This window comes from Nostoc sp., assembly GCF_036917155.1.
GTDB lineage: Bacteria > Cyanobacteriota > Cyanobacteriia > Cyanobacteriales > Nostocaceae > Nostoc.
In genome coordinates this window covers 1-54,256 of record NZ_JBALDZ010000229.1, presented here as the reverse complement: position 1 = coordinate 54,256, position 54,256 = coordinate 1, and the positions used below count along the sequence as shown (strand labels likewise).

The following is a 54,256-nucleotide window of genomic DNA, read 5'->3' as shown; positions in this document are numbered from 1 at the left end:
AGTTAGGAGTTAGGAGTTAGGAGTTAGGAGTTAGGAGTTAGGAGTTAGGAGTTAGGAGTTAGCAGTTAGCAGTTAGCAGTTAGCAGTTAGCAGTTAGCAGTTAGCAGTTAGCAGTTAGCAGTTAGCAGTTAGCAGTTAGCAGTTAGCAGTTAGGAGTTAGCAGTTAGCAGTTAGCAGTTAGCAGTTAGCAGTTAGCAGTTAGCAGTTAGCAGTTAGCAGTTAGCAGTTAGCAGTTAGCAGTTAGCAGTTAGAAGTTTTGAATGAATAAGTTTTTTCAACTCATCACTCCTAACTCCTAACTCTTAACTCTTAACTCCTTACTAAATTTGCAGTTGCTAAGGCTTCTACTAAGCCACGCACGGCGGCAATCATTGCCACTTCGCTATTGAGTTGGTTGATAGCGGAACCAACACCAACACCAGCAGCACCAGCCGCGATCGCTAATGGTGCGGTAACGCTAGAAATACCTGAAGCACACAATACTGGTACTGATACTACGCGGGAAATCTCAAAAGCTGCTGCCAAGGTGGGAGCAGCTTTTTCAATTAATCCTAGAGTTCCGGGGTGAACTGGGTTACTGCTAGTACCGCCTTCGGTTTGGATAATATCTGCTCCAGCTTTCACCAGTTCTTCTGCTAACTGTACTTGTTGATCTAGTTCTAGGATGTGGGGAACGGTGACAGATAGGGTAATTTCTGGGAGGAGAGCGCGAGTTTGCTTAGTCAACGCTAGCACTTCTAGAGCCTCAAAGCGGCGTCCTTGAGCATAGAAAGAATCAAAATTCCCAATTTCAATTAAATCAGCACCAGCTGCCACTGCTTGCACAAATTTATCTGGCTCTACTGCTGATACACAAACTGGTAAATTTGTCAAACTTTTAGTTAGCTGGACTAAAGCTGGATCGGCAGCAATATCGACAAAAGTAGCACCGCCAAATTCAGCAGCTTTGACAGTAGCAGCAACGCTAGCAGCGTCGAAATTATTTAAGCCGCTAATCACTTTCAGAACGCGGTGGTTAGTAAATGCACGTTGGAGTGTGGAATGCATCGTCATAGTTTAGTTTTTGAAGCTAAGAAAATTAGGTATATTCTACCGTCCCTCAGTTGATTAGAGGCTAGATCGCTACGGCAGTTGTCAAATATTGATAGTTTTATCGTAAATTAAGGGGTTTAAGATCCTTACCTTTACACGTAGTTCCGAGGCGGAGTGGTTTCGACTCAGATCATTTACCCTGTGGGAATCAAGGTACAGTCGGGTTGAAATCTGCGTCTGTTTGCATAGCGTACCGTAGGCAAAATATCTTTAATTATCAAACTCTGGAGGCCAAAAATCTGCAATTGGTACTTCCCATCCTGGGAGTAGTTCGGGAACTGTTAAAATATCCCCATCACGAAGTATTATTGCCTCTTGTCCAAAATTGTAAACTTCAACAATTCGCTCATCTGGATTGAGCAAAATTCCTACCTTAGTTCCCAAACTCAGAAATTCTTGAATTTTGGCTCTTAGATCCTCTAAATTATCGCTAGGGGACTTCACTTCTACAGTCAAATCGGGAGCCAATTGAGCAAAAGACTTCGGACTGCGACGCAAGCGTTTGGCTAAAACAAATGAGGCGTCTGGCGCGCGCAAGTCTGAATTAGGCAACCTGAAACCGGCACTAGAAGCTGCTGTTCGTCCGAGTTTGCGCGGTCTAACCCAGTTATGTAACTGGGCAATCATGGCGGCTGCAACTTCATCTGATTCGTATCCTGATGGACTCATAACAATAATATTACCCTTGACTAGTTCCATCCGAAAGTCGGGATGCTGTTGCTGCATTTGTTCCAAGTCTTCAAGTGTTAAGGACATAAAACCTCTGATTATCACATGCCTTGTATCTATATTAATTATGGAGACAAATGGTTGTTTGCTTGTGAAACCTAATTTGTGTTTTTTCTGGAATGGCATTGATATTTACTATATATATTGATATACAAATATATAGTATCTTAGATACCGAAAACTTTGTCTCAACCCAAAAAGTCAATGGGAGTACAGCAAGTCTTGCTACATCTCAGTGATGAAACCAAGTCAATATTAGAGTATCTTTGTCAGCAATCAGGCAAGCTTTACAACAGTGGAGTTTATTTTGCACGTCAAACATTTTTCAAAACAAATAAGCTGCTAACTGGTAAATTTGACTTAGCATTTGAACCGTCAATTGCCAAGTCAATGCTCTACACGAGCAAGTCGAGCTTTTTAGATGGAGACTCCCTACCCAAGTATGGTGAAAAACCAGAGGCGTGGAAAGCATCTGGAAAGCGGATTAAAAGAGGGCTGTATCAGTCAGCAAATGGTTCAATTGTAAATGCAGATTTGAACGGCAGCGCGAATATTTTACGAAAAGTAGCCAGCAATCTAAGCATCGACTTAGGCTTACTGGGTAGGCGGGTCTTGACGACCGCAGCGAGAGTTAGACTTTGGACACTACCTAAGTTTACTTTGTCCGCAGAATCTCAGTCCCTTCAGGGCTGAGAGTGTCAAGAATTCTAACTTCTGATATTGTTCTTTAACTTTAGTATGATTGTTCGCCCGTTCTATCAACAAGACAATAAGTATACGTACATCTCCACCAAAAGGAAACAAAAATGTTTCTTTGATTGGTGCTGTTGATATCTTTGAAAGTAGCAAACTGGGAAAATGTATTGTATAAACAAATAATCCTAACTAGTGAGATAGATGAATTAAGAGTAAAAATTAAATATTCTTAACAAAAACTTTAACAATTATCTGGAAAATAGTAAATCTCTCGAAATTAAATATTCCCACAGTTAATCTGTTATTTCTCAGAATTGGCTTGCTAGCACTCAAATTTAATTTAGCACAAAATATATGGGACAAGGTTTTTTGCAAATAGGCTTAACGCTGTGTATTGTCATAACAATCACTCCGCTATTTGGAAGATACATAGCACGTGTCTTCTTGGGAGAAAGAACACTACTTGATTTTTTAATGAACCCCATAGAGCGAAGTATGTTCGTACTAGCGGGTGTTCGGAGAAAAGATGATATGACGGCTTGGCAGTATATCCGGGCTATACTGTGCAGCAACATTATGATGGGCATTGCAGTATATTTGCTGATATATTTTCAGAGACTCCTACCCTGGAATCCTAACGGCTTTGGTGCGCCCACTTGGGATGTATTACTGCACACAACCATTTCATTTGTAACAAATACCGACCAGCAACACTATATTGGTGAGACAACCTTAAGCTATTTTAGCCAGGTAGCAGCTTTAGGCTTTTTGATGTTCACCTCCGCAGCCACCGGTTTAGCTGTGGGAATTGCCTTTATTCGCGGGTTGACGGGTAGACGACTGGGTAACTTTTACGTCGATCTGGTTCGTGGAATTACGCGAATATTGCTGCCGATTTCGATTATTGGCGCGATCGCTTTGCTTGTAACAGGTGTGCCACAAACATTAGCGAAGACTCTGGATATGAGAACCTTAGAAGGTGGGACGCAATATCTTGCCAGAGGCCCGGTAGCATCCTTTGAAATGATCAAACTTTTGGGCGAGAACGGCGGCGGCTTTTTTAGCGTAAACTCAGCACATCCTTTTGAAAATCCCAATGGGGCTTCTAATTTGATAGAAATGATCGCCATGATTTCTATCCCAGCAGCCTTGATTTACACCTACGGTATATTTGCCAACAACATCAAACAAGCTTGGCTACTTTTTTGGATGGTGTTTGTGATTTTTGTAGTTCTGGTGGGAGTGACAGCTGTGGGAGAACTACAAGGTAATCCCCTGGTTAATAATGCCTTTGGATTAGAACAGCCCAATTTAGAGGGTAAAGAAGTTCGATTTGGCTGGGCACAAACGGCATTTTGGGCAGTGATGACTACTGCTACTATGTCTGGTGCGGTGAATGGGATGCACGATTCTTTGATGCCCCAAGGGATATTTTCGACTCTCTTCAACTTATTTATCCGAGTTATCTGGGGTGGCCAGGGAACTGGAACAGCTTACTTATTTATTTACTTAATTCTCACAGTGTTTCTAACTGGACTCCTGGCAGGACGCACCCCAGAGTTTTTAGGACGCAAAATCGAAAAGCGAGAAATCGTCCTTGCTGGCGTAGTGCTGTTGATTCACCCAATTGTAGTTTTAATTCCCAGTGCGATCGCCTTAGCTTATCCCATCTCCCTATCTGGAATTAGCAACCCTGGCTATCATGGTATTTCTCAAGTAGTTTATGAATACGCCTCAGCAGCAGCAAACAATGGCTCCGGCTTAGAGGGGTTGAGGGATAATACCCTGTGGTGGAACTTGAGTACTTTAGTTAGCTTAATAGGAGGACGCTACATTCCGATGATTGCCATCCTGCTGTTGGCTGACGGCATGTCTCGCAAAAAACCGGTCCCCGAAACCCCTGGTACCCTGAGAACTGATTCTCTGGTATTTACTAGTATCACGGCTGGAGTGACACTGGTTTTGGGAGTATTGACTTTCTTTCCCGTTCTGGCTTTAGGCCCCATAGCTGAGGGTTTAAAGCTAGCATCTGGCAGTTAGAAAATTTATGAGTTATGAGTGATGAGTTTGGAATTAAGAGAATACTAAAAAATAAATAAATTATCCAGTTTCGTAGGATGCGTTACTAACGCACCCTACAGGTTGGATATTTTATTAGAAGTTCCTAATCACTCCTAACTTCTAACCCCTAACTCCTGTACAGAGGCAATTAATCGCGTCTCTACTTCTCACTCCTAACTTTATTTGTGAATCAAGTGGCAACTAACTTCAGAGCTAGACGCCCAAATTCTCGTTCTGGCGATCGCCGCCAAGGACGCAAAAAGGCCAGGGCAAGTAATAAATGGCTGTACTTAAGGGCAATTAGAGATGCTTTTGTCAAGCTCAACCCTAAGTATGCAATCAAAAATCCAGTGATGTTTGTGGTTTGGGTAGGGACAATCATCATCCTATTGCTAACCATTGATCCCAACCTATTTGGCCCAGCCCTCCAAAAGAACTCGCAACTTTTTAACGGCTTATTGTCGGGGATTTTATTCTTTACAGTTTGGTTTGCCAATTTTGCCGAAGCATTGGCAGAAGGGCGGGGTAAAGCCCAAGCTGATGCCTTGCGGTTAACGAAATCAGAGACGATCGCTAAAAAACTTGCTCCTGATGGCATACTTAGTGAAGTTTCATCCACTAGCCTCAAACAGGGCGATACCATCTACGTCGTTGCTGGCGATATCATCCCCGCCGATGGCGAAGTAATCATGGGTGTCGCCTCAGTAGATGAATCGGCAATTACAGGAGAATCTGCACCAGTATTAAAAGAATCAGGTTCCGATATTGCCAGTTCCATCACTGGTGGCACGCGGATTATCTCAGATGAACTAATTATTCGCATCACATCCGATCCAGGCAAAGGCTTTATTGACCGGATGATTGCCTTGGTAGAAGGGGTAGAACGCAGCAAAACACCCAATGAAATTGCTCTGACAGTATTGCTGGCAGTTCTCAGCCTAGTATTTTTGTTAGTCGTGGTAACTCTGCCTGCACTTGCTTACTATGTCAACAGTCCAGTCAGCATACCAATTTTAATTGCCCTATTAGTAGCATTAATTCCTACAACCATTGGCGGCTTACTAAGTACCATTGGCATTGCTGGTATGGATCGAGTTGCCCGATTTAACGTCATTGCGACTTCAGGACGAGCAGTCGAAGCCTGTGGTGATGTCAACACTTTAGTTCTTGATAAGACAGGTACAATTACCCTTGGCAACCGTTTGGCGGAAGAGTTTATTCCCATTAACGGTCATTCAATGTCAGAAATTGCTAATGTTGCCTGGGCGGCTAGTGTCTTTGACGATACACCAGAAGGCAAATCCATTGTCCGACTCGCAGAAAAGTTGGTAGCACGGTTTGATTTTGACCCCAACCAGGCAGAAGGAGTTAGTTTTTCCGCCAAAACACGGATGAGTGGCACTAACTTACCTGGTGGGTATGAGGCCAGAAAGGGAGCAGTAGAAGCCATTAAAGGATTTGTGCGTTCCCGCAACGGACGCGATACACCAGAATTAAATGCTGCCTACGAACGAGTTTCTCGCCTGGGAGGTACACCCCTAGCAGTCAGCCTAGATAACGAAATTTACGGGATTATTTATCTCAAAGATATAGTTAAACCTGGTATCCGCGATCGCTTTGAGCAACTGCGACGGATGGGAGTGTATACCATCATGCTAACTGGAGACAACCGAATTACAACTTCGGTCATTGCCAAAGAAGCAGGCGTGGATGACTTCATTGCCGAAGCCACACCAGAAGACAAAATCAATGTCATTAAAAAGGAACAAGCCGCAGGCAAACTGGTTGCCATGACGGGAGATGGAACTAATGATGCTCCAGCATTAGCCCAAGCTAACATCGGCGTTGCGATGAATACAGGGACGCAAGCTGCCAAAGAAGCCGCCAACATGGTCGATTTGGACTCCGATCCCACAAAGCTGATCGATATCATTAGCATTGGTAAACAATTGTTGATTACTCGTGGGGCATTAATGACATTTTCTATCGCTAATGATATTGCTAAATACTTTGCAATTATTCCAGTGATATTTATTGCTGTTAACCTACAAAGCCTAAATATTATGAATTTGACTAGTCCGAAATCTGCTGTACTATCAGCACTGATTTATAATGCTTTGATTATTCCCGCTTTGATTCCCTTAGCATTGAAGGGTGTACGATTTAGACCACTGACAGCTAATCAGCTACTCCAACGCAATATCTTAATTTACGGCTTAGGTGGGGTGATTGCGCCATTTCTTGCTATTAAGTTGATCGATATACTGATTACAGTTGTAGGTTTGGCTTAGAGGATGTTTGAAAAGTCTAATTTATTACTCACCGGGCGACTGGAAGTCGCGGCTACACAAACCAAACCCACCTCCGTGGGTTTAAAACCCTTGATTTTATCTTAGTCCACCTCCGTGGACTAGGTTTTGTGTAGTAGCGAATTCTATTTGCCTAATACTTTTCAAACATCCTCTTAGGGAAACGAACGCATCTTGACTAAAGTAAAATAATAAACATTTTTATTTTGACCTGTTGAGAAAAGAAAAAAGAAGAATATGAATAAACATCGTTTTAATTCCGCACCGCTTCGGCAATATCCTTTGTTTGCTTGCAATCACCAAAACAACACCTACCACTCGCTATTTTTATCCTGCTGTGCTTGAATGTGGTAGTTACTCTAGTTGTTTATGCTGTTGCTATCAGCACCCTGGAACCTCCTGCTGGGTGGGCAAAAGAATAAAAAATAAAAAATAAAAAATAAAATTCTAGGAGCAATTAGAAAACTTATTATGGCTATTATTCGAGAAACCATCAGAGCAATTTTTATAACTCTAATGCTTTGGTTGTTGACTGCAATCATCTATCCGCTGGTAATCCTTGTAGTGGGTCAAGTTTTTTTGCACTATCAAGCTAATGGCAGCATCATGCTGAATCTAAATAATGAACCAATTGGTTCAGCTTTGATAGGTCAGGTGTTCACATCTGAGCGATACTTCCATCCTCGTCCCAGTACTGTTAGATATAGCCAAGGAAAAAAAGCCAAGCCAACTGGCATATCTGGAGCCAGTAATCTTGCTGCTAGCAATCCAGAACTACTGAAGCGGATTCGAGAAGACGCAAATCAATTGCGAGACGAAAATCTTCAACCGATTGCTGATATAATTTATACATCTGGCTCTGGTTTAGATCCGCATATTTCCTTCAAAGCAGCACGGCAGCAATTGGCGCGGGTTGCTGGTGCGCGGAAAGTAAAAGAAGATGAGATCCTACGTTTAATTAACAAGTATACTGATGGCAGATTTTTATGGATTTTTGGCGAACCGGGAGTCAATGTTCTGCGATTGAATTATGCTCTTGACTTGCAAGATATTAATCGTCAGCAAAATCAGTAAGTGGGCATTGGGGATTGGGGATTGGGGATTGGGTAAAGCGCCGTTTTCCGATGAAATAGGATTGCTATAGAAACCAAGAATGAAATGTCAGATAATAATACTGGTTCGGCTGGCACTGTACCTTTAAATTCTGCAAGTTACTCGCTTTATCCGGCACGACGACGGGGTAAGCATAAGATATTTATTGGTATGGCTCCTGGAGTAGGCAAAACCTACCGGATGCTGGAAGAGGGACATGCACTCAAACATGAAGGAATTGATGTCGTTGTTGGGCTTTTAGAAACCCACGGACGTAAGGACACAGTTGAGAAGGCAGAGGGACTGGAGATTTTACCCCGTAAGCAATATCCGCGGGGTGAGTTGACACTAACGGATATGGATACAGATGCTATTTTAAAGCGATCGCCCCAATTAGTCTTAATCGATGAACTTGCCCATACCAATGTCCCTGGTTCCCCACGCGAAAAACGCTACGAAGATGTCGAAATAGTTTTGGCAGCAGGTATTGATGTCTACTCCACAATGAATGTACAACATTTGGAAAGTCTCAATGACTTAGTAGCCAGGATTACAGGTGTAGTAGTCCGTGAGCGAGTTCCTGACAGGATTCTGGATGAAGCAGATGAAATAGTGGTAATAGATGTCACGCCGGAAACGCTGCAAGAACGGTTATTAGAAGGCAAGATTTACGCACCAGAAAAAATCCAACAATCCCTCGATAACTTTTTCCAACGCCGTAACCTGATTGCTTTGCGGGAGTTAGCTTTGCGGGAAGTTGCAGACAATGTGGAAGGAAATGCGATCGCCACTACTCCCAACGGGCAATCTTGTAATATTCATGAGCGGGTTTTGGTGTGCGTATCCACCTATCCCAACTCAGTGCAACTATTACGCCGGGGTGCGAGGCTGGCTAACTATATGAACGCCCCTCTTTATACTTTATTCGTTGCCAATCCAGAGCGCTTTCTCACCAAAGAAGAAAGCTTACACATCCACACCTGTGAGAAACTCTGTAAAGAATTTGAAGGTACTTTTCTTCGTATTACCAACAGTAACGTAGCTAATGCGATCGCTGAAGTTGCCGAGAAACATCGGATCACCCAGATTGTGATTGGTGAGAGTCAGCGATCACGCTGGCAAATGCTTCTCAAAGGATCTTTGACGCAAAAATTGGTACGCTTACTCAAAAACATCGATTTGCATATCATTGCTAGTGAAAAAATGGTTTCACCCAAATAAGGAACGTGGATTAAATTAAGATGCAAAACTTCATCCTGTCTCTAGCTTCCCTCTCCTTTAAGTGGCTGCGTTCGGCAACTGATACTCAACGATGTTTACCCAGATTTCTCACCACATCTCAATAATTAAATAAGTAATGAGTAATGAGTAATGAGTAATGAATCTTACTTATTAGACATCTCCAGAAATTAAATATGCGTTATCCAGAGTCCTTGTAGAGACGTAGCACTGCTACGTCTCTACATTCATTTTCACCAGATGTCTATTACTTATTACTTATTACTTCGCCCGTGAGGGGAGCAGGGGAGAGTTCAATCTGCCAAGTTCAATCCCTTCTCTCCTTGTGAGAAATGCGGGTTTACTGTTTGCCTATCCCGTCGTAGACATCGCACCTACTTTACAGGGCAAAACTCAACTTCAACAAAATCCCTATCCTCCTCAAAGTCTTGCTTGGGCTACCTGGATTATGCAAGGGCTTGGTGGTTGCTCTGGTTACAAAGAAGTATGGCAGCGATCGCATGGCAAAATTGTCGTTACAGCATGGGCTTACTATAAAGTTCCCTCGCCTTCAGAGTCAGCATTTGAATTTTGTGTAAAAAATTTCTAGCAAAGATGTTAGTTTCTGTTGAACAAGTGGGTATCCTCAGAACGGGAGGCTTGCTAATACCTAAGTGTTTACCGCAGCAAGTATGTGAGGCATGGCTGGTTCAGATGAAGAATACCTAATTTCCCGCAAAAAGCAGATTCAGCGGCGACAAAAGATTGTCACGATAGTGTCGATGTTCTCGTTTTTTGGTTCTACGGCGTTTGCAGTCATTCCAGCAATCCAACATGCTAATCAAACTCAGCCAATAACCGCGTCTATTTCTCCTGAGTCAGTATTACAGCAACAGGTGCGGGGCTATGAGTTGGTTTTACAGCGGGAACCAGAAAACCAACTTGCTTTAGAGAAACTATCTGTGCTGCGGTTGCAATTGAAGGATGTTAAGGGTGCGATGGAACCTTTGGAAAAGCTGGTGAAGTTGCACCCTGATCGGCAAGATTACAAAGTTGTGTTGGAACAGATGAGAAAGCAAAAAAACTAAGAGCAATAAAAAGTTTTGATTGCAATTCAATGGGACTTACGCAAAACTACACCCGTTAGGGGCAATTCAGGAATTGCCCCTAACGGAAAATTAGGGTTTGGGCTATTGTTTGCGTAAGTCCTGTTAAATTTATAACTTAAACATTGATTTAAATATAAACGGAGTAGAAGAATGTATAAACATCAACCTGGTAAACTGAGTAAAGGCGCTGTTCTTGATGTAGGTTTAAAGTGCGCTCATTCATGCAAATTTTGCTACTACAGTTATTTAGACAAAACTGATGATCAATTCAGGGGGATGAGAAAAGCTAAATTTAGAAGCTTTGAAGAATGTAAAGAAATATTAAAACTACTCAAAACAAATGGTTTTATTAATTTTGATGTGACTGGAGGTGAACCAACTCTTCATCCCCACATTATTGAATTGATGAGATATGCTCATCAGGAGTTAGGGTTACATGGCAGGATAATAACATTGGGACAATTTTTAATGAAAAAAATGCCCAATTGTCAGCACGAAAAGCTTATTGATGATTTACTAGAAGCAGGATTAGAAAATTTTTTATTTTCTTTGCACGCTGTGAATGAAGAACTTTTTCAGCAGATAACTGGAGAAAGTTTTGATAAATTGCAAAGAGCGATGCATTATTTAGATAATCAAGGGTTTCAATATACATCTAATACTGTGGTTTTTGAGTGGAATTATAAACACCTACCACAAGTAGCTTATGAAATATTAAATCATGAGATCTATTTGCATAATTTTATTATCATGAATGCTTATTATGAATGGAATAGTAATGGCAAGGCTTTTGGTGTACAAGCTAAATATTCAGATATTTATCCTTATTTAAAAGAAGCTGTTGAAATTCTTGAATCAAACAATCGTGCAGTTAATATTAGATATGCTCCACTTTGTGCATTTAAAGGATTAGAAAAGAATTTAGTAGGGATGGTTGGCGTTAGGTACGATCCTTATGAATGGATGAACCTAGCAGGTCATATGGGCGGTACGCCAGATTTATGTGCACATAGAATTCCCATTAAAGAGGGAGAAATAGAAAATCATCTCATGTACAGAGAGATAGAATTAATACATGAAAATGGTGTTAAGATAACAGGTACTAGAGGCAGTAATCTAAAGCACTTTAGTGAAGTATGTACAAAATGTAGTGCTAAAGATGTTTGTGATGGAATAGATCCAAATTATTTGAAACTATATGGAGAGCAAGAATTCATTCCATATATAGAAAATGCTGGCAAAGGACCTCTTCAAAATGCGAGATTTAGCTATACGGCTCCCTTCATTGTCAAGACTAGTCAGCAAGAAGATATGAAGAGAGCAATAAAAGAGGAATTCAGTAACAATAAGCTGAATGTCATTAACAATGATAACCAGAAAATATCACCAACAATTTCTGTAGTTATTCCTTGTTATAACAGTGAAAAATATATCGCTGAAACTATTACAAGTGTTTTAAATCAAACCTATCAGGATTTTGAGATTATCATCGTTAATGATGGCAGTACTGATAATTCTCAATTTGTAGTTGAGCAAATAATTAAAAATTACTCCAATCACCAAATAAATTTGATTAACCAATCTAATTCCGGTCAGCCAGCTATTGCACGGAATCGTGGTATATCAGAGGCAAGAGGGAAATATATTTTTCCCCTAGATGCTGATGATGTAATTACGCCAACAATGCTAGAGGAGTGTCTAAATTTATTAGAAACAGACCAATCTAGTGCGATTGCATATACAGATCGACAAGACTTTGGTGCTACTGATGAACTTATTCTAGCAGGCAATTATGATTTTTCACGATTACGTTATGCCAACCATATATCTTACTGTGCGCTTTTTCGTAAAGATATTTGGAAAAAGGTAGGTGGTTATCGTACAAATGTTAGAGGTTGTGAAGATTGGGATTTTTGGATTGCAGCAGGAGCCATAGGGTATTTTGGTCGTCGTATTCCAAAACCTCTATTTAAATATCGAAGAAATAATAGTGGAGTTTATCAAGATGTCCTTCAGAATTTTGATATTAAATTTGCACAAATAATCCTAAATAACTGTGAAGTTTACGAGCAAAAAGAGATTATTGCAGCAACTGAATTTTTATATCAAGGTTTAGCTAATGATTCCAAAGCTAAGATGAATATCTGGCAAGATGAAACTATGCCAGAGAACAAGATATACAAAGAGCTAATATTAAGCGAAATTCCTGAAAATAATTACAAGAATGTTCTGCATATCGGTTGTGGACATAGCTTGATTACAAAGGATTTAGCTGGGGAAAAAGTCCTGGGAATAGATATTTTATCTAATGCCATAAATAAAGCAAAAGCAGATGAAAACAACCGACTTGAATTTATCCAATCTTCTCTCTTAGAGCTTGACCAAAAAAGTCAAGAAAAGTATGACTTAATAGTTATAACAGGTGTTTTGTATTATCAGTATCTTGGAAAATCACATAGTTTAATTTATTCACTTTTGGATAAACTAATTATAGATGATGGTATCCTCATTTGCTGTCACGTTGATGAGTGGTATAAAGCTCGTTTTCCTTATCTAATGCTTGATTACTCTTTGTTTCAATATAGACAACATACTCAGAGATTGGAGGTTTACGTCAAATGACTATTCACCAAGAGAACAACAATAATCCCTATTGTTTTAATTCTGTATCTATAACCAATGAAATAAAATTATCAACAGCTACTATAGCAGTTATCATCTCAGCATATAATCAAGAATCCTTCATTATAGAGGCGATCGAGTCAGTATTACGCCAGATAAGATTGCCTGATGAAATTTTAATATCAGATGATGCTTCTGATGATAACACATATCAAATAGCTGATTCTTATCGGATACAATATCCCACTTTAATCAAAATTAACAGAAATGTAGAAAATTTAGGTATAGTAAAAAACTTTAACAAAGCTGTAAGCCTAACAAATTCTGAATATATTTCTATTTTGAACGCAGATGATAGATACCGTAGTGATTTTATTGAAAAAACTTCACTTGTACTTGATCAATATCCTGATGTAGGTATAGCTTACTCTGATTTTGCTTTATTTGGGTCAAGAGCCAAAACAACTTACAATTCTTTGTCTCTAGATAGACGTGGTTTAATAAAAGCCAATAAATTTTTCATTGTTAACTTTCCTAATTTTAATGAAAAAACCAAAGAAGAATTATTGACCAAAGGTAATTTTATACATGGTGCTTCCTTATTTAGAAGGCAAGCATTTGAAGAAGTGGGAGGATATGTCTATCAAGAAACCATACCTGAAGATTACTATCTTTTTTCTCAAATGGTAAGGCAGGGATGGAATGCCAGAAGAATTCCATTACCTCTTTTAGAGTATAGGCAATATTCTAAATCACAAACAAATACTCGCCTGGCAACTTTTGCACAATTACAGTTTTACAAACACACTGCTGAAGCTTTATATAGTGAAGTACAACGATTAAAATGGCAATTACAAGTAAATAAAACAGAATTTCCAGAAATACAAAATTTGGATTTATCTTCAGCAGATGATAAAACAAGCAAAAGTTATAACGCTGAAAATAACAAATATAAGTTTGAGTTTGATTTAACTGATATTAACCTTATCGTTTTTCCTGACTGGCAGCAAGCAGAAGAACTTCTGTATGAAGATTTAGCAATTCTGATTAAAAGTATTATTAATCATCCAGAAAAAGATAAAGTTACCCTGTTGATAGATAACAGTGGTATTTGTGAAGAAGATGCAAATTATATCATATCAGATGTAGTCTTGAACCTTCTCCAGCAAGAAGATTTTGAACTTGCTGAAGAAGCAAATATTACACTAATTGGCAACCTTAATACAAGAGAGTGGAAAGCGCTGTTATCTCAAACTACTGCTCGAATCTCATTAACAATAGAAAATAAGTCAGCGATCGCAAAATCAACAGCCCAAACAATTCCAGTATGCTCATTAGCTAATATCAGTGATATCCAATTGACTAGTTTTAATTCAGGCAAACTCAAATCTGATTTTATAAGTAGGTTATTTAGCCTTGTAGATAAATATCAGAGAGAACCGTCTGAAGCATCACTGCTGACAGAGTTACGCCAAATGAGAAAACAAATAGCTGAATTTTGGCTGTCTACAGAAACAATCTGGCTTTCCAGAGTATACCTGAGCAAAGTAGGTGAGGCACATCAAATACTCTTAAATCATAGTATTCAGCATGAATTATTAACGGAGACGGAACAAAGCTTTGTGAATGAGATATTAGCACATATTTCAAAAGGTTTTGGAGAACCGAAAGCTATTCAGTATCTGCTAGTAGCAATGCTTTATTGTCGCTCTTACCATTTACCATTGTCTTATGAAGTTTCATTCATACCTGATTGGTTACTAAACGACTATGTAAAATATCTATTTAATTCTCATTCTTTCTTTCAAAAAGCTCGAGAAGCAGATAATTACTGTTGTTATATGAACAGGTTGCTAAATTACTTGCATACATCTATCTTGCGTGAGCATGATTCCATTCGCTGGAATGATTTTGCAGAATATTTTGTGACCATTGCTAATCTTATTCCCTTATACTTTAATGAGGCTAATCTAAAAAATATTTATATAAAACGTGCAGAGATAGTAGAATATTTTCTGAAATTCAATGGACATGAAGTTGATTATGAGTTTGTAGATCGACCTGTAAACAGAAAAAAAATCCGGCTTGGTATCCTAGCATCGCATTTTACACCCTCCTCTGAAACATTTGCTTACCTTCCTGTTTATGAGTATATCAGTAGAGATTTTGAAGTAATTTTGTACTCTCTTAATCAAACTGGTCATGAACTAGAGCAATATTGCCGAAGCTGTGCAAACTTCTTTAAACTGCTACCACAAGATTTAGCAGAACAGGTAAATATTATTCGTGCTGATGATCTCGATATATTATTCATTGCTACCAATGTGACGGCAGTAACCAATCAAATCTGCTTCTTATCAATGCATCGGTTAGCTAGAATACAAGTCACAAGTGGCGGTTCTGTGGTGACAACAGGAATGCGGCATATAGATTATTATATTTCTGGTACGCTAACCGATCCATCAGCAATGGCAGAAGAGCAATATCAAGAAAAGTTGGTGAAGCTAGAAGGAACTGCTCATTGCTTTAGTTATGGGAATGAACAAGAAAATGTAAATGTCAAAGTTGATCGAAAAAGTTTAGGTATCTCTGAAGAAACAGTTATTTTTGTATCTGGTGCTAACTTCTTCAAAATCATCCCTGAACTAATTAATACATGGGCAAAAATAATTTCTGGAGTTCCAAACTCCGTTTTAGTGCTTCTGCCATTTGGCCCGAATTGGTCAAATAATTATCCTAAAAAAGCTTTTATAAATCACTTAATTAAAGTGTTTTCAACGCATGGTATACCAGCAGAACAATTAATAGTTTTAGATCCTCAGCCAGTACCAAACAGGGAAGAAGTTAAAGAATACTTCAAAATCGCCGATGTATATCTCGATTCTTATCCATTTGCGGGAACAACTTCTTTAGTAGAACCACTACAAGTTAATCTGCCAGTAATTGCTAGACGCGGAAGTAGCTTTCGCTCTGCGATGGGAGCCGCAATGGTGCAAGTACTGGATATCCCCGATTTAGTTGCAGATAGTGAAGAGTCTTATATAAAATTAGCGATCGCACTTGGTAATGATCCTAAATTACGTCAAGAAAAGAGCTACCAAATTAGGGAAAAAATGCAGGGGAATCCTAGTTTTCTTGATAGTCGTTCTTACTCAGCTAAAATAGGTAGCTTATTTCAAGAATTATTAAGTAAGTATCTTGCAGATACTCTGAGTCAAAATTTACAACTAGGAGATATTAACCTAATTATCTTCCCTGATTGGTTACAGCCAGAAGAATCTCTTGGTTTAGCCTTAGAACAAGTGATTAAAACGTTAGTAGATCATGTGAATAATGAGAAAATTACTTTAATTATCAACACGAGTAATACTGCTACTGAAGATGCAGAAATATTTTTATCTAGTATTGCGATGAATCTGCTGCTAGAGGAAGATTTAGATATTAATCAGGGCTTAGAAATTTCTCTGTTAGAAAACCTTTCTAATATTGAGTGGCAAGCTTTGTTACCTCGAATTCATGCCAGACTTATTTTGGAATATGAAGATCAGGAAGCTTTAGCAAAAGTACCAGTTAAAAATCTAGGATGTTATGAATTAGATAACTGGATTAATCAATTCTCGACTGTTGATTAAACAATATTTACCATATTCAGTGCCTTAGCTTAGAGTAAGAAGAAGAGTACTCAGGAACATGGATTAAATAAGATGCAAAACTTCATCCTGTCTCACGATCCCTCTCCAATATATCGGAGAGGGATTGAAGGTGAGGTAAACCAAAGACATAAATTGTATGTTATTTAATTCTTATTCCTCAGTATTTTCGCACGCAGGTATTTGCCCCGCTCCTTATAGGCGGAATCTTTTACCATTGCTGAAAATGAAGCAGAATACGGACTAGAACAGGCTTGACGAGGCACTATTGCCGAAAAAACGAGCCAAAATCACGATCGCCTTTATAAATAAGTTTATAGTCAGCACTTCAATGCTTAAATTTGTAATTACAAGTAAACAATATTATGTCATAATTCGATTTTATGATTTTGAACTTTAAATGCGTTGCTCTGCCACCCTAACCCAACTAGTTGAAGTTATTTTGGGCCATTCTGTAAACTTATCTGAAACTGCTTTAACACAAGTAAGTAGTGGTATCCAAACAGATAGCCGTACCCTGAAGCCGGGTGAAGTATTTGTTGCTTTCCGAGGGGATAAGTTTGATGGACATGAATTTGTGCCAACTGCGATCGCAAAGGGTGCAATAGCTGCAATTGTAGATTTTGAATACGAAAATCCCGGATTTCCTGTATTACAGGTAAAGGACACCCTCAAGGCATATCAAAAACTTGGCCGATGGTGGCGCGATCGCTTTAACATTCCTGTAATTGGTGTAACGGGTTCTGTGGGTAAAACTACAACCAAAGAATTAATCGCCGCAGTTTTAGGAACCAAGGGACGAGTTCACAAAACTTATGGAAATTACAACAACGAAATTGGTGTCCCGAAAACTCTCCTAGAACTTGGCGGCGAAAATGACTACGCCGTAATTGAAATGGCAATGCGGGGTAGGGGACAAATTGCCGAACTGACGCAAATAGCGCGTCCAACAATTGGAGTAATTACCAATGTGGGGACGGCACATATTGAGTTGCTAGGTTCCGAAGAAGCGATCGCTGAGGCAAAATGTGAGTTATTAGCCGAAATGTCTGCTGATAGTGTGGCAATTCTCAATCACGACAATCCGCTATTAATGGCCACGGCGGCAAAAATTTGGCACGGAGAAGTTTTAACTTATGGCTTTTCTGGTGGGGATATTCAAGGGCAATTAATTGATAATGAGATTGTGGAAGTCGCAGGAATCCAACTACCTCTACCTTTGCCTGGTCGTCACAACGCGACTAATTTCTTGGCAGCTTTAGCGGTGGCAAAGGTTTTGGGGATTGATTGGGAAACCCTCAAAGCAGATGTGAATGTGGATATGCCCACAGGGCGATCGCAGCGATTTAACTTACCCAATGATGTGGTAATCTTAGATGAAACTTATAATGCTGCGCCAGAAGCGATGATTGCAGCATTGCAATTATTAGCAGAGACACCCGGACAGCGGAAAATTGCCGTATTGGGTGCAATGAAAGAATTGGGAGAGCGATCGCAGCAGTTGCACCAGCGAGTAGGAGAAACAGTCCGAAAGTTGAATTTAGACGGCTTGTTGGTTTTGGTAGATGGACAAGATGCCGAAGCGATGGCTAAAAGTGCTGAGGGTATTCCATCGGAGTGCTTTGCCACTCATGCCGAGTTAGTGGCTAGGTTGAAAACATTTGTGCAAACAGGCGATCGTTTATTATTCAAAGCCGCCCATTCCGTGGGACTAGATCGGGTAGTCAATCAATTACGTGCAGAATTTCCCAAATGAATCTACCACTAGAAACCCAAGGTCTGATACTGCGAGACTTTGTAGAATCAGATTGCGGTTTATCAATACGCTAGCGATCCTAATTATCTAAAATCTAACATTGACTAAGGAACGTGGATTAAATAAGATGCAAAACTTCATCCTGTCTCACGATCCCTCTCCAATATATCGGAGAGGGATTGAGGGTGAGGTAAACCAGGGACATAAATTCTATGTTATTTAATTCTTATTCCTAATTATTGTCATCTTGTGGCTTTTTCTCGAACTTCTGAACATTCTGGGGTTGACTATTAGTCGGGGAATTTTGCTTTTCCAGTGTTGGTACTACTACAGCAGAAGGATCTGATTGTTTGGATTCCGTTGATGGTGCTGTTGGTATAACCACAGGGTTTGACGGACTGACGTGTTGAGGGGAGGCAGAATCTTGACTAGAAGTGGGTAACTTATTTTGTGGCAATGGTGCGGGGGAAGCATTTCGAGATGAGCGGATTGCGCGTAGTTTCTCCACTAGCGAGGGTGTGGGTGAAATGCTAGGTGAAGGTTCAAAATTGCCGCGTTGTGATTCTCCTGTAGGGTTAGGGCTGGAAGATTCTTCTGGGGAAGAACGACGATTGCGCCGACGTGACTTGGAATTAGAGACGGGTGCTGATTGGGTTCTCTCTTCACCGGGAGGTGAAGATGTCCTATCGAAGTTAGGTGCCTTTGCACTTGGTTCTGGAGTTGGCTGTTCAGAAAGTGGCTTTGTGGTTGGCTGCTGCTGAAATTTGGGTAATATGCTCGTGATTCCAAAACCTGCTGTAGCAGCAACTAGGGCTACACCTATACCAATAAAAAGCTGAGATGACCTCAGCTTTTTAGCTAGTACAGCTTCCTTTGCCATGCCTTGGTTGCCCAAGGCTGATGGTCTATGAAGAGAATTTTGGGCAGTTTTCCCAATTATAGTTGCTGCTTGCTGGGCAGATAAATTGACAGTTGGCACTGCATAAGTGGGTAAGATTTGCGGTGTCAGATTCATTCCATTTCCAGGTAGCAATTGCAGCCATTCGGCAACTGTTGCTGGTCGAAAACGAGACTCCACCGCCATACCGCGCATTACCGCCTGGTTGACAGCAGCACTCAAGTGTGGTTGTAATTCGCGGGGGGAAGGCATAAGCTCGCGATCGCGTAATAATGCTGGCATGGGAACTTGGGCTGTCAATAGCGCATACAAGGTTGCTGCTAAACCATAAACATCCGTGGCGGGTGTGCGTGGCGCTTGTGTCAAGTATTGCTCGATGGGAGAATAACCTTCAGAAACCAAACCTGTATGAGTCTGCCTGACACCACTATTAAATTCTCTGGCAATGCCAAAATCAATTAGTACTACTTCCTGTGTTCCAAGGCGTTGGATAATGTTATCTGGTTTGACATCTCGGTGTAACAAACCGTTGTTGTGTACTACCTGTAACGCTGCCCCAATTTGCCGGATGTAATGAATTGCTGTTGCTTCTGGTAGAGTTATCCCTGGTAATACAAATGCGTCTCCTAAGGTTTCGCCAGGAATGTATTCCATCACCATATAAGGCAGTCCAGCTTCCACAAAAAAGTCACTAACTCGGACTATATTTGGGTGGATACACGTAGCTAATCGTCTGGCTTCATCCTGGAATTGTCCCTCGAATTTGGCAAAATCAGGATGTTGTCGCAGCCGTTCATTGATGGTTTTCATTACCACCTCCTGATCCAAGTAGTGATGCGTAGCTTTAAAGGTAATGCCAAAGCCGCCACGCCCTATTTCTTGAATTAGGGTATATTTTCCATCCTGCAAAATTGTGCCTGCTAACATAAAGAGTTCTGAGTCCTGAGTGAGCAGATAAGTAGCGATTCCTGAGTCTTGAGGAATTTCCCAAAAATTTTCCCATATTTTTACAAGGCAGGGTTCTTGCCTGTCTATTTTACGGGATGATTTAGTTGTTGAAATTCCTGAAGTGAGAAAGACCTCCCCATGATCACAACAGTTTTATCTTTCTCAGATGATAACGCGGGAGTGCGGCAAGCCTAAAGCAGAAGACGGGTTAAGACTATTTTTTAGGTTTGATCAACAGGCTGCATCCTCTGGAACTGGGTACTGGGGAAGAAAATATGAGTAATATTTGGTTGGGATCTGAATCCCAGTTCAGGTTTTTCTCTCGAAGACAATTAGCCAGATTTTCACGGGTAGCGATCGCATTAATTTAACTTTATAGTGCGATCGCCTGATTTTCTACCAACGCCAACACTCTTCAATTACTAATGTGTCAAAAATAACAATACTATACATGGATTAATAATTTGGTATTATGTATCATTCCGCAAAACCCTAAACGGCTGGTTATTAATTTCCCATATACGAATGTCCAAGTAGAGTTGTGTCTGGCGAAAGTAGATTTCTTCATAAGCAAGCCGCAAACTACGCTCAAGACTGTTCGGTTCAACATCAACAGCTTTGTTAGAGCCAAGGACTTTGCGTAAGCCAATGGACAGAATTTCCACCAAATCATGACCACAGCAGATTTGCCAAGGATCGTAGTTATTGCTTTTTTGGCTCTTTAGCTGTTGTTGTAAATCTTCATCTCTCAAAGAGTAGGCTTGGGATTTATTCTTAACCTCCTGAATCAGCTTGAGTTCATCAATTTGTAGAGTTTGCTCATCAATGAACTTGCTAAATTTAATGCCATCAAAGGTTAAATTTAATCCTTTACACTTAGAAATCCAAAGCAAATAACCTACTGACATCCCATTTTCAAGTAATACTAATCTTATCTCTGGATTAAACTGGGCAATTTTCTCTTCAGAACCAAACTCAACGACTACTTTGTTAAATGCTGGTGAGTTAATTAGTATAGTTTCAAGATCATGGCTGTCAGTGCAAAGCAGATTGTGACTGGTGTGCAACAAAGTTTCAAGGCGATCAAAATCTGCATCAACAATCGCTAAAACTCCCTGAAAATTTGATTGTTCCAAATTTTTTAAAATGTCAATAGCACGCTGTTTTCCCGATGTTTCGACTAACTCACAAACTAATTGGTCAACAAATCGCTGATAGAAAGTTTTATCAGAACTTCCTTCCACTAATAAAAAAGTTCCAGTATACGTGCTTCGTCGTAATCGTATTTGGTTAGCAACACGGTCAACTGTCAGAAAATCTCTCACTTTTGTGGCCCTTTCAGTTCAACCGTTAAATCCCAGCGATCTTGAATAATATCTGGTGAATGAGTAGCCATTAGTATATTTAAATCTGTAAGTTTTGTAATGTCTTGCAAGTCCTTTAAAAATTGAACCTGCCATCCTACGTGCAGAGATAATTCCGGCTCATCAATTAGAACTAAAGAATTAGGTTGAACTTTAAATAGTAATTCATATAGGAGAACTAACTCATGTTGCTCACCAGATGATAAATCTGTTGGCAAAAGAGTTTTTGAATTAGATAATGGAGCGTCATAACTTGTCGTGACAACGAATCCCTTCTCTTTACTAAAGTTTATCTCTTTGTAAGAATAGGCAAATTTATTATTAATAATTTTCCTCAATAAATCAATTTTGCTTGCTATTTCAGCAAAAACACTCAGCTTCTTTTCCACATCTTGAATATATACCGACAAAGCATTTTTGGTGCTTTCATCTATATCTTGAGGCTGGATTTGAAATTCTGTATCTTCATCTTTATCCAAAAGACCTACTTCTATGAGACGAGAACGAGTCGCTTCAAGTTCGTTTAGTTGATGACGAAGTTGTTCATCTGTTAAATCTGTGGATGGCTGTTGCTTAACTACCCTAACTGGAAAAGTTCTGTCAAGAGATTGAGATGTTGTACCATATTCTTTAAATTTATCTTGCATCAGTTTAGCAAGTTCATCAGAATAGGCAGATACAGTTGATAACATCGAAGGCATTTCAGCAGACCGTCTGGAAGTATGGTTAGGAACAAAATTAAGTAACCGTTCTGATTCAATGAGGCGAATATGAATATTGCTTTTCAATTTTTCTAGCCAATCAGGCTCTTCTTGTGACTTCAAATTTAAGGACGACCAATTATCAAAATGCTCTACACCTTCTCCATAAAATAGAGGTTCTCCAGTGCTAATATCTAGCGGTTTTATATGAGAATACATTTCTTGTATATCAGAACCCAAAATCATAAGCGGAAGTCTTCTATCAGATCGAATCTTTCTTGGTTTTAGATAAAAATAAGCTGCCTCTGAATAAGGCTGTTCAAATTTGAAAACAATATTATTCTTTTTCGCCTCGTCTGAATTTTCGATATTTTTTATGATTTCAATGCTACTACTATCATCAAATGCAACTCTAAAGTCTTTAAATGGGATAGTTCTCAGATCTGAGTATCGGGAGTTAAAAAAACTATTCAAAATTCTTAACATCGCTGTTTTGCCAAAACCATTTGGCCCATGAATAATGGTGATTCGTTCATCCATGTTCAATGGAATCACATGGTCAAAAATTCCAAATAAGCCAGTGACAGAAATTTGCTTAATTCGCATAATCATGTAGTCCTATAGGCATTGGCTTCATGGCTTTAATTCTAACTTCTATCTTTCTCTGGAAAACATAGGAAACAAAAATCCCATTCTTTTGTGTCCTCTTTCTTAGAAAGTTCCAGTCGTCGGTTCCCATTTAGGCGTTCCTGAAGGGGAGTCGGCACACCCTGCGGGATATTGCTACAGACTTTCCCCTGTTTAATTCAAGCCTCAAGTAGCATAACAAGTCGCTGCACCAGAATGTGCTGAAGTAGTTAGTTGAGTTGCAGAAGTTATCTGCATCTAGTCAACTTTGTTGTTAGTGCGATCGCTCGGTTGCTTTTTTGGATTAAATGGTTGCAGGTTACAATAACAGATAACTACAACTCTCTTGCTCAGAACAGTGTATGAAGTTCCATGTAATACTCGACCGTGATGAAGATGGGGTTTGGATTGTTGAGTGCCCCAGTATTCCTGGTTGTATTAGTCAAGGTCAGACAAGAGAAGAAGCCCTAGAAAATATCAAGGACGTGATCGCAGCTTGTCTTGAAGTTCGTGCAGAACTTGGTTTACCACTCACTGTGGAGACTCATCAAGTAGAGGTTACAGCGTAATCACGCCATCTGCCCTTCCGGTTCTCAATGGGCGTGAAGTTGTCCGTGTGTTTGAATCATTTGGTTGGGAGTTTGCACGTCAAAGTGCTAGTCACGTCAGCTACTTCAGATAAATCAACAAATTCAACCCCGGAATTGTACGCGAAAGTGTCCACAAAACTAGGGTGATGTAAATTAAACCCAAACTCCATTGATACCAAGCAAGTGCAGAGATGATACCTGGTAAGTGTTCGTCTCGCAGGCGAATGTCGTTAAATCCTAATTTAACTAGGTTGTTGAGACTAAAATCATAGTAGTTGAGCCAATTCCAACGGCGATCGCACAATAAGGGCATATATCGTTCCCGAAATGTCTGATTCCTTGGTATCACTGGCAAACGCCCAATCAATAATCGTAACTGGCGAAATGTGCCGTCTTCTGTGAAGTAAGAAACATTCATTAAATTGTGATAGCGCCCTTGTTGGTAAAGTCGGATCAATAAAGCCATTGGCACGGGAACAATAATAATTAAAAGACACCCCAATGTCAGCCAAGGTTGTGCAGCATTGCGAAAGATCGCTAGTAAGCTGAAGAATTCTAAAACGCTAAAACTGAGTAATATCGAAATGGTTTCGTAGGATGTGGGAATAATTGGTACGGGATGCAGCCGACGATAGCGATCTACTAGCCAAAATAGTAAGCCGAAATAAGCGATCGCTAATCCTCCCACCCCAAAGACTAACCAAAAATTCGTCCCATAGCCACTCAACAACAGCAGTACACTCAACGCCAACCAACTCCAAGCTTGCAGTAACCACCCACCGATAGAAAGGGTTTCGCCAACAATTAAGCGATCGCTCAGTTGGGTATATTTTTCTAAATCGATGTCTGCGATGGTGAGTAACTCACTACTGCTGCGAAAGGATTTTACCAGACGACGGTGGGCAATCGCTTGGGCTTGAGGTGCAGAAAAACCTAATTTAATCAAACTTGCGACACTTGCACTATTAATATTTGTAGCCGTCAGACGACGGCCAAACTCTATTAATCGCAGTCGTTGTTTGGTATATTCCAGTTCATTAGCATCGGTAACTTGCTGTTGCTGACGGAAGTTTTGCCCCAAATTTCGCAAAATATTTTGATTACCTTGTAATGTTGGGATGCAGAACATCTTACCAATCTCACCGGGATTACCTAAAATTTTCGCTTGGTTGGAATTAAAAGTTAAACCAGATACACTTAAACAAGCTTCTGTACCAAACCTCGCATCGCTAAAATCTGCTTGGTTAAGAATATTCGCACCTTGCAGATTTACCAATTGGTTAAACTCCGCTTCTCGGAAGCTGACAGCTTGCTCAAAAGTCGCTTCTGTTAAAAAGAGAAACTGATTAAAATCCGCTTTAGTAAACTGGACTTGATTGGCAAAATCCACACCAGAAAAATCAGCATTTCCTTGCCACTGCACACTATTGAATTTAGCCAACTGTTTAAAAGTTGCTTGGTTGAAGTTGGCAATTTTTTCAAAGATACTACCTTGAAAATCAGCGAATTCCTGAAATTTGATTTTTTTGAAATTAGCTTTTTCAAAAAAAATACTGCCCTGAAAATTGCTTGGTTGCTTGAAGTTAGCATTGGTGAAACTAACGGGACGAGCGAATCTGCTTTCAGTCCAATTAGTGGGTTGGAGAAAAATTGCACCTTGGGCATCCACAGACTGAAGAAAAAATGTATTAGAGAACTTCACTTCCCCATTGAAGCGAGTTTGTACCAGTGTTAAGACACCACGAAAGACAGCGATTTCACTGGCAGGGGTTGACTCTGTTCCTAAGAGCGATCGACAATCTTTAGAGTTGGGTAAAGCAATCGCAAGTGACTCTAGACAAACAAAGCGCAAACGTTCTAGTTCTTTTTGTTCAGTAGCGGTAAAAATAGGAGCAATGGCTTTTGCATAAAATGGTGTTCTTAAACCCAAATCGCTGCCCATAAAATCCCCCAGAATCAAAGCATAACTGAGGTCTAAACCCAGAGGTTTTGCACCTAGTTCTTTTCGCAGCAATTGGTAAAAAGCATCATGAAAGCTAGCGTTCTCTGGCCGCAAATCAATCACCATCTTCTGCAAATCTACAGTCAAATTGCCTTCGCGGAGTGTCGGAGTACGCAGTCGTTCTTGTAATAATTCTAGAGTTAAGGTTGTGCGTTCTGGTTGTGCTGCCCAAACAGGTAGGGGGAGGAACAGGAGGAGAATTAAAAAAACGCAAAGGAACGCAAAGTAAAGCGCAGAGGTACGCAGAGAAACCCCTCTGTGTACCTTTGCGTTTAACCTCTGTGTGCCTCTGTGTTGAAAAAATAAATTATGCAAATTATTCGATCATTCATTGCTAATTAGCAAAACAATTTTACCCGCCACAGACCCGCTTTCAATCAGTTGGTGCGCCTTAGCCGCATCTTTTAAAGGAAACTTGTGACTAACATGGATTTTTAACTTGCCTTCATCAATCCAAGTGGCAGATTGTTCGAGAATTTCTGCATGATGCTGGAGACTCTCTTCTAATCCTAGTAATGCTGGTGTCAACATCAATTCTAAACCAATGCGGAGATTGCGTAGTCTAGCAGTTTTCCAAATAGTATTGGCATCTGGTTCGAGAATCGTCACAATATCACCATAGACTCGCACTGCGGGGAAAGTTTTGTGAAAGGTTTCGCCGCCTATGGTATCAAAAGCCAAGTCTACACCTTCGCCACCAGTCCAATCTAATACCGCTTGCACAAAGTCGGTTTGTTTGTAAAAAATTACATGATCAGCACCGAGTTCTTTGACGAAATTAGCTTTTTCCTCAGAACCCACTGTCGTGGAAACAGTAGCACCTTTGAGTTTCGCCAGTTGAATTGCTACATGACCGACACCACCAGCACCCGCATGAATCAAAACCCGTTCCCCAGGTGACAATCGTCCTCGTTCATATAAAGCTTCCCAGGCGGTGATTAACACCAAAGGCGCTGCTGCTGCTTCGGCAAAGGAGATAGACGCGGGTTTACGTGCCACAAACCGCTCATCCACAACGGTATATTCAGCGTAATTGCCTTGGTGTGCGCCTAAGCCACCATAGCAAAAATATACCTCATCGCCTGGGCGAAAACGCTGAACGCCAGCACCCACCGCCTCGACAATACCCGCACCATCACACCCTAAAATTGTCGGCAGGCGATCGGGGTAGAAAGTGCCTCGACTACGAAGTTTAGTGTCAATGGGGTTAATGCCAGCGGCCACTAAACGCACTAAAAGTTCAGTATTACCTACAGGAACAGTGGGGTTTGGCACATCCTGTATTTGCAGAACTTCGGGACTGCCTGCTGCTGTCATCAAGACTGCTTTCACAACTCTTTTCTCCTGCCTTTAGATGCACGTTCTTATGCAACTTTAGCGCAATAGGGTATATACAAAGCTATGTTTGCGCCATAAATAAATTTAGTTGCTTGTTACCATTTTTCTTTTTCTTTATGAGTGCCTTTTTACTTTTTACTTTTGCCTTGTTCGGTCACTGTACAGAATCTATGAACTGCTGTACTTTTTCTAGGAGTGGCTGATGTTCGATTTGTTCTGCTAACTCTTGGGCATTTTGGAAGCACGATCGCGCCATTTTTTTGCGTCTGGTTGTGGCGTAAAGGCTTCCCATATTTAGCAAAGTCGAAATTTCTCCCAGACCATCGCCCAATTGTTGATAAATTGCAATGGCTTGTTTGTAAAACTTCATTGCCTGCCGATGCTGTGCCAAAGTAGTGTAGGTAAAACCAATATTATGAAGGGTTGTGGCCTCACCAGAGCGATCGCTAATTGCCTGACGTGTCAAAAGAACTTGATAGTAGAGTAATAGGGCTTCTTTAGGTTTTCCTAAATCATGATAAATAGAAGCAATATTATTCAAAGTGGTTGCTTCTGCAAGCAAATTCTTCACAGCTCGGTGAATTGGGAGTGCTGCTTGAAAAAATTCTAGAGCTTGCTCAAACTTACCTAAGACATTGTAGGCGAACCCAATGCCATTTAGGGTTGTTGCTTCACCAGAAAAGTCACCTAGCGATCGCCGCATTGTCAAAATTTGGTGTTGTAACAACAGTGCCCGTTTTGGTTCTCCTAACCGCGTATAAATTAGTGCTACATCATTGAGAGTAGAAACTTCACCTTGAATATCTTGTAATTGCCTGAGGATAAAAAGTGCTTTGTCAAAATATTCCAACGCTTGCGAAAACCGTCCCAGACGGCTGTAGGTAGAACCCAAATTGCTAAGTGCAGTTGCCTCTGCGGGAGCGTTGCTAATTTCAACAGCAACCGAAAGCGCCTGATGAAACCGCTCTAATGCTCTTTGAGGTTGCGAGCAACTGAGGTAAGCTAAACCGAGATCGTTCAATGTATGACCTTCCCTAGCTCGGTCTGGAATTGCTCTAGCTAGGTGTAAATTTTTGGTTGCCAGATCGAGATATTCTTGAAATTTACCCCGCTGATAGTAGCGGTTTGCTTCATCACGACGTTGTTCCCATTCTTTGACTTGATTTAAAGGTTGCGTCATCTGACCTCAGTTGCACTCTGCGATAAGTAAGCAGGACACCTCTTGGGAATGAACCCCTTTTTAGGTTTCCCAAATTTTAACCTTAATCTTCTATCTTTAGATATAAGACGTAAAGAGATAAGTATGGTATTATTTCATATTCACAGGGATATTTATGAAGCAATTAATACAAATACCCTAGTAAAGGTGCATAAAACTGCCATTTTGTGTGTGAGATAGCGTAGTACACTAGATCATGGCCGTAATAGCTAGCTTTTTTTCGTACTTTATCCCTAACTTTAGAATCACAAGCATTGAAGCGATGTTTTCTGGATGTGCGTAGGCATCGCAACTATCCAATCTAGCTTCACTTCCCAAAATCTAAACTTTAAAGTTGCTTGTGAGTCTTCAGTCCCCATTCCCATATTTCAATAGGACTCACGTTAAGCAAGAATCATTTGAAGTTTCTTCACTGCTTTTTGAATTAATCGATTACTTTTGGTCGCAATGCTAGGCTGTTTTAGCTGTTGCGGCCTTTTCTCTGGTTCCTTAAGAAAACGATAGTATAAAAACTCATCTCTGTAACAAATATTAACATCTTCGCCTTGACATAAACGGGCGAAATCACTAGAAGGATAGTTCATGTAGTGAATGCGATGAATTGGTTTTAATTCATCTTGGTTGTACAGGATATTATCAATATTTACAAAGGGGTCTGAATTAGCACAGTTACCTGTTCTGTCTTGGCCATTAGGACTGAGAGTAAAATTAAATAAGGCCAGATTTGATTTCCATGTCAAATAATTAAATAAATGTGCATCATCCCACCATGCAGTTAGCCATTCAACCTCTCTATCTTCAATTAATAATTTTTTATATAGATCTAAATCTTTTTTTGGAAATAACCCTGATTTAGAACCAAAAAAATCAGAGCAATGAAGTCTAGGGCGTATGTCTTTTTCATAAACAATCTTGGACTTTTCTAAAAGTGGAATATTTAATGGTACTTCTGTGCGTTCTTTAGTGTGTATCCAGTCATTAAACACAAAATCGTATGCGTTTAATTTTTCAAAAATATCATCAACTGGCTTCATGAAAAGGCTGTCAGCATCACAAAATATAAACCGATCAAAATGTCCGTCAAAAACACACATTTTTCTTTGTAAGTGACCTGATGACCACCAATTACGTGAGATTTTAGAAGTTATGGCACCTGGATGAACTGCCCAAACTTGGTGAGCAAAGTCTTCCCAGTACTGTATTGCCTCCAAATTCTCAAAAATGCTGACGTTTTTTCTAGACTTTACTTCTTTTTGAACTAAGTCTAATCTCTCATTATAGGGAATAATACAAACTGGAATATCGGGGCTAACATTAACTTCAATACTATTCAACAATGCCACTAATTGATCGTAAACGGCATCATTTGCAAGAGTATAAATACCGAAAGATTCCATAAGATAATATCCTAATTTTTTTCATATTTAGTTTATTTGTAATGCTTGTTGCACGGTCGCCTGCGATCGCCGCATCAATCGCGCAATAAAGTTGATAGATACTTCATCAGCATAACCATTATAAATAGCGCTTTTGGGTAAGTCAATGAATTCCGTTTCTGACAAAATTTTATTAAAACTGCCCAATTCTATAATTAATTTCATCATTATTACTTGATGGGCATTGATTAAAATTTATGCCAGGCGACCGCCTCGAAAAATCTTGAAAATAATTTGTAATGATGCTCTCTACGTTCGCGCAGCGTGTCGCAGACAGATGCTGCACGTAGCTTGTTTCTCTGTAAGGGTACGCGGACTCGCTACTGCTTCGCTAACGTAATTCTCTCATGATGCTTTCTACGAGACGCTACACGCAGCGTAGAGAAGGCAGTAATTAAGTTCTGTAACGGAGAGACAAGAGAGCCACAAAACTTGCTGCGACTCGACTGAGTGCTCACCGAGCGTCTTGTTAGTTGCTCTTGACCGACAAAATTGGTTAAGACAAATTGTTAGGCGTATTTTTTGGCAAACATTAATATAATGCTTTTACTATGAGCATCTACCAATCTCTCAAAAAAGCTTACACGCAAGACCGACGCCGTGAAAATGACTGGCGGTTGTTTTTGCGTCTAGTACCTTATGCCCGTCGTAGCGGACGATTATTGGCGCTGTCGATGTGCCTACTAGTACCGATCGCCCTGGCTAATGCCTTACAACCGTTCTTGATTGGCCAAGTAATCTCCCTGATTCGGCATGAACCAAGCGCTTACGAATTTTTTAGGAATCGTCCCTTCTCCCAAGGGTTAAATATCCTAGAGGGATTATTGGTGATTGCGATCGCCATCCAACTAATGTTGACAGGTATCCAAGGTTATATAGTTCAAAAGCTGGGGCAACAAATCACCGCAGCAATTCGCCAAGACTTATTCCAGCATGTGACATCTCTCGCAGTACGCTTTTTTGACCGCACGCCCGTAGGTAAATTAATCACCAGAATCACCAGCGATGTAGAAGTGTTAGGTGATGTTTTTTCTACCGGGGCAATTGGCATTGTGTCCAATTTGTTTTTAATGCTGGTGACTTTGAGTTTAATGTTTTCCATCCAGTGGCAACTCGCTTGCTTGCTGCTATTAATGCTGTTACCCATTAACTGGTTAATTGTTTACATTCAGAAACAGTACCGCAAAGCCAATTACAAAGGACGGGAAGAACTTTCTATTCTGAATTCACAGCTACAAGAAAATGTACTTGGCATTAACGTCGTCCAGTTGTTCCGCCGAGAAAAATTTAATGCCGAATTGTTTCGTGCTACGAACAACCACTACACTCAGCAAATGGATAAAACCATCTTTTATGATTCATTTGTTTCCGCAACCTTAGAGTGGATTGGACTAATTGCGATCGCAGGTGTTTTGTGTGTGGGTGGTTGGTTGCTGTTGGGAAAAAGCTTGACTTTTGGAACATTATCTACATTTATCTTGTATGCCCAGCGATTATTTGACCCCTTACGGGATTTTGCCGAAAAATTTACAGTAATTCAAGCTGGTTTCACTGCCATTGAACGCGTCGGCGATATCTTAGATGAACCGATAGAAATCCGCGATCGCGCCAACGTCCGTTTCTCCATCTTTGATGCGAAATTTGGCTACATAGACGAAATAGTGGCAAATCTAGAATCCCCAGACCTCACTTCCCCCCCAGAACTGGGAGAAATCCACTTCGATCACGTCTGGTTTGCTTACAAAAATGATGATTACGTAATTAAAGACCTAAATTTCACCATTCATCCTGGTGAAAAAGTGGCATTAGTCGGCCCCACCGGTGCGGGTAAAACTTCGATTATCCGGCTTTTGTGCCGCCTCTACGAACCCACCCAAGGACGCATTCTCATTGATGGCGTAGATATTCGGGAAGTACCACAGGCAGAACTGCGGCGTTACATGGCAGTAATTTTACAAGAAGGTTTTTTGTTTGCTGGCGATGTTAAAAGCAACATTTCTTTAGGAGATGGCTACACGATTGAACAGATTCAACAAGCAGCAGAAGAAACCAACATTGCCCAGTTTATAGAAGAACTACCCCAAGGTTATGATACTCAACTTAGAGAACGGGGTACAAATATTTCTAGTGGTCAAAAACAACTTTTAGCCTTTGCGAGGGCTGCCATTCGCAATCCCCAAATTCTGGTATTAGATGAAGCTACCGCTAGTTTAGATGTTGGTACAGAAGCTTCAGTGCAAGAGGCATTAAACCAGCTATTGCTCAAACGTACTGCTATTATTATCGCTCACCGCTTGTCTACAATTCGCAATGTAGACCGGATTTTTGTTCTGAAGCGTGGCGAATTAATCGAACAAGGAAGTCACGATCAACTACTGCAACAGGAAGGGCTTTACGCCACCTTACATAACTTGCAGATGTTGGGAAGTTAGACTAACGATCTCGCCCCATTCTCAATAACCGTAGGTAGGCACTGCCTATAATGTAAAAATCAGGACTTGATCCAATGGTAGCTAATGCCCACCCGAAAAAAATTGCTGCTTGGGTAAAAGTTACATAAGTGGTTGTTGAGAGTTAAATTGAAGAAGAATTCAGAATTCAGGAGTCAGCAATCTTGACGCGACGCTCGTTCGCTCTTAGCGTCTCCCCGAATCACATTGGGAGAGGCTAACGCCAAGGGAGAAGACAAAGGCTTAGCTACGCTATCCGCCTTTTCGGTCAAAATTCATTCTGTACATGGATAGCGGGGCGTTTAGCCCATTCTGACTCCTGACTACTGAATTCTGTTCGATAAACGATTCTTCAGTACTTCTTATGCCAAAGTGAGAAGATATCTTACTGAATTGTTTGAGAGTTTTTGTTGTTTATTGAGGTTAAATTACTTCTTCAGGAATATGTATTTACTCTTAAATTAATTAATCAAGATAAGAGTTCTTCCAATTCTCGCTTATTTCTAGCGTTGTTTTATAACTTAAATTATTGATCTAACTCCTCATTATTTTGCTGAATTTCACAAAATACATCGGCAATTACTTGAGATTTTAGTATAAAAGTTGGTACGTGTTAGTAAACCACCGACTCAGCTAAATTATTCAGTTTACTTAACTCATCAAATCTTTATGTATTTGAAGTGTAGTTTATCTTTTACAGTAACAATAGTGGGAATAATAAACTAAATTGGATTAAGCAAATTAGTTAGCTATGAGCCAAATATGTCCTATCTCCAAAACCTGTGCTTGTCGCAATGTTGCACGCTGCCGGACTAAGGAGGCAGGTAGGCTCTTTCTCTGGTTCCCCGTTCCACATACTCTGAAAAAAGTCACCTCCTACCTAGAGCAGTTTGCTCTTGAGTATGAACTCATGCAAGAGCGACCAGGTTTGAGTTTGGAGTGTAGACCCGGACAGTCTCTAGAAATTGCCCGTAACCTGGCCAAACTACTTGCACCAAGAGAATTAAAAGAGACGCAAGTCCTTTTCATTCGAGGTACTATCCAACCTCAACTCCATGATTTTAGTGACATAGCCTCATTACAACGCTTCATTAAGTTGAACCAATCCGACTGGCTGGTTGAAATGCTGGCAGCTGAACGATTCACCAGTTACTTCCAAGCAATTGTCTCAATTAACGATACATCGCAGATATTTGGATATGAATCGCTCTTGCGGGGACTGGATGAAGAAGGCAATTTACTACTACCGACACCAATTCTAGAGTTAGCAACCGAAGCCGGACTCATACCACAACTCGACCAAGTTGCTCGCCTCAATACAATCAATCAATTTAGCCGCCATCAAGTGAGTGGACATATCTTCATTAATTTTGCACCAACGTCACTTTATGACCCAGTTTATTGCCTACGTAGTACGGTAGAGGCAATTGATACTGCCGGCATTTCCCACGATCGCGTTGTTTTTGAAGTTGTGGAGTCAGACAGTCCTCAAGATTTAACCCACCTCAAGGCAGTGCTGCAATACTATCGGGATGCTGGGTTTTTAGTCGCTCTTGATGACCTTGGTTCTGGCTATTCCAGCCTAAACTTGCTGCATCAGTTACGCCCAGACTTTATCAAGCTGGATATGGAGTTAATTCGAGATGTACATCAAGACCTTTACAAAGCTTCGATTACTGAGAAGCTTCTAGAGATTACTCAAAAATTAAACATCCAGACCGTTGCTGAAGGAATTGAGTGTATTGAGGAACTGAACTGGCTGCGAGAACGAGGTGCAAATCTGGCTCAAGGCTATTTGATTGCTAAACCCAGTGCAGTGCCTATTACTACAACCCCTTACTTTGATCCGATCGCATTAACTGTAGCATCGGCAAATTCTCAGGTAGTTGAGCAGGTTCAACATCAAAGCGAGTCCGAGCGAATTGTCGCAGCTGTGACGCAACGCATTCGCCAATCGTTGGAGTTAGACGAGATTTTGCAAACCACAGCAGCTGAGGTGCGACAACTGTTTGAAGTAGACCGAGTGCTGATTTACCAGTTTGAGCCAGACTGGAGTGGGTTAGTTGCTGTAGAATCCTTAGCAGAAGGGTGCATATCCATTCTTGGTTTTCACGTCATGGACACGTGCTTTCAATCTAGCCGTGCAGCTTACTTCCAACAAGGTAACACCAGAGCGATCGAAGATGTTGAAAATGCGGGACTATCGCCGTGTCATGTTGACCTCCTCCGAAGTCTGCAAATCCGGGCCAACCTTGTTGTGCCCATTTTGCAGCAAGAGCGTTTGTGGGGATTATTGATTGCTCACCAATGCCATAGCAGTAGACAATGGCAGCAATCGGAAATTAACTTATTTAACCAGTTAGCTAGTCAAGCTGCGATCGCTATTCAGCAATCAGAACTTTATCACCAATTACAACAAGCAAACCAGGAATTACAGCGCCTTGCCTGTTCAGATGGTCTAACCCAAGTAGGAAATCGACGTTGCTTTGATGACACGTTAAAGACACAGTGGCAACGATTGGCACGAGAGCAAGGCTCGCTATCTTTGATTTTGTGTGATGTCGATTACTTTAAGCTCTACAACGATACGCATGGGCATCTGGCAGGAGATGATGCGCTTAGACACGTTGCCAAGGCAATCTCTCAGACAGTGAAACACCCCGCAGATTTAGTTGCTCGTTATGGTGGAGAAGAGTTTGCAGTCATTTTGCCGAATACTGATATCGAAAGAGCTATTGCAATTGCAAGAGATATTCAGACCAATATTAGTGCATTACAACTGCCTCATTCCCATTCTGATGTTAGTGAATTTATCACCCTAAGTCTTGGTGTGGCAACCATCATACCTCATAGCCAATTATCTCCTGAAACCTTAATTGCTGCTGCTGACCAAGGACTCTACCAAGCAAAAGCACAAGGAAGAAATTGTGTGGTGCAGATGGATTGTGAAGATGCTGACTTGAATAATTACTAATTCATAACTAAAGACACTTTACAGATTGGAAAACCCCCCTTCCAATCACCTCTATGATAAAGGCATTCGTGGAGGTGTTAAAAAAATGACGACTTACCAAATTGTCTTTGAAGGTGAGGTGTTAAAAATCGGATTTGCCGACCCTGCACAAAATAACCAAATTGTCAAAGATGCGGCAGCACGTCTGGATGAGATGAGTAAAACAGGAGAGCTAGCAGGGGGAGTATTACTAAAGATTAATGGCCCGGTGTCTGTGCCTGTAGCCTTTGTATTAGCACATAAGGTAGGGCATCTTTACGGTGCGATCGCATTTTTTGACCCCAAGTTAGGCAAGTACGTTGTCTGTATTACTCATAACCCAGCATATAGCCTGGGTGACTTAGTTGATTAAAGTTTAATACTTAGTTGTTCAAATTGACATGAGTACAAATCTCAATTGATCTGATAATTTGCTCAACAAAAAGTAATACAAGTTTAAAATGCGTGTTTGCCTCTGAATATGATTGATTTAGAGGGCAAAATTGTTGACAAAAATAAATGAATTGCATCTTATGCTACTCATGCGTTAATTTTGTTTAGAGATATTACGCAAATGAGGTAGTGGGTAAGGATAATTGCAGGAGTATGTAAAAATGAGAACAAGTAATATGGAAAATCCAAGTTCTGTGATGATTGCGATCGCTTGGTGTTTAGCTTGGGGTGATGAGCAAAAGCCTAAGTTTGATTTGACAGTATTACAGAAAATGCGACAGGCTTTAAAGGATGGGAAAAATGTGCCAGAAGAAGTACAGACGTTAGTTAGACAAGTTCAAGAATTACAAGATTTGCCATTCCCAAATAGAGTAGAGGAACTAAAGCAGTATACAGATAAATATCCTCATCTCTGGGATTCTCAAATTGGCTTAGTTTATGGTGGTGCAACTAAGATTAAACAGTATGTGTTTGAAGCCGCTAAACTTCCAGATATTCGTGGTGCTTCAGCTTTACTAGATCGGATTAATTTAGTGGATTTGCCTGCGTTCTTTAGTTGCGAAAATCATCCAGATTATGAACAGTGTCAACGAGCCAAGAATTACTGCAAAGAAATTAGGGAAGAGTGGTTAGATAAAGCAGAAAATTTTCCTGAACTTTCAAAGGCACTGATTCCAGAATTAGTTATTTATTCCACTGGGGGAAATATCCTAGCGTTTTGCCCTACTGCTTTTATAAATGATTTAGCTGATGCCATTGAAAAACGCTATACAGAAGAAACTTTAACTGCTAATTCTTGTGCAGTAGGTGCTGAATTTAAACTGCTAGAAATAAATTTTGGATTGTTGCCAAATGAAATAGATGATGATACATTTTGGCTAGATAAATATATTAAGAATCTGGAAAATCCATTAATAAAAGCTTACTTTGAACAGCCTGATACATCTCCAGAACAAGCATTTCGAGAACGTAAAAGATTTAATGAATTAGCTGGGAGGCTAGCATCTCTATTTAATCAGCGGCGAAATGGTAATAGTTTACCGAAGATTGATAGACCTTTACATCGTTACCCGCCAATGTTTGAAACTCATCCTTATTTGAAGAGAGATGAAGGCGATCGCCGTTCTGCTGTAATGCAAGCTAAAACGTCTCCTGATGATTCAACTCAAGGACTTCCTGGTGATCCTTGCTTTTCAGAAGCTTCGGCTCGAAAAAGACTTGTTGGACAAATAGCAAAAAGAGATAATAGTTCTACAAAATGGTATGAAAACACTGGTTTTAAGTGGCAACCTGGTGGTAAAGAGGCTGTTGAAAGTTGGGTTCACAAATTCGAGAGATTTTTATACAAAACACCAAACAAATATTATAGTAATATTAACATTAATGAGGTAGAAGAAGCCCGTTCTGTAAGAGATATTGGTGATGCTAGTAATCCTAAAGGTTTTGTTGCCTATATCTACGCAGATGGTAATAATATGGGCGGATACATCCAGAAAGAAATTCAAAATCCAGAACAGTATAAACTTTTTAGTAAAGATATTTTTTTTGCAACAGAAATATCAGTTTATACGGCTTTAATGGAACATCTTATCGAACCCCATAAATTAAGCCCAATTTTACAAGCTGAAAGAAATAGTGAAAAAGAAGTTTGGATTCATCCCTTTGAAATTTTAACAATTGGCGGTGATGATGTGATGCTGATTGTGCCAGCGGATAAAGCACTAGCTATTGCGAAAACCATCGGTGAAGAATTTGAAAAAATATTACTACAAAAAAGAGGTGAATACAAATCAAACAAGACTTATGAGCCTCTAGTTGTACATCGTTATCAAGGTGGAAAACAGGCAATTAGTGATAATCAATGTAAATTAAGTATGTCAACGGGAGTGCTAATAACCGCTGAGGATACACCAATATACTATGCAGAAAAGCTCACTAATCAGCTACTAAAATCTGCAAAAAAGGGGGCTAAAGAACTGAAAAAATATGGTTACTATGGTGGTACAGTAGACTTTTTAGTGATGAAATCTGTAACGATGATTTCTTCCAATATTAGCGAGTTTCGCTCAAACGGATTAACCAAATATGGAACCAGACAGCAAAAACTCAAATTGTATGCTGCACCATATACCCTACATGAACTTGGTGGTCTTTTAGAAACTGCAAAGGCTTTGAAAGATGCAGAATTTCCGCGATCGCAACTTTACCAAATCCGTAGTTTACTAGAACGAGGAAAACAGACAGCTATACTCAATTATCGTTATTTTCGAGTGCGACTGAGTGACAAAAAAGCTCAAGATTTACTGAAAACACAGTTTGAAGATGCATGGTGCAAACCAAAAGAAAATAATAATAATGGCAATCTTGCGCCTTGGATGTCTTTGAAAGAGGGGAAAGAAGAAATTGAAGAAAAAGTCACTTACGAAACTATCTGGCGAGATTTAGTAGATTTATATCCCTTTATCGGCAAAGCACAGAATAATTATTCTCTGACCAAATCAAAGCAACAAACATTGCAATCATGATTTATTTACAAAACTTACCCGAAAGTCAAGTAAGAACTATTCCACTCACAGCAATAATTGATAGTGCTTTGTGTGTCGGTGCAGGTGGTTCTGATGGTTCTCTTGCAGATAAACCCATCGTTCGCAATGCTAAAGGACAGTTGTTAATTCCTGCTTCCCAGATCAAGGGAAGATTGCGCCATGAATGTGAAAAGCTAGCCAGAGGTTTAGGATGGGAAATCTTTGAGTCGCCAAAAGCTGAAACACTGTGTCCTACAGAAGAACAACTCAGAGAACGAGTAAATACTCAATCTTTGGATTTTTACCAAATAGACGGTTACAAAGGCTATCATTGCTTAATTTCTCAAATATTTGGTAATCCCATATTGCCATCACGAATTATAGTTGATGACTTGATTTGTGAGATACCAAAGGAGGATTTACCAGAAGTGATACGTCCTGGTGTAACTATAAATCGTCGTCGTCACACAGCAGAAGAGAAAAAACTATATTTCCTAGAAACTTCCCCCCCGAATAATCAGTTGGAATTTATCGGGAATATTCATTTACTAGCAGACTGTCCAGCATACGCCAAGGCTTTAATTTTAGCAGGCTTGCGGCATATTCACGCTTTAGGTGGTAGTAAATCTGCGGGGTTAGGTTGGTTGAGTTGGAAAGAACTAGAAAAACTGCCAAAAAATGATCCAGCGTGGGAGATGCTAATACCGGAGGTGAAGTCATGAAGCGGATTAAATTAAAGATTACAGCTTTGTCGCCATTAGCGATCGCAGCTAAAAAACCCGGTTCTGTAAGTGAAGCTGAAGACCATATTCCAGGTTCGGTGATTCGAGGTGCGATCGCATCTCAAATCTTACAACTATCTAACCAGCAAACACCACGGATAGCAGAACAAAATTTAACAGCAAACGGTGGTGACTTTGAAGCCTTATTTTTAGGTGATGAACCTGCAATTTTTCAAAATGCTTATCCAGCAGTAGCTAAAATCGCAAATAAATCGTTTTTAGTTGACAAGCAAAAGACTGAAAAAGAAAAGTATGACACCATTTATAGGGTTGTGAATGATGAGATTTTGGTCTTACCAGTTACATCTGTAAGTTCTAAAACAGACTCAGGCTTTAAGCCTAAAGCTAACGGGGTTTTTGACACTTTAATTGATCGCTTCTGTGCAGATTCATATAATTATCCTTACGATCCTAGCGACCCAAAATCTCTAGAAGAAAAAACTGATGCGCGGGTTGAACCTTACGGTAGTGGATTTTATAGTAAAACTAACGATAGCGAAACTAAATATCAGTATCGCAGTCATTCTGTTAGCACACGCTTTCTCACACGCGTAGGAATTAATCGCCAACGAGCTACGTCTCAGGATGATATACTTTACAGTATTGAAGTTTTAAATGAGTCATTTGTAGAAAATCCCCAAGAACAAAATTGGCATCCTGTGGTTTACCGCAGTGATATTCTAGTTAATGATAAAGATTTAGCCCAATCTCTTACAGATTTTATCAATCAAAATTTCCAGATATTTCGTTTAGGTGGTGCGACTTCGCGGGGTCTGGGTAAGGTTGAAATCACCGCCACAATGGACGATGCTTTTACAGATATTGAAAGTAGGATAGCTGAATTTAACAAACAATTTAAAAACCGTTGGCAACTCTGGTCAGTATTTAGTACACCAGAAAACAATGTATTAGAGAATCGCACCTATTTTACTCTAGACCTGCAAGCTGACGCTATCCTTACTGAGAATTGGCGACGCACTACAGTAATTTCTCCGAAAATGTTGTGTGAATTTGTAAATTTAGATGATGAATTTGCACAACTGAACGATGAAGAAGAAAAAAATAATTTTCTCAAATTGGAAGTAGCCTACAGTAGTTATAACTATCGTTCTGGCTGGAATTCTGCTTGGGGATTGATGAAAGATATAGAATTAGTAACTAACAGAGGTTCTGTGTATTTATTTAGTACAAATAAAGAAAACCAAAAAAAATGGACTGATAAACTTCAAAATTTGGAACTGAACGGAGTAGGCGATCGCACTTCTGAGGGTTTCGGACAAGTACAAATTTGTAATGAGTTTCATAATGTATTTCGGGAGAATGCCAAATGAGTGATATATCAAACCAACATAAAGAACTGGAAATTCAGAAAAACATTCGTCAAGCTGAAGATGATCTAGTCACCTGGATTCAGAATGCTTTAGATAAAACAAAATATGGTGATTTAGAAGAATCTCAATTTCGTAACTTAGTGCGTATATCTGATACTACTGAAAGTGCAGAAGTGATTAAAAACTTTATCCGTTATCAAGTCGGACGAGATAAAAAATGGGGAAGAGGTAAAGAATCCCTAGCTGAAAAAATAATTGAAGATATTGATGTCAACATCAAGAAAAATGCTCAAATCATTGCCGAATGTTGTCAAACTGACTATAAACCAATTTGGCTGGAACTGATTCGCCGCTATTTAGGCTATGGCGCACGTCACTTGAAATATATAAAAGATGGTAAATTATAAATATTTTATTTTTGGCAAATCAAATATTTACTTAACGGCACAAATTACATATTAAGGTGTTGAGATATGTCATCAGAGCGAGTAATGCTAGTTTTGATTGGAGGTCGTAGTGCAGTCCCAGCAATTGCAGGAGTTCTTCAGTTTATTGATGAAGTTGATAGAATAAAGTTTTTATTGTGTATTGGAGATCAATATTTACAGTTTCAAAAAAATGTAGAAAAAGTTATAAAACAAGAGCGTAAAGATTTGCTTTTTGACATTGAAACTGATCTAATCAGTGTCGATCCTAATAAATTTGATGAAATATATGAATCTGTTGGGGAACTTTGTAAAGGTGTAGAACAGTTAAAATATGTAAATTTAACCACTGTTCCTCAAACAATGGCTATTTCAGTTTATAGTTATGTTCAGAAAAAATATAAGAATATATTAGTATTTACTGTAAACACCGATCAGTCACAGATTATTCCATTGGTTTTTGGAGAGCAAACTGTACCTTTTAATAAGCGATTAACTGTAGAAAACTATATTGCTATGTGTGGTTTTAATATTTTTAAAAAGTCACTAAATTATGAAAGCAATATAGAACTAATAGCAAAATATATCGTAGATCATATTGAAGTTTCAAGCAAAATTATTTCTGTGATTCGCAGTAAGGCAGGTGGTGGAGATAGTATTAAAGCGCCAAGAGGATTTTCAATAGATGAACAAGATTTTACGAACTTAGGAATATTAACTAATGAATTAGAAGATTTTTTGCAAAAACTAGAGGATTTTTCAATTATTAATAAATTTACCAATCTGAATAGTATTATTAAGTTTCGGATAGAAACAGAAGAAAATTATGCTTTCTTGGCTGGAGGTTGGTTAGAGATATTTGTATACTCATCAGCAAAAAAGTGTAAATTTGATTCTGTAGAAATAGGAGTTGAACTAGATAACTATAGAGGAGAAATAGATGTATTTTGTTTAAACAGTGCTAATGCCATGATTTGTGAATGTAAAACTGGTGGCAAATTAAAATCTGACGATTTGTCTGTGATTGACTCAAACGCCCAGAAATTAGGCGGTAATTACTGTGTAAAATTGTTCATAACTAGCGAGTGTGAAGTAGGAAAAGAATTTATGAATAAGGCAAAAAATAATAAAGTTGTAATTGTGTCAGGTAATGAGTTAATTCGCATGATTGAAATTTTGGGAAAAGAAATGCAATCACCGACGTATCCAAGACGCTAAATCAATGCAGAAAACCAAGAATAAAGTTATGTTTGACACATTCAAAAATCGCCTAGAAATCACAGGAAAACTCACTACAATCACAGCATTAAGAATTAGTGCAGGACGCTCTAGTGAACCCATAGGCTCTGATTTACCTGTAATTAAAGATGCTTTAGGTAATCCATTAATACCAGGATCTAGCTTTAAAGGAGCATTGCGATCGCGCTTAGAAAGTTTCCTCCGTGGTATTGATTTAAGCCTAGCAGCTAATCCTGCTATAGAAGCAGAATGGTCAATTACAAACCAGCGTCTTAATGGTAGCAATGGCATCAAAGAAGAAGTAGAAGAGGAACTAAAGCAATACCCAGAAGAAGAACGTAATGCAAAAAGAGATCAGATACTCACAGACAAGATTATCAGTGAAACTGACTTAATTTCTCGCTTATTCGGTTCTCCCTGGATTGCTAGTAAATTCCAAGTACGGGATTTAACTGTATTATCTGATACTTGGTTTGGACAATACCAAGAAAGAGACGGTGTAGCCATCGACCGAGACACCGAAACAGCCGCAGATGGTAAACTCTACGATTTCCAAGTAGTTCCTGCTAGTACACAGTTTGAGTTTAAGGCTGTGGTAGAAAATGCAGAACCTTGGGAATTGGGACTGTTGATGATTGGGTTACACCAGTTTGAGACAGAACAAATACCTCTGGGTGGGGGGCGATCGCGTGGCTTGGGTGTCGTTAAACTAGAAATTGAGAAAATGTATTGGCTGGATGTCAATAACGACCCAAACAAATTACTAATTTACCTACAAGAATTGGTAAATAGCAATCCAGGTGATAAACTCCCTAGCTATCAAGATGTTAAACAGTCAAGTTTGAAGCAAGATTGGACGAACTCGCTGATCAATCATTTAAGAGATAATATATCCACGAGTTCCACCACCGAAGCAACACAAAATTCTTGAAGAGGTCAACATGGCTTTCAGTAGTTTCAAAACCATTGGTGAAGTTATCAAAGCATTTCAAGTCACCTATACAGAATCAAATTTCATCAGTGAAGTTAAGTTCAATATTCCTGATTCCTTCCGCGAAGATTTAGAACTGATGATGCGGGATGCTGTCATTGATAACTCGGAGTTTGCTATTTGTGAAAATCTGATTTATCCCGTACTCAAAGAAGTCTGGAAAACTTATCGCCATCATTTTCTTTTATGGAGTCACCAATCCTTAAATTATGATGAAAATTTATCTGGTTTTCCTGAATATATTTTAGCTAAACGTTCGCCATTAGGTAAAGTTGTCTTTGATAAACCATACTTTATTTTAATTGAAGCAAAACAAGACAACTTTGAAACAGGTTGGTCGCAATGTTTAGCAGAAATGATTGCTGCTCAAAGACTAAATGGAGAATACAAAATAGTGATTTCTGGCATTGTTTCCAATGGTGCAACATGGCAATTTGGCAAATTAGAAGGAGAAATATTTACTAGAAATGTCACTCCTTGCACCATTTACGAACTAGATAAGCTCTTTGCTGTTGTTAATTTTGTCTTCCAACAGTGTGAAGCACAGCTAAATACTTTAGTAGCAGCTTAATCTGTATATTTGCCCAACTAAATCTAGTCATGCACAAAAAATTTGTTAATCATTGCACCATTGATTTAACCATCATTCCCGATGGGTCAATTCTAATTAAATCAGGTAAAGAAGGAGCCGACCCCACAAAGCCTGATATGGAATTTGTAGAAACTTACCATGCTGGGGGACGTTCTATATATTTACCAGGAAGCAGTTTAAAGGGAGCAATTCGTGCCCATGCAGAACGAATTGTGAGAACGGTGGGTAAAGATAGACGCGATCCAAATAATTCGGATATACTTTGGGCTAATGATCCGTTGAGTGATAAGTACGATTATCTCCAGAAAAAATCAGCACCAGACATTTACAAACTCTCTAGTTTTACAGACCAAATGTTTGGTAATACTTCCATTGCTAGCCGAGTCAGAATTGAAGATGCTTATCCTGATAAATCTCAGCCGCTCAAAATTGAAGAACGTAATGGTGTAGCAATTGATAGAGTCTTTGGTTCTGTAGCAGTTGGGCCATTCAATTATCAAGTTTGTACTGCTGGTGAATTCCACACAAAAATTCATCTAAAAAACTTCACCTTGGCACAATTAGGTTTAATTGGTTTAGTGTTGCGAGACCTGGATGATGGCTGGTTTGGTTTAGGTTTTGCCAAATCTCGCGGATTAGGTACTGTGCAGGTGAAATTAAAGTCAGCCGTGGTGCAATATCCAGGTTGCATTTTGTCGGAAGATAAACAGCAAATTAACGCTCTCGGTAGTCAAAAGCAATGGCCTCATACTTTCCTTTTAGGTGCGGGAGAATTTTTAGAATCTGAAGAAGCACAATTATATAGTTTCCCAAAACCAGATAACCAAGATACACCTGTTGCTGCACAAGAAATGGATTTAGGTTTTGGTGTGCAACTCACTTGGCGAGAAGGTACTGTTAATGATTTATTTGAGCGAGGCGTTAGGTCTTGGAGTAGTCTACTTGTGGGGTCAAGATGAATCCTTTTGTTGGTGTTAGAAAAAAACTTTTAGTACCTGAATTATTAGAATTAATTGCAAAATTGGCAACTGAACCTAGCTACTACTTCTTACGCTGGACTCATAAAGTTAGTAATAATTGGGAAATAGCACCCGCAGAAAACAACTTTCCCATGATTGAGGGTCAGATGTTTAATCAAAAGTGCGAACTCAGGTGGAAGCAAAAACGCAAGGATAGTTATGAAGTGCTGCTTTTGAGTGTAGCTGGTGAATATCCTGATTTTGCAAGAGTAGGTGAGGATTGGCAAATTCAAGACCGAGATGCTCATTTATATTCTTCTACTGAAACTCGTTTTCCTAAAAGTTTTCCGTCGAAAAAATTGGATATTTCTCAGCGCTATTTTATCGATAAAAAAACGGCAACGGTACACTTTGTTGCTCTCACAATTGGAAAATAAACATGACTGGTAATCGTCCTCAAAGACCTCAGCCACCAAGTAGACCTAACCGTTCTAGCGGTGGAGGTTCATCGCCTGAACTAGCACCGAAACCTTATGAATTTGTATCTTTTCCCAAAGAACGCCCTAACTTACAGCGTCCTATTGGACATCATAAATATTTTAGCGATCGCCTGCATGGTACTCTGTATCTTACCCTAAAAGTGCAGACATCCCTCCACGTCTCCACCGGAGTAGTTTTCATGGGTAGCGATATTGGCAACAATCGCATTCCCTTAATCAAAACAATGGTACAGGGTGTTGACCAAAAACTCTCAATTCAAGGTAGTTCCCTCAAAGGCTGTATCAGGTCTGTGTATGAGGCAATTACTAACAGCACTTTGGCAGTAATTACTAATAAGTATAGGAGTCAAATTCCCCCTGAGCGCCTACCTTGTCGTAACAAAGAACAACTTTGTCCAGCTAGTCGTGTATTTGGTGCATTAGATTGGCAAGGTTTACTTGATTTCAACGAAGCCAAATGTGAAAGTATGGGCTTTTCCACAGGGTTTATGCCTTCGTTATATCGTCCCCGTCCAGATGAAAGTAATGCATACTTTATTCAAGGTAGAGTCGCAGGACGTAAATTTTACTACAACACTATTAGAGCAATTGATAAAGGGCAAAATTCTGGGATTCCTGTACAGCAAGCGGGAAGAGAATATATCTTCAAAACTCAATTAAATTTCAAGAATTTGCTACCAGAAGAGTTAGGAACTTTGTTAATTATCTTAGGACAGGATTCTAAATGTCCCATTGCTTTAAAAGTAGGTGGCGGTAAGCCGATTGGGATGGGAACGATGACAGTAGCTGTAGAAAAAATTGCCCGGCCGCAAAGTCTGCAAAAGCGATATTCTGCCTATCAACTCAATGAATCTGACGAGTTAATCGGGGATGATTTGCAACAATTTATGCAAACACAAATCAAAGCAGCTTACTCGCACCTGATTCAGCAAACCCAACTAGACGAACTTACGGCTGTGCTACGCTACCCAAGCGATCGCGAACCCCCATCTGGAATGTACTAATTATGACTATGGTTGAATTCACCTCGGAAACCCTGACAGATGCACAGTGGGAAATTGCCCATGCGATCGCTCTCTAATTAATTAGATTTTCTATGAAAAGATGCACGTTATTAGTTTTAAAATTTTAAGAGAATATGTAGATAAACATGCAGATTGTCAAGAAGCTCTTAGCAACTGGTATAAAGTTTCTAGTAAAGCTAAATGGTCAAACTTAATAGATGTACAAAAAGTTTTTTATAAAGCTGAAGCCGTCAGTAATTTTACGGTTTTTAATATCAAAGGAAATAAATACCGATTGATTGCTAGTATAGATTATGAAGGGCAATTAATTTATATTAAATATATCCTCACTCACGCTGAATACGATCAGGGAGAATGGAAAAATGACCCTTACTTTTAACCCGGAAAGATGTAAAGAATTGTTAAGTATTTATTGTTCTAAAACTATCCAAACTGAAGCAGAAAATGAACAAGCTTTAGCGATCGTGGAAGATTTAATGCACCGGAAACGCACTTCCAAAGAACATGAATTATACCAATTATTGATTACTTTAATTGAACAATTTGAACGAGAATATTATCAGTCTGATGAGCAGATTAATCCTCACTCAATGCTTTTGTTTCTTTTAGAACAATCTGAGAAAACTAGAGAAGAGTTAGAGGTGGTTTTAGGGTCAAAAGATTTGATAGACCATATATTAAATGAACAACAAAATATCTCTTCAGAACAAGCGCGAAAGCTGGGAGAATTTTTTCATGTTGAACCGAGTTTATTCGCAGAAATGGCAACACTACCCAACCAACTGCAAACTACTATTAGTAATGTATTAACTATGACAACAACGGAATCCATCTCGGAATCTCTGACAGACTCAAACTGGGAAATAGCCCATGCGATCGCTCAAACGCTGCTAAAAGAAAATACAGATGTCAACGAGTTAGGGAAAACAGTTGCTTATCTCCGTGCATCCATTCACCAACCAGATGCTACTTCCAGGTTTTTCAAGTATCTGAAAACCCTAGTGAGTAATGGTAGACAAATTGGACATAGTGGTAGAACCACAGATTATTACCGCAGTATTGATAAAGCTTGTAGTGATTATCTCAAAAATGTTCAAGATGTCTACACCATACTGCAAATTTTAGGCTGGGTGTCTCGTTTGATGCGTTACTACAAAGACGCCGGCCCAATTGGGGAGATTCCAACCCCCAGCACACCTACTTTTGAGTCACCCCGCCAAGCGGAAATTAGCAAAGTTGCTAAATCCCAAGACTTCAAAGTTGACCAGATATTAGAGGCAACAGTCACTAAAATCAATGGTAACAAAGTCACTTATGAAATTTTGGGGACGATTAAGCTAACTGAGAAGGAACCTAAAAAGGCACAATCTCTTTGTGAGGGGCAAATAGTCAAAGTAGAGATTGTGGACATTAAGGAAGACGGTAGTATCAAAAAATTAAAATTAGTTGGCTAAATAAAATCTTTTTTTTAATTTCAGCTTTAATATAGAAGGTAAGGCACATGTATAATTGTGCCTTTTTGTTATTTCAAAAAGAAAAATGTCCAAACCAAAATATTCACAAGTAACTGCTCCACCCCTGGAAGCAGCTACGAACGTTCATCATCCACCAGGTATCAACCTTAACTCTGATTTAACGGTTAATTCACCGTATAGTTCCTGTTTACAAAAAGGTAATACAGCTATGACAGAATACTCACACTTCTTCACTAAGCAATTTAAAGAAGACCTGAAATACTGGAAGAAGCACTGTCCAGCAAAGTATAAGCGCATTCAGGAACTGATACGTGAAATTCAAGCGAAACCTTTCGAGTGTGTCGGGAAAGGGAATCCAGAAATTCTAATACATTCGTATTATCAAGGTTACAAAAAACGTTCGCGTCAGATAAACGGCACACACCGCCTTGTATACGCGGTATCAGACGACACAATTTATTTTCTCCAAGCTCGCTTCCATTACTAGTCCAAACTCCAGAAATAAGTAACTGAAATTGTAGTATTTATTGCCAGCCAGAGCAGGTTCACTCTCGGTTCTGGTTGGTTTTATTGTTAGATGCTTTCAATTCTTGGATGATTTTAACTATGATTCTTGTAGATGAGACTATAGCTGTTTAAGGTATTTAGGAAAATGTCCAACGTTTGTCAAAAAATAAATTATATTCAAGCTCAAGCCAATCTAGACGAATTTTGCAATCAAGTTATTTTAAGCCGCGAACCCGTAATTATTGAAAGAGAAGGTAGTGAAAATGTGGCTCTTATTGCTGCTGACGAGTTAATTAGCATGAAAGAAACTCTTTATCTACTTAGTTCTCCTGAAAATGCAACTCGTATATTTGCTGCTTTGGAAGAAGCAGAGTCAGGCACACTTAAACCTCAGACACTAGATGAACTGCTTGAAGAATTAGAGAATGATGAGGAAGATTAGTTAGTGACTTAGGATACCTCAACGGTAGGATTTTGCCGCTTTCACATTGCGACAGCTTGATTTAAATTTTGATGGCTGCTAATATTAACAACAATAGAAACCTTTGTTTCATTTATAAATTTTCCCCCTGCAAAGGGATTGAAACAGGTTTCTATAAGGTGAAACAACTGTTATGTCAGAGTTCACTGCTTCCCCGCAAGGGGACTAAACTCAGAAATGAATCTACCAAGAAGTATTAAAAGAGCTTAAAGATGAACAATTAATATGAAAACAAAGCCTTTTAGTGAATTGCGAAAGAGAATGACACCTGAAAGGAGGGCAGAGAGCAAAACTCGCGCTCAACTCATGCTACTTCATCTTGCCCTTGTAGAATTACAAGAGTCATTAGGGTTTACACAGGATGATTTGGAAAAAAACCTCAGCGTTCTTGAATCTACTCTTTCCAGATTGGAGAACCAAGAAGATATTGAAGTTTCTACCCTATCCCGCTATATCAAGGCTCTAGGTGGAAATCTAAAATTAGTAGCTCATTTCCCTGATGAGGAAATTGTTCTCGCTCAATTTGAATGAAGGTTAATTATCTTTACCAGGAGTTGCTATTAGCTTGACTTTTTAAGAAAGTCAAGCTAATATACTTAAGAACTAGAGAATTTAAGCGTTGCAGTAACTTGTAACATATATTTCGTAACTTCCCCGCAAGGGGATTGAAACACGCCTCTAGTTTGGTGATTGAACAGTTGATTCAGTCTTCACCAATTCCCCGCAAGGGGACTAAAACTTTTTAAGTAGTGCAGAGTGTGTCAAACAACTGAACTTCCTTACAAAGGGATTAAAATCCCTGAGTACTGGGAAAGTCCACTTGATTACAGCTACCCTAAAATAAAGGGGGATTGCGAAAATGACTTCCTAGTGGCTGCATTTCCCCTCCCCTTTTTTTCACATACAAAAGGAAAATCCGGTAAAAGAGCAAATCATGAGCGAGCAAAGAGAAGAAAAAGTATACTTAGTTACAGGTGTAAAGGTAGCACTTGATAGTGAAGATGGTATTTTAATAGCAGGAATACTCTCAGGTAGTCCATTTACTAATAACCAAGAGTCAGCATCAGCAGAAAATTTGATAGGTAACTTTGCATTTACTCGACAACAAGCTACCTTCTTGAGAGACCGTCTAAATGAATTTTTAAAGGAAAAAGAATGATTTCAAAGGGAAATTCAACAAAAAAAAATTGGGATTATATAGACAAGACAGATACTTCTTGGAGTCACTTTGGTGCATTCTCTCTAGTATTAACTAAAACAGAGGAATTACCAAGGTTTGATGCAATTTATAGAGTAAAAGAATTAGTACAAAAATTAACTGAAGTAGCTAATGTCAACAAGGTAAGGGCTATAGCTCTAAGATTTCCAGATATCCATTGGATTGATTTTGAACTAGAGTTACAAGCCGAAACGGAGTTATCACATGAACTTTGGGAGATTGTGCAAAATTTAGTAATTGACTGTGAATGGAAGTTGCGGGATGATTCTGGAGAAAAATGGTATTTCCATGCGGAACCAGTCAATAGGTTTTCCAAACTTCGAGAGGGTTCTAGAGTAATTGATAATTCTGACAATAAACAAACTACAGTTACAGGTAAACAAATTTCAAGCTCCCATCTTAACTTAGTCGTGGGTTAAGTACCTCTAAATTTTTTATACAAAAATGACTTGTGACTACTACCTTGAGCAAGCTAGAAGCAATGAACAAGCAGCACGTAGCCTCGAAAAAACTTATCCAGATTGGGCTATCACTATATGCTTTTACGCAGCACTGCACTGGGTAGAATACTATGCCTGTATGACAGGATGTAATATTGAGCAAGAATATCCATGTCCATCTCGCCATGACTCTCGTAAGGATTACGTAAGAGAATTAGCAAATCAACTAGGTAACAAGAGTTTACGTAACGCTTATATAGAGTTAGAGCGTGAAAGCCGTAAAGCTAGATATCTACAAGATATAACTACCAGCGCAAAACTGTATTACACTCAAAATAAACTTAGAGTTACTCAATCCTTTCAAAATCTCCAGAAAATCAAGCAAGTATTAGGTAGCTAACTTGTAAAATTCCCCGCTAGGGGACGGAAACGAATAACCGTCATATACTGACTAACAGTCAAGTACTGTTACCAGGCTGACTCCATTAGGAGACGGAAACATTAATCCGTGAGATGCTAGATAATTGAATTATTCAATCCTCTCATCTCTCTTCCCCGTAAGGGGACTAAAACGAAAACTGAGCTTGTTACTGGAGATATTTGTGGAGAGAGCAGAAAGTGCGATCGCCTTTTCCTTCTCCTAAGCTGCCACGCATCTAGTTTTTTAGCTGCCTCTAGGCTATGGAAGGGTTTTAGACCCCAAATTATACAATTTAAATGCGCGACAGCTTAACTCTCAAGACAGGTGTTAAACTCTTTCCCCCAAAGGGGGATGGAAATTGCGTAAAATATTCAACAATCATTTGCATAATATCCCGCGATGCCAAGAGCAGCCGCATCTACTAGGCGCAAAACCAAGCCACAGCCAGAATTTCCCCCCTTACTTCCCACATGGGCAGATGACACTGAACTGGTGGGATTGGTGTTTGACCTTGAGCCAACCACTTCCACTTCTCTCTACTCCCAGTACACGATTGGACTCCATGCCTGGTTTCTCGACCAAGTAAGGCAATTTAACCGAGAACTTTCTGCATATCTCCATGATGGAGAGTCAGAAAAGCCCTTCAATATTTCGGCGCTGTCAGGTCAACTCCTCGCCAGTGGAAGACAACTGCAATTAGAAGCCAAGCAAATTTACCGCTGGCACATCAATGCTTTGTCTCCAAGAGTGGTACAGTTTCTCAGGCAATGGTTAGCCCAACTACCCCAAATCCTCGACTTAAGAGGCGCTCCCCTGCAAATAAAACAGGTGAGTATCGCCCATTCACCCACTACTTACGCGCAATTATTGCAGTCATCACCAGAGAAACCCTCTAATGTCAACTTCAGCTTTGTCTCGCCTACCAGCTTTCGCCGCAAAGGTCATCATTTCCCCCTGCCGGTGCCAGTTAATCTTTTTCACAGCTACCTACGCCGCTGGAATGACTTTTCAGGAATCCCAATCGAACAAGAACCTTTTCTCGATTGGATAGATGAAGGGGTAATTATCCATCAACATCGCTTGGAGTCGGTGAAGGTAGCGGCTGGTAAGCGGGGTTCGGTGACTGGGTTCACAGGGGTAATGTCCTGTGGTTTGAGTAAGGCTGCTTTAGCGAACTCTGAGTTTACCCAATTGTTTTATGCTTTGGCACGACTTGCTCCCTACTGCGGTACGGGACACAAAACTACTTTTGGACTGGGACAAACTCGCTTAGATTGGGTGAAATCAGAGATAAACGTACCCACTCAGGTGCTAACAAATCTGCTGGGAGAACGCATTGATGAATTGACAGCAATATTCACCTCACAACGAAAACGCACAGGAGGCGATCGCACTGATAAAATTGCTTCTACTTGGGCAACTATCCTAGCACGCCGAGAAATGGGAGAATCATTGCAGGTGATATCCCAAGATTTAGAGATGCCCTATGCTACCGTGAAAACTTACGTAAAGTTAGCTCGGCGGGCGCTCAAGGATAATGTCAATCAATGAAGGGGATTGGGGATTGAAGATTGGGGGGATGAGGGAGATGAGGGGGTAGAGAGCAGAGTTTTCCCCTTTGCTCCTCTGCCTCTTTTCAATGTCCAATGCCTTTTTATTCTGCACCAAAGTTTACTTGGGCATCAGCATTAGATATTCCAACCCTGATAACCTCCTGAGATTCTACGATCGCCTCCGACATCTGATACCCTTTTTAAAGCGGTGTCTGGAATTTGTGACTTATGTCTGCATGGCAATATTGGTAATTGAGCAGGTGCAGTTAATTGCCAATATCGCAACTTTTGGCCCACGAATTATCAAAATCATCGGCATCATCTTTATTAGTCGTGTGTTGTTTGAGATTGTTTACTTATTGAAGAGGTGCTGTTCAAAGAACATGAATCTGACTGAGATTCAAAGAAGTAGAGGTCTGACACTCGTTCCTCTATTGCGTAGTTTTTTACAATACTTAATTTACTTCGGTGCTACGGTTTTCATTTTGTATACTGTAGGCATTGATCCAACTCCGATACTTGCCGGTGCTGGAATTGCTGGGATAGCTGTGGGTTTAGGGGCACAAACACTAATTAACGATTTTGTCTGCTGCTTCTTTATTTAGTAAATCTCAAATTTGCAAAGTAACTTATTAGCAATACTTGAAGTAGACAACAATGAATTATACCCTCATCGCCCAAGCGGCTGAATCTGCATCAAAATCTTCCGTAGTACCACCACCTCAGACTTTACCAACAGACGCGCAAGTTAGCGCTTTTCTCTATACATTTGGTGCATCTATAGTTATTGCCTTTTTACTTTACATATTACTGTTCTATATATTGCGATCCTTTTTTCGTCGCACAGAAAAAGATACAGCCCTATTCATGCTTGGGATCTTACAAATCCCTGCGATCGCTATTTTTATCCTTGCTAGTCTAAAAATCTCTCTGACTCAACTAGGATCGGGGGGAATTCTTAATTTGATTAGTCGAGTACTTACAGGTTTCCTAATTCTTGCTCTCACTTACAGCGTAAATTTGTTGTTTACAGAAGCCGTAGTCTACTACTTAAAAGACTACGCTCGGAAAACTGAGGCTGTTTGGGATGATGTCTTAATTCCGCTACTACAAAATTTTATCCCAGTCATTACTTACCTAATTGGAATATCTCTATTTTTCAGCACTATTGGAGTTGATTTAACAGGAATTGGGTTAGCAGTAGGTAGTATTACTGTAGTATTAGGATTGGCAGTCAAAGATATTTTAAGCGATTTTTTTAGTGGGTTAGTTTTGTTAGTTGATACACCTTTTAGATTTGGAGATGTCATCTCCATGCCAGATGGTTCAGTTGCAATTATTAAACACATTGGTATCCGGGTGACAAAACTATATCTGATTAACGAGCATTGTGAAGTCTATACACCAAACACAACTTTAGGAGGTCAAAATATAGTAAATCTTAGTCGTCCTACAACTCACTATGCTTATACAATCAAAGTTTCGGTTAGAGTTGATGCTGATGCAGTAGTAGCAACAAATATTCTGCAACAAATTATTCTCGGACATCCAGATACATTGGGTAATCTTGATGAAAAAATCAAGCACTTAGACAGTTTTGCGGCCTTGAGAGAAGCAGAAGAAGATAAACTTTCAAAAAAAGAAGCTGGACGGCTGCGTTTATTAGTTGAAAAAGATGTCAACAGCCAACTGCAAAAAGTTGAGCAAGAATTTGAAGATTTGGTTAGGGAAATTAAGAAGCTAGAAAAAGGTGGATTGAATTCAGAAGAACTAAAAACTATCCAGAAAAACTATCTAGAAATATTGAACATTGTCGGGCTAGTGATTATAACAGAACGGAAAGGAAAACGGCTGCGATCGCACCTAGAAGAACAAGAACAGACTGAGAAAAAAACTTTGATTGGCTTGATTCGCCAATGGTATCAAGCTTGGTTAAAAGATCCTGATTTAGTAATTGAAGATCAACATCTTTTGCCAGACGAATGGGAGCAAAAAATTGAAATTATGAAAATTAAACTGAATAAATTATTTCAGAAAATCTCAAATCCTGGAGTAGATGAAACTAGATTAGATGACTACTCCTTAAAATTTGTCGAATGGCTACATGATAGTTTTAAAGAGTCTAATACTGCTTGGAAAGAACCACAAGTTCAACTAACTGATATCCAAGGCGCTACCATGCAATTTTCTGTGCGGTTCTATGTTGATAATATTCAGTTAGAACACTGGCGGCGTGGAAACCGCGTCCAAAATGAGGTGCGTCGAGAGATGGTACGGCGGTTGAGGCAAGCTTATATCTATACACTAGGATAACTATAGGAATCCTATTTGATTCCTGAAAAAATCGTAACTGCCCAGGTAGGAATGTCAGGAATATTCCCATGAGGGAAGAAAGATGGTAGTGTTCAAGCATGAGTCCAGAAGAAAAAGATCAAAAAA

Annotated in this window: 46 protein-coding genes; 36 read left to right on the top strand and 10 right to left on the bottom strand. The window is 39.6% G+C overall.

Going from position 1 to position 54,256, the window contains the following annotated elements:
• Window positions 1–309 precede the first annotated feature (309 nt).
• Complete coding sequence (locus V7K67_RS30870; protein WP_335169841.1) at window positions 310–1,053, bottom strand: DUF561 domain-containing protein; 744 nt, start codon at window positions 1,051–1,053, stop codon at window positions 310–312.
• A gap of 249 nt (window positions 1,054–1,302) precedes the next feature.
• Window positions 1,303–1,848: a Uma2 family endonuclease gene (locus V7K67_RS30865; RefSeq protein ID WP_335169839.1), complete on the bottom strand. Its 546-nt coding sequence runs from the start codon at window positions 1,846–1,848 to the stop codon at window positions 1,303–1,305.
• Between the two features lie 156 nt (window positions 1,849–2,004).
• On the opposite strand from V7K67_RS30865, the gene V7K67_RS30860 reads away from it, so the two are divergent.
• The 10 genes from V7K67_RS30860 to V7K67_RS30815 all read left to right on the top strand — a co-directional run bounded on the left by V7K67_RS30860 (window position 2,005) and on the right by V7K67_RS30815 (window position 18,334).
• Window positions 2,005–2,514: a hypothetical protein gene (locus V7K67_RS30860; protein WP_334728967.1), complete on the top strand. Its 510-nt coding sequence runs from the start codon at window positions 2,005–2,007 to the stop codon at window positions 2,512–2,514.
• 357 nt (window positions 2,515–2,871) lie between these two features.
• Window positions 2,872–4,557, top strand: a complete 1,686-nt coding sequence (gene kdpA / locus V7K67_RS30855) for a potassium-transporting ATPase subunit KdpA (protein WP_334705992.1) — start codon at window positions 2,872–2,874, stop codon at window positions 4,555–4,557.
• A 206-nt stretch (window positions 4,558–4,763) separates the two neighbouring features.
• Window positions 4,764–6,869: a potassium-transporting ATPase subunit KdpB gene (kdpB, locus tag V7K67_RS30850; protein WP_334728966.1), complete on the top strand. Its 2,106-nt coding sequence runs from the start codon at window positions 4,764–4,766 to the stop codon at window positions 6,867–6,869.
• A gap of 489 nt (window positions 6,870–7,358) precedes the next feature.
• On the top strand, window positions 7,359–7,961 hold the full coding sequence (gene kdpC / locus V7K67_RS30845; protein WP_334705989.1) for a K(+)-transporting ATPase subunit C: 603 nt from the start codon (window positions 7,359–7,361) through the stop codon (window positions 7,959–7,961).
• Window positions 7,962–8,045: 84 nt separating this feature from the next.
• A complete protein-coding gene (locus V7K67_RS30840; protein WP_334705988.1) occupies window positions 8,046–9,200 on the top strand; it encodes a universal stress protein in 1,155 nt (384 codons plus the stop codon).
• Between the two features lie 343 nt (window positions 9,201–9,543).
• Window positions 9,544–9,807, top strand: a complete 264-nt coding sequence (locus V7K67_RS30835) for a hypothetical protein (protein ID WP_335169843.1) — start codon at window positions 9,544–9,546, stop codon at window positions 9,805–9,807.
• Window positions 9,808–9,898: 91 nt separating this feature from the next.
• Window positions 9,899–10,285: a tetratricopeptide repeat protein gene (locus tag V7K67_RS30830; RefSeq protein ID WP_335169835.1), complete on the top strand. Its 387-nt coding sequence runs from the start codon at window positions 9,899–9,901 to the stop codon at window positions 10,283–10,285.
• 171 nt (window positions 10,286–10,456) lie between these two features.
• Window positions 10,457–12,928, top strand: a complete 2,472-nt coding sequence (locus V7K67_RS30825; RefSeq protein WP_335169833.1) for a glycosyltransferase — start codon at window positions 10,457–10,459, stop codon at window positions 12,926–12,928.
• Window positions 12,925–16,560 (top strand): glycosyltransferase, encoded by a 3,636-nt coding sequence (locus tag V7K67_RS30820; protein WP_335169831.1) that lies wholly within the window; start codon window positions 12,925–12,927, stop codon window positions 16,558–16,560. Before V7K67_RS30825 ends, V7K67_RS30820 begins: the two co-directional genes overlap by 4 nt.
• 418 nt (window positions 16,561–16,978) lie before the next feature.
• Entirely contained in the window at window positions 16,979–18,334 is a 1,356-nt protein-coding gene (locus V7K67_RS30815; protein WP_335169828.1) for a UDP-N-acetylmuramoyl-tripeptide--D-alanyl-D-alanine ligase, read from the top strand.
• Between the two features lie 232 nt (window positions 18,335–18,566).
• Here the strand turns inward: V7K67_RS30815 and V7K67_RS30810 are convergent, their stop codons facing one another.
• The 3 genes from V7K67_RS30810 to V7K67_RS30800 form a co-directional block, all read right to left on the bottom strand.
• The gene (locus V7K67_RS30810) at window positions 18,567–20,159 is read right to left on the bottom strand and encodes a serine/threonine-protein kinase (protein ID WP_334728952.1); all 1,593 of its coding nucleotides are present in this window, start codon (window positions 20,157–20,159) and stop codon (window positions 18,567–18,569) included.
• Between the two features lie 491 nt (window positions 20,160–20,650).
• Window positions 20,651–21,505, bottom strand: coding sequence for a DUF4435 domain-containing protein (locus tag V7K67_RS30805; RefSeq protein WP_335169826.1), 855 nt, complete (start codon window positions 21,503–21,505; stop codon window positions 20,651–20,653).
• Window positions 21,502–22,851, bottom strand: coding sequence for an AAA family ATPase (locus tag V7K67_RS30800; RefSeq protein WP_335169824.1), 1,350 nt, complete (start codon window positions 22,849–22,851; stop codon window positions 21,502–21,504). The genes V7K67_RS30805 and V7K67_RS30800 overlap by 4 nt, the downstream gene beginning before the upstream one ends.
• A 383-nt stretch (window positions 22,852–23,234) precedes the next feature.
• Between V7K67_RS30800 and V7K67_RS30795 the strand changes: the two genes are divergently transcribed.
• Complete coding sequence (locus tag V7K67_RS30795; protein ID WP_335169822.1) at window positions 23,235–23,441, top strand: type II toxin-antitoxin system HicB family antitoxin; 207 nt, start codon at window positions 23,235–23,237, stop codon at window positions 23,439–23,441.
• 47 nt (window positions 23,442–23,488) lie between these two features.
• Window positions 23,489–23,554 carry a type II toxin-antitoxin system HicA family toxin gene (locus V7K67_RS30790; protein ID WP_334728970.1) on the top strand — a complete coding sequence of 22 codons (66 nt, stop codon included), beginning with the start codon at window positions 23,489–23,491 and terminating at the stop codon, window positions 23,552–23,554.
• Here the strand turns inward: V7K67_RS30790 and V7K67_RS30785 are convergent.
• The 5 genes from V7K67_RS30785 to V7K67_RS30765 form a co-directional block, all read right to left on the bottom strand.
• The gene (locus V7K67_RS30785; protein ID WP_334728948.1) at window positions 23,542–25,779 is read right to left on the bottom strand and encodes a pentapeptide repeat-containing protein; all 2,238 of its coding nucleotides are present in this window, start codon (window positions 25,777–25,779) and stop codon (window positions 23,542–23,544) included. The genes V7K67_RS30790 and V7K67_RS30785 overlap by 13 nt on opposite strands.
• Window positions 25,780–25,788: 9 nt before the next feature.
• Window positions 25,789–26,796 carry a zinc-dependent alcohol dehydrogenase family protein gene (locus tag V7K67_RS30780; RefSeq protein ID WP_334728947.1) on the bottom strand — a complete coding sequence of 336 codons (1,008 nt, stop codon included), beginning with the start codon at window positions 26,794–26,796 and terminating at the stop codon, window positions 25,789–25,791.
• 160 nt (window positions 26,797–26,956) lie between these two features.
• Window positions 26,957–27,982, bottom strand: coding sequence for a tetratricopeptide repeat protein (locus tag V7K67_RS30775; protein WP_335169820.1), 1,026 nt, complete (start codon window positions 27,980–27,982; stop codon window positions 26,957–26,959).
• Window positions 27,983–28,404: 422 nt separating this feature from the next.
• The gene (locus V7K67_RS30770; RefSeq protein ID WP_335169818.1) at window positions 28,405–29,418 is read right to left on the bottom strand and encodes an Npun_R2821/Npun_R2822 family protein; all 1,014 of its coding nucleotides are present in this window, start codon (window positions 29,416–29,418) and stop codon (window positions 28,405–28,407) included.
• 27 nt (window positions 29,419–29,445) lie between these two features.
• Entirely contained in the window at window positions 29,446–29,625 is a 180-nt protein-coding gene (locus V7K67_RS30765; protein ID WP_334728944.1) for a hypothetical protein, read from the bottom strand.
• Window positions 29,626–30,008: 383 nt separating this feature from the next.
• On the opposite strand from V7K67_RS30765, the gene V7K67_RS30760 reads away from it, so the two are divergent.
• The 24 genes from V7K67_RS30760 (at window position 30,009) to V7K67_RS30645 (ending at window position 54,130) form a co-directional block, all read left to right on the top strand.
• Window positions 30,009–31,889: an ABC transporter ATP-binding protein gene (locus tag V7K67_RS30760; protein ID WP_334733462.1), complete on the top strand. Its 1,881-nt coding sequence runs from the start codon at window positions 30,009–30,011 to the stop codon at window positions 31,887–31,889.
• 769 nt (window positions 31,890–32,658) lie between these two features.
• Complete coding sequence (locus V7K67_RS30755) at window positions 32,659–34,881, top strand: EAL domain-containing protein (protein ID WP_334733463.1); 2,223 nt, start codon at window positions 32,659–32,661, stop codon at window positions 34,879–34,881.
• Window positions 34,882–34,966: 85 nt separating this feature from the next.
• Window positions 34,967–35,272 carry a CRISPR-associated protein Csx3 gene (locus V7K67_RS30750; protein WP_334733464.1) on the top strand — a complete coding sequence of 102 codons (306 nt, stop codon included), beginning with the start codon at window positions 34,967–34,969 and terminating at the stop codon, window positions 35,270–35,272.
• A gap of 256 nt (window positions 35,273–35,528) precedes the next feature.
• The gene (gene cas10, locus V7K67_RS30745) at window positions 35,529–37,877 is read left to right on the top strand and encodes a type III-B CRISPR-associated protein Cas10/Cmr2 (protein WP_442943978.1); all 2,349 of its coding nucleotides are present in this window, start codon (window positions 35,529–35,531) and stop codon (window positions 37,875–37,877) included.
• A complete protein-coding gene (locus V7K67_RS30740) occupies window positions 37,874–38,599 on the top strand; it encodes an RAMP superfamily CRISPR-associated protein (protein ID WP_335169813.1) in 726 nt (241 codons plus the stop codon). The genes cas10 and V7K67_RS30740 overlap by 4 nt, the downstream gene beginning before the upstream one ends.
• A complete protein-coding gene (gene csx10 / locus V7K67_RS30735) occupies window positions 38,596–39,990 on the top strand; it encodes a type III-D CRISPR-associated RAMP protein Csx10 (RefSeq protein WP_335169811.1) in 1,395 nt (464 codons plus the stop codon). The genes V7K67_RS30740 and csx10 overlap by 4 nt, the downstream gene beginning before the upstream one ends.
• Window positions 39,987–40,397 (top strand): hypothetical protein, encoded by a 411-nt coding sequence (locus V7K67_RS30730; protein WP_335169809.1) that lies wholly within the window; start codon window positions 39,987–39,989, stop codon window positions 40,395–40,397. Before csx10 ends, V7K67_RS30730 begins: the two co-directional genes overlap by 4 nt.
• A 66-nt stretch (window positions 40,398–40,463) precedes the next feature.
• Complete coding sequence (locus V7K67_RS30725) at window positions 40,464–41,633, top strand: Card1-like endonuclease domain-containing protein (protein WP_335169808.1); 1,170 nt, start codon at window positions 40,464–40,466, stop codon at window positions 41,631–41,633.
• Window positions 41,634–41,661: 28 nt separating this feature from the next.
• Complete coding sequence (gene csx7, locus V7K67_RS30720; protein WP_335169806.1) at window positions 41,662–42,585, top strand: type III CRISPR-associated RAMP protein Csx7; 924 nt, start codon at window positions 41,662–41,664, stop codon at window positions 42,583–42,585.
• A gap of 10 nt (window positions 42,586–42,595) precedes the next feature.
• Window positions 42,596–43,216 (top strand): hypothetical protein, encoded by a 621-nt coding sequence (locus V7K67_RS30715; RefSeq protein WP_335169804.1) that lies wholly within the window; start codon window positions 42,596–42,598, stop codon window positions 43,214–43,216.
• A gap of 29 nt (window positions 43,217–43,245) precedes the next feature.
• Complete coding sequence (locus V7K67_RS30710; RefSeq protein ID WP_335169802.1) at window positions 43,246–44,196, top strand: RAMP superfamily CRISPR-associated protein; 951 nt, start codon at window positions 43,246–43,248, stop codon at window positions 44,194–44,196.
• Window positions 44,193–44,633 carry a hypothetical protein gene (locus V7K67_RS30705; RefSeq protein ID WP_335169800.1) on the top strand — a complete coding sequence of 147 codons (441 nt, stop codon included), beginning with the start codon at window positions 44,193–44,195 and terminating at the stop codon, window positions 44,631–44,633. Before V7K67_RS30710 ends, V7K67_RS30705 begins: the two co-directional genes overlap by 4 nt.
• A 2-nt stretch (window positions 44,634–44,635) precedes the next feature.
• A complete protein-coding gene (locus V7K67_RS30700) occupies window positions 44,636–45,700 on the top strand; it encodes an RAMP superfamily CRISPR-associated protein (protein WP_335169798.1) in 1,065 nt (354 codons plus the stop codon).
• A gap of 100 nt (window positions 45,701–45,800) precedes the next feature.
• Window positions 45,801–46,100, top strand: coding sequence for a type II toxin-antitoxin system HigB family toxin (locus tag V7K67_RS30695; protein ID WP_335169797.1), 300 nt, complete (start codon window positions 45,801–45,803; stop codon window positions 46,098–46,100).
• Window positions 46,084–47,175: a helix-turn-helix domain-containing protein gene (locus tag V7K67_RS30690; protein ID WP_335169795.1), complete on the top strand. Its 1,092-nt coding sequence runs from the start codon at window positions 46,084–46,086 to the stop codon at window positions 47,173–47,175. The genes V7K67_RS30695 and V7K67_RS30690 overlap by 17 nt, the downstream gene beginning before the upstream one ends.
• 85 nt (window positions 47,176–47,260) lie before the next feature.
• Window positions 47,261–47,683, top strand: coding sequence for a Txe/YoeB family addiction module toxin (locus tag V7K67_RS30685; RefSeq protein ID WP_335169793.1), 423 nt, complete (start codon window positions 47,261–47,263; stop codon window positions 47,681–47,683).
• A 165-nt stretch (window positions 47,684–47,848) separates the two neighbouring features.
• Window positions 47,849–48,145, top strand: a complete 297-nt coding sequence (locus V7K67_RS30680) for a type II toxin-antitoxin system Phd/YefM family antitoxin (protein WP_334733477.1) — start codon at window positions 47,849–47,851, stop codon at window positions 48,143–48,145.
• 264 nt (window positions 48,146–48,409) lie between these two features.
• Window positions 48,410–48,715 carry a helix-turn-helix domain-containing protein gene (locus V7K67_RS30675; protein WP_334733478.1) on the top strand — a complete coding sequence of 102 codons (306 nt, stop codon included), beginning with the start codon at window positions 48,410–48,412 and terminating at the stop codon, window positions 48,713–48,715.
• Window positions 48,716–49,118: 403 nt separating this feature from the next.
• Window positions 49,119–49,343 carry a hypothetical protein gene (locus V7K67_RS30670; protein WP_334707041.1) on the top strand — a complete coding sequence of 75 codons (225 nt, stop codon included), beginning with the start codon at window positions 49,119–49,121 and terminating at the stop codon, window positions 49,341–49,343.
• Window positions 49,340–49,822, top strand: coding sequence for a hypothetical protein (locus V7K67_RS30665; protein ID WP_335169791.1), 483 nt, complete (start codon window positions 49,340–49,342; stop codon window positions 49,820–49,822). Before V7K67_RS30670 ends, V7K67_RS30665 begins: the two co-directional genes overlap by 4 nt.
• Window positions 49,823–49,847: 25 nt before the next feature.
• Entirely contained in the window at window positions 49,848–50,243 is a 396-nt protein-coding gene (locus V7K67_RS30660; protein WP_335169789.1) for a hypothetical protein, read from the top strand.
• Window positions 50,244–50,663: 420 nt separating this feature from the next.
• Window positions 50,664–51,815, top strand: coding sequence for a CRISPR-associated endoribonuclease Cas6 (gene cas6 / locus V7K67_RS30655; RefSeq protein ID WP_334733481.1), 1,152 nt, complete (start codon window positions 50,664–50,666; stop codon window positions 51,813–51,815).
• An 88-nt stretch (window positions 51,816–51,903) separates the two neighbouring features.
• Window positions 51,904–52,422, top strand: a complete 519-nt coding sequence (locus tag V7K67_RS30650) for a mechanosensitive ion channel family protein (protein WP_335169787.1) — start codon at window positions 51,904–51,906, stop codon at window positions 52,420–52,422.
• Between the two features lie 52 nt (window positions 52,423–52,474).
• The gene (locus tag V7K67_RS30645) at window positions 52,475–54,130 is read left to right on the top strand and encodes a mechanosensitive ion channel family protein (protein WP_335169785.1); all 1,656 of its coding nucleotides are present in this window, start codon (window positions 52,475–52,477) and stop codon (window positions 54,128–54,130) included.
• The last annotated feature ends 126 nt before the right edge of the window (window positions 54,131–54,256 follow it).

Excerpts from the sequence above, each read along its gene's own strand:
- V7K67_RS30770 (WP_335169818.1), bottom strand. The coding sequence starts at position 29,418 with ATGGAATCTTTCGGTATTTATACTCTTGCAAATGATGCCGTTTACGAT.
- cas10 (WP_442943978.1), top strand. The coding sequence starts at position 35,529 with ATGGAAAATCCAAGTTCTGTGATGATTGCGATCGCTTGGTGTTTAGCT.
- V7K67_RS30705 (WP_335169800.1), top strand. The coding sequence starts at position 44,193 with ATGAATCCTTTTGTTGGTGTTAGAAAAAAACTTTTAGTACCTGAATTA.
- V7K67_RS30670 (WP_334707041.1), top strand. The coding sequence starts at position 49,119 with ATGAGCGAGCAAAGAGAAGAAAAAGTATACTTAGTTACAGGTGTAAAG.
- V7K67_RS30755 (WP_334733463.1), top strand. The coding sequence starts at position 32,659 with ATGAGCCAAATATGTCCTATCTCCAAAACCTGTGCTTGTCGCAATGTT.
- V7K67_RS30700 (WP_335169798.1), top strand. The coding sequence starts at position 44,636 with ATGACTGGTAATCGTCCTCAAAGACCTCAGCCACCAAGTAGACCTAAC.
- V7K67_RS30820 (WP_335169831.1), top strand. The coding sequence starts at position 12,925 with ATGACTATTCACCAAGAGAACAACAATAATCCCTATTGTTTTAATTCT.
- V7K67_RS30725 (WP_335169808.1), top strand. The coding sequence starts at position 40,464 with ATGTCATCAGAGCGAGTAATGCTAGTTTTGATTGGAGGTCGTAGTGCA.
- V7K67_RS30830 (WP_335169835.1), top strand. The coding sequence starts at position 9,899 with ATGGCTGGTTCAGATGAAGAATACCTAATTTCCCGCAAAAAGCAGATT.
- V7K67_RS30810 (WP_334728952.1), bottom strand. The coding sequence starts at position 20,159 with ATGTTAGCAGGCACAATTTTGCAGGATGGAAAATATACCCTAATTCAA.
- V7K67_RS30710 (WP_335169802.1), top strand. The coding sequence starts at position 43,246 with ATGCACAAAAAATTTGTTAATCATTGCACCATTGATTTAACCATCATT.
- V7K67_RS30650 (WP_335169787.1), top strand. The coding sequence starts at position 51,904 with ATGTCCAATGCCTTTTTATTCTGCACCAAAGTTTACTTGGGCATCAGC.
- kdpC (WP_334705989.1), top strand. The coding sequence starts at position 7,359 with ATGGCTATTATTCGAGAAACCATCAGAGCAATTTTTATAACTCTAATG.
- V7K67_RS30730 (WP_335169809.1), top strand. The coding sequence starts at position 39,987 with ATGAGTGATATATCAAACCAACATAAAGAACTGGAAATTCAGAAAAAC.
- V7K67_RS30740 (WP_335169813.1), top strand. The coding sequence starts at position 37,874 with ATGATTTATTTACAAAACTTACCCGAAAGTCAAGTAAGAACTATTCCA.
- V7K67_RS30645 (WP_335169785.1), top strand. The coding sequence starts at position 52,475 with ATGAATTATACCCTCATCGCCCAAGCGGCTGAATCTGCATCAAAATCT.
- V7K67_RS30800 (WP_335169824.1), bottom strand. The coding sequence starts at position 22,851 with ATGCGAATTAAGCAAATTTCTGTCACTGGCTTATTTGGAATTTTTGAC.
- V7K67_RS30865 (WP_335169839.1), bottom strand. The coding sequence starts at position 1,848 with ATGTCCTTAACACTTGAAGACTTGGAACAAATGCAGCAACAGCATCCC.
- V7K67_RS30665 (WP_335169791.1), top strand. The coding sequence starts at position 49,340 with ATGATTTCAAAGGGAAATTCAACAAAAAAAAATTGGGATTATATAGAC.
- V7K67_RS30750 (WP_334733464.1), top strand. The coding sequence starts at position 34,967 with ATGACGACTTACCAAATTGTCTTTGAAGGTGAGGTGTTAAAAATCGGA.
- V7K67_RS30675 (WP_334733478.1), top strand. The coding sequence starts at position 48,410 with ATGAAAACAAAGCCTTTTAGTGAATTGCGAAAGAGAATGACACCTGAA.
- csx7 (WP_335169806.1), top strand. The coding sequence starts at position 41,662 with ATGTTTGACACATTCAAAAATCGCCTAGAAATCACAGGAAAACTCACT.
- V7K67_RS30795 (WP_335169822.1), top strand. The coding sequence starts at position 23,235 with ATGAAGTTCCATGTAATACTCGACCGTGATGAAGATGGGGTTTGGATT.
- V7K67_RS30775 (WP_335169820.1), bottom strand. The coding sequence starts at position 27,982 with ATGACGCAACCTTTAAATCAAGTCAAAGAATGGGAACAACGTCGTGAT.
- V7K67_RS30825 (WP_335169833.1), top strand. The coding sequence starts at position 10,457 with ATGTATAAACATCAACCTGGTAAACTGAGTAAAGGCGCTGTTCTTGAT.
- V7K67_RS30715 (WP_335169804.1), top strand. The coding sequence starts at position 42,596 with ATGGCTTTCAGTAGTTTCAAAACCATTGGTGAAGTTATCAAAGCATTT.
- V7K67_RS30690 (WP_335169795.1), top strand. The coding sequence starts at position 46,084 with ATGACCCTTACTTTTAACCCGGAAAGATGTAAAGAATTGTTAAGTATT.
- V7K67_RS30695 (WP_335169797.1), top strand. The coding sequence starts at position 45,801 with ATGCACGTTATTAGTTTTAAAATTTTAAGAGAATATGTAGATAAACAT.
- V7K67_RS30815 (WP_335169828.1), top strand. The coding sequence starts at position 16,979 with ATGCGTTGCTCTGCCACCCTAACCCAACTAGTTGAAGTTATTTTGGGC.
- csx10 (WP_335169811.1), top strand. The coding sequence starts at position 38,596 with ATGAAGCGGATTAAATTAAAGATTACAGCTTTGTCGCCATTAGCGATC.
- kdpA (WP_334705992.1), top strand. The coding sequence starts at position 2,872 with ATGGGACAAGGTTTTTTGCAAATAGGCTTAACGCTGTGTATTGTCATA.
- cas6 (WP_334733481.1), top strand. The coding sequence starts at position 50,664 with ATGCCAAGAGCAGCCGCATCTACTAGGCGCAAAACCAAGCCACAGCCA.
- V7K67_RS30760 (WP_334733462.1), top strand. The coding sequence starts at position 30,009 with ATGAGCATCTACCAATCTCTCAAAAAAGCTTACACGCAAGACCGACGC.
- V7K67_RS30765 (WP_334728944.1), bottom strand. The coding sequence starts at position 29,625 with ATGATGAAATTAATTATAGAATTGGGCAGTTTTAATAAAATTTTGTCA.
- V7K67_RS30680 (WP_334733477.1), top strand. The coding sequence starts at position 47,849 with ATGTCCAACGTTTGTCAAAAAATAAATTATATTCAAGCTCAAGCCAAT.
- V7K67_RS30870 (WP_335169841.1), bottom strand. The coding sequence starts at position 1,053 with ATGACGATGCATTCCACACTCCAACGTGCATTTACTAACCACCGCGTT.
- V7K67_RS30660 (WP_335169789.1), top strand. The coding sequence starts at position 49,848 with ATGACTTGTGACTACTACCTTGAGCAAGCTAGAAGCAATGAACAAGCA.
- V7K67_RS30685 (WP_335169793.1), top strand. The coding sequence starts at position 47,261 with ATGTCCAAACCAAAATATTCACAAGTAACTGCTCCACCCCTGGAAGCA.
- V7K67_RS30840 (WP_334705988.1), top strand. The coding sequence starts at position 8,046 with ATGTCAGATAATAATACTGGTTCGGCTGGCACTGTACCTTTAAATTCT.